The organism is Paenibacillus aceris, assembly GCF_017874035.1.
In the GTDB taxonomy this organism is placed as follows: Bacteria; Bacillota; Bacilli; order Paenibacillales; family NBRC-103111; genus Paenibacillus_E; species Paenibacillus_E aceris.
In genome coordinates this window covers 57,672-115,342 of sequence record NZ_JAGGKV010000023.1, presented here as the reverse complement: position 1 = coordinate 115,342, position 57,671 = coordinate 57,672, and the positions used below count along the sequence as shown (strand labels likewise).

Sequence of the window (57,671 nt, the reverse complement as noted above, 5' to 3'; positions counted from 1 at the left end):
GTAGTTAATTCCGTTATTGACAACACGAGTGAGGATGGAGAAAAAGGGAGAGCTATACATAAATGCATTCAATACATCGAGGAAAATTATGCAGAGGATCTATTTTTGGAGTCGGTTGCCAGACATTTCAGCTTCAACACGAGTTATTTCAGCCATTATTTTAAAGTAAACACGGGAACTTCCTTTACGCAGTATTTACTTCAGACCCGTCTTGGCAATGGTAAAGCGCTGCTAGAGAAAACTTCATTGAAAATTTACGAAATTTCCAAGTTGATTGGTTTTAAGGAAACGAGGTATTTTAACAGAGTTTTTAAAAAGGAATTCGGGGTAACACCTATGAATTATAGGCGAGTTTTTATGATTGATTCGAATATGAATGCCAAACAATAAAATAAAAAATATAGAAAGGTGCCAAATCTAAGAAATTTCCACAAACCCAAAATCTTTTGAATATCAACATGTAAGCGCATTCGATATACTACGAGTATTACGTGATTGGAGGTATAGGTTGTCCAAATGCATGTGATAACAAATGAAGCGGAGAGGAGGTCTTGCTCTCAAGAAAGGGGAACGGTGTTTTGACTACTAATAAGAAATTAACTCAATCTTTGGTGTTGTGGAAGGGAATAACGATTGTATCATTTTCGCTGCTGCTGCTAACTTTATTGATTGTTTTTCTTAACAAAGCGCATGACACTACAGTTGCTACCGTAGATGGAGTGAAAATTAGCCAAGATCAACTCTATAAAGCGCTTGTTGATTACGAAGGACCCAAAATACTGGAAAAACTTATCTTAGAGGATTTAATTATGAAAGAGTCCAAAGCGGCAGGGGTGATTGTGACCGATAGTGAGTTTAATGCCTCATTTGATAAAGTCAGAAATGCCTATACCACGGAAGACGAATTTTTAGAAAACTTAAAGAAAGATGGGTACACGGAGCAATCGATGCGCACGGAACTCAAAACTCAGCTGTACATTCGCAAGCTGCTTGAGCCCCGTATAAAGGTTGATGATAATGATGTCCAAGCGCATTTTGCCGAACACATGGCGCATGACACGGCTTCCAATACGAAAAATGAGTCACAAGTGATAGCGGAAATTCGTGATGAATTGGTGAATAAAGAAATCCTTGATCTTATGGAACCTTGGTTCGAAGAACTCCGCTCCCGTGCAAATATTTCCATATCATTGCCTGGGATCAAAATGATTTCCCCTAAGGAGGTAGCTAAACAGCAATGATAACCTACTCACTAAAAAGAGTTGTATCTATTGTTAATATTCTCGTTATTTTTGCAGTTAATATTTTGCTCGGTTTCTCGGATCTCACCCCTCATGCACACGCTGTAGGAACAACGGACGGGTTAATTGCGTGGTATAAATTTGACGATGTGAGTGGAAGTGTGATTAAAGATGCATCAGGAAATGGGAATGATGCGGCTGCGGCAGGTGCAACTTACAGCTTTGCAGATTGGGAGCAAGGAAAAGCAATCAGTTTGAGTGGCGGAACCAGTGCAGCGGGTGCAAATGTCAAGCTGCCTAATGGGATCTTAAATGGAGTGAAAAACTTTACCATTTCTACATGGGTAAATATGCGCGCAACAACAAATTATACGCGTATATTCGATTTTGGCTCCGGGAATACGACGAGCTATATGTATTTAACTCCTACCGGGAATAATGACGGAGCGAAGGGGCTTGCCTTCGGTATTACAACTAGTGGATGGTCGAATGAACAGAAGGCGCAAAAGGGAACAGCTTTAACGACGAATGCTTGGAAACATGTGACGGTTGTATTAAATAGCAATACCGTTACGATTTATGAAAATGGATTAAAGGTCGGGGAAAACACGTCATTGACTTTGAATCCAACAAGCCTTGGAGCAACGACAGCGAACTATATCGGGAAAGGTCAATTTGCCGATCCGACGATTAACGCCTTATTTTCGGACTTCCGGATTTATAACAGAGCTCTTGATGCTTCCGAGGTTGCAGGGTTAATCAATAAACCCGATAGCGAATTAGTGGCTGCTGACAAGGCTGCACTACTTGCCGGAGTAAATCTCAGAACAGTGGATACCGACTTATCGTTAACTAAGAAAGGTGCGTATGGTTCTGATATTTCATGGCAATCGAGCAACACGAATGTGATTAATACAGATGGTAAAGTAACGCGTCCAGCCCCAGGTCAATCGGATGCAGCGGTTACTTTAACAGCAACAATCACGAAGGGAAGTGTGCAAGATACCATCGTTTTTGAAGCAATTGTTCTCGCTCAATTATCTGATCAACAGAAACTGCAATTAGATAAGGATGCTATTAGTCTAGGGAGCCTCAGTGCAGTGACCAAAAACTTGGATTTACCCACTGAAGGACGTAATGGATCGGTGATTAATTGGCAATCCAGCAACACGAGTGTGATTCGTAATGATGGGACCGTCATTCGGCCGGCAGCCCGCTCAGGCAATGCGACGGTTAATCTCACTGCTACGATCACTAACGGAACCGAAACCGATACGAAAACTTTCGTGGTGACCGTATTGGAAGAAGCGTTCGTGTTGACATTAAGCAGCATTCAACCTGTGAATGCGGAAACGGTTGTAGGCACAGCACCAGTCCTACCTAACACAGTTATTGCTGTATACAACGACGAGGAAACGACTCGGCAATTAAACGTAACTTGGGATGAAGTGAAGACATCAGATTATGCATCAGAAGGATCTTTTACGGTTCAAGGGACTGTTGAAGGAACGAGCATCAAAGCGGTTGCCACGATTAAAGTGAGAACTTTAAACTTTAGTTCGGCGTTCAATATGAGCAGCCTGCAAGGCGGACAACAGCTTACTGCAAATGTAACCGGGACCAACAAGGGTAGCACAGCGGTTTCCTCTTTGGTATCACTAGTGCTTTATGATGGCGCTGGCAAAATGGTTGATAAATCGCAAGTGACCAAAAGTATCACTGTTGGAAATCCCGTTAGCTTGTCCGCAAGTTTGACATTACCGGCTGATGTGGCAGGCTACACAGCCAAAGTACTTGTATGGGACGGAACGGACATGCAAACTTCCCGTTTGCAGCCTCTAAGCGGCGTAACGGAATTGTCAAGCGTTCCAGGTATTCCGGCTGGAATAACCGCCACTCCTGCTGCCAATATTCCTCAGATTGAGGTTGCATGGCAAACATCACCTGAGGCAACAAGCTATGACCTGGAAGTGGATGGCACAACGATTAGCAACGTTTCAAGTCCATTTGATCATCAGGGATTACTGTATGGCTCCACGCATTCTTACTCGGTCAGAGCCAAAAACAGCTCGGGTGTCAGCGCTTGGAGTAAAGCTATAAGTGCAAAAGTAACTTCAACGCCAGGTGAAGCCAACCTTCTTATTGAACCGTTTAGTTTAAGTGATGTCACATTGCAGGACAGTATCTTTACGAAGTTAAGAGATAGTGAATATTTATATCTCGATGGGTACAACTTGGATAAATTGCTGTTTGCCTTCCGTTCAGCTGCGGGGCTTGATACTAAAGGGGCAACCGCTATGGGAGGCTGGGATTCTGCAGCAGGGAAATTAAGAGGTCATTCTACGGGACACTTCATGTCTGCATTTGCTCAGGCTTATGCCAGCAGCGGCGAGGCGAAATGGAAAACGAAGATTGACTACATGATTGATGAATTGGCAAAAGTACAGGATGCACTGGCGACTCAACCGAACGGAATGGAGAAATCAAATCTCGGAAAAAGCAATCCGGCTCTGGTTGGGAATAACAGTCCTGGTTATTTAAGTGCGTACGGAGAATGGCAATTCATTTTGTTAGAGAACGGTGCTGTGTACAACGGGAACGAAACCGATTTTAATACGATTTGGGCTCCTTACTATACACTGCACAAAATTATGGCGGGCTTATTGGACTGCTACAAAGTGACTGGAAATGCTAAAGCTTTGAACATGCTTGTTAAAATGTCTGATTGGGTGGATGGCCGTTTGAGCAAATTGCCACAATCCACGTTAAACAGCATGTGGAGCAGATACATTGCCGGTGAGTTTGGCGGTATGAATGAAACCCTAGCTGAAATTAGTGCAATAACCGGTAACTCGAAGTATCTGGGGACAGCAAAACTATTTGATAATGCTAAGCTGTTCACGCCAACTGCAAACGATCAAGATACGTTAAATGGCATTCATGCCAACCAGCATATTCCACAAATTATTGGTGCTTTGAAAGTGTATGATCAAACTAATGACCCTTCTTATTATCAAGTAGCAAGTAATTTCTGGGGCATGGTTACGAAGCATCGCCAATTCAGCAACGGCGGTACCGGTGTCGGCGAATTGTTTAAGGAATCTGACAAAATTGCTTCTTATATTCTAGAAGGCGGCACCAGCAAAAACAGTCAGGCCGAGGATTGCGCCACGTATAACATGCTCAAGTTGACAAGGGAACTATTCTTCCATAATCCGGATGCCAAATATATGGATTATTATGAAAGAGGTCTCTACAACGGCATTATTTCTTCCAAAGATCAAAGCACTGCGAACAACGGCGTCGTGTACTTTATGCCTTTGGGTCCGGGCAGTACGAAGGGTTACGGACGCACGAGCTTTACTTGCTGTGCGGGGACTGGTTTGGAAAGCCAAACGAAATATCAGGATTCCATCTATTTCCGCTCGCGTGATAAGAAGTCTTTGTATGTCAACCTGTATATGCCATCAACGTTGAATTGGGCCGAGAAAGGGATGTCCGTCGTACAAACAACGAACTTCCCGAGTGAGCAAGGCAGCACGCTTACAGTGAAGGGCAGCGGACAGTTGGACATTAAACTTCGAGTACCGTATTGGGCTGTCAACGGTTTCACTGTTAAGGTCAATGGCACTATCCAAAATGTAACCGCCACACCAAGTACGTATGTCACGCTAAGTAGAACCTGGGCTGACAACGATAAGATTGAAATTGCAATGCCATACAGCCTGCGATTAGAAAAAACACCAGACGATCCGTCGATGGCCAGCATTTTCTATGGACCTCTTTTAATGGTTGGCAAAAGCACCAGCACCAAATTTATTACTTTGAGTCTGGATGAAAACAATCTTTCCCAATCCATTACGCCGGTAGCAGGCACACCTTTGAACTTTACAACGAATGGGATTACTTTAGTACCGATGTACACGGCTTATAATTTTGCCTATCACGCTTATTTCAAATTAACTAATTAACTCTGCAATGAGTTTTGCAGAAGGAGGGGAAAGTGTGTCAAAACGAATAGTTTCTGTTATCACGACCTTGGCTATGCTCATCTGCATGCTTGCTATTGTTCCTTTGCCAAAAGCGGCAGCAGCCGGATCAGCAGCAGAGATCAACCATGTTGAAACGAAGGTAGACACAGCAACACAAACGGTCACGTTCCAGGGGGATATCAGTCTTGGCATGGGAAAAGATGTTACGATTATGGTAGCGAATCCTCTGGGGCAATTAGACTTTTTGAATCAAACAGTCAGCGGATCGGATGGTAAGTTTGCCTTTTCGTACACACCAAGCAGCATGATGGACGGAACGTACACGGTCAAAATAGGCGGTGAAGGAGTGGCTCTTCCATACTCAGGAAGTTTCCAATTCTCAAGTACTTCACCAGCGTCAGCAACATTGACAGGGCCTGCTTCGATTGTAAGCGGTCAAAGTTTAGATTTAAAACTTGGTGTCAATCATTATCCATCTACGTTCTCCATTTTGAATGTCGTCCTGAACTATGATCCTAATCACTTGCAATTTGAAACAGTGGGGGATAATGGACATATTTCTTTGGCTGAAGCGTCGATTAGCTCACTGAAAGACAACTTTAAAGTACTTGTTACAGGAGTAAAGCCAGACAAAGGACAGATCCTTATCATCATGTCCAGCATTGGCGCGGGCAACGAGGTGTCTGGCGGTGATCTTCTAACCGTTCATGCGAAGGCAAGTAATGTTTCCACTTCGGTAACAAGCAATGTGTACTTGTCTAATGCAGCTGTTTCTTCTGAAGGTTCTGAGATCGAATTGGCTGGAGCGTCATTGGCACTTCAGATTCAACCTTTGAATAAAGAAGCTTTGACCGCCTTGATTGAAACAGCTCAGAACAAGCATGATATGGCAGTAGAGGGCACTCAGGCGGGTCAATATCCGTCCGGTTCGAAAAATGTGTTGCAGCAAGCTATTAACAACGCCAAAATTGTTGAAGATAACGCATCTGCAACAGAAGCGGAAGTGCAAGCAGCTTTGAGCAGCTTGGATGCCGCTTTGAACACATTCATCAATTCGGTTATCACATCAAACCCTGGACCTGGTGATGTAGACAAAACGGCGCTGGGCACTTCGATTGGAAATGCCGAAAGTAAGTTGGATGCCACGGTCACAGGAACTAAAGTTGGACAGTATGCAAGCGAATCGAAAGCAACCTTGCAGGCAGCAGTTGCAAGCGCGAAAGCCGTTTTCGATAACGCTTCCTCTACACAAGCGCAAGTGAATGCAGTGAAAGTGGAGTTGGATACGGCATTGCAAGTGTTCTTGGATAGCATTATTACTTTGATTCCAGGTGAAACGAGAGTTACGATTAAAGACCTATCTGTCATCGCTAAGTACTACGGGACTACTTCCGCAGACGCGAACTGGAGTCAGATTGAGAAGGCAGATATCTTCGGTACAGGTAAGATCGATATTCAAGTTCTGGCAGCTGTGGCAAGAATGATTATTGACGACTGGCTCTCCGAAGGTTAGATTTAACGAAATAGGTTTCTAAAAGAAAGTAAGGCTGACGACAGAGTTTTTGTCGTCAGCCTTAATTACGCTTGATCGATAATATAAAAATGACCATAAATGTAAATATTTAGTTTTACGGAATGCGGAATTTGGCTATAATCCTGGATGTGAATCTGTTTCCGAGCCCGTGGGTCGGCATTGAAAAACTTGCCAGCTTCCACTGAAAATTAGTGTTGTCCGTAGTTTAGTTTCAACCAAATCCTCTGCCCATGCAGGAAGAATGGGTCCTAGTATTGGTTTTTTGGTGTTCTTAGAAACTTGTGCACGGACTCTCACTTTTTACAAGCTTTTAAATAACTACTAACTATCATATAATAGTAATTAATATTTTAATCTATAGGCTTAATGTTGATCCAGAAAAGGTGTGTGACTAGGTCGCGATCTGGCTTGCTGTAACGCATAAGCAGGAGCGCCTGCATCCTTCTGGAAATTTTAGGGTATGAGGATGGTAAAAATGAGCAACAGAGAAACTAAAACAGACGTCATCTTAATTGGTGCCGGAATCATGAGTGCAACTTTAGGGACACTCCTGAAAGAATTAGTACCGGAATGGAAAATTACAGTGTTTGAGAAGCTCGAAAAAGCAGGTGAGGAAAGCTCTAACGAATGGAACAATGCAGGGACAGGGCATGCGGCACTGTGTGAGCTTAACTACACTGTAGAAAAACAAGACGGATCTGTAGATATTAGCAAAGCTGTGCAAATTAATGAACAGTTTCAACATTCCATGCAGTTTTGGTCTTATCTTGTAAACAGCAAGCTGATACGTAATCCGCAAGACTTCATCATGCCATTGCCTCATATGAGTTTGGTACAAGGGGAACAAAATATATCGTTTTTGAAGAAGCGCTTTGAAGCGCTGACTAACAATCCCTTGTTTCAAGGGATGGAATTTTCCGATGACCCTAAAAAACTAATGGAATGGATTCCACTTATCATACAAGATCGTCCATCCAATGAACCTATAGCGGCAACAAAAATCGACTCTGGAACGGATGTCAACTTTGGCGCTTTAACGCGCATTCTCTTTGATCACTTAAAGAAGAAAAACGTCGATATCAACTACAGACATAGCGTTGATAATATTAAACGGGCTAGCGACGGTTCATGGGAATTGAAAGTACGAAACAAAAGCGGTAATGTCGAACGTCATACTGCAAAATTCGTCTTTATCGGAGGCGGGGGCGGCAGTTTGCATCTGCTGCAAAAATCCGGAATTCCTGAAGGCAAACATATTGGAGGATTCCCGGTAAGCGGAATATTCATGGTATGTAATAATCCGGATGTTGTTGCGCAGCATCATGCAAAAGTCTACGGCAAAGCTAAAGTCGGAGCTCCACCTATGTCGGTTCCGCATCTTGACACAAGATTTATTGACAACAAAAAATCGTTGTTGTTTGGACCATTTGCCGGTTTCTCACCAAAGTTTTTAAAAACCGGTTCAATGTTTGATTTGGTAACTTCCGTAAAACCGGATAATCTCGTAACGATGCTGTCGGCAGGCGCCAAAAACATGTCATTGACCAAATACCTGATCGAACAAGTCATGTTATCGAAAGAAAAGCGCATGGAAGAGTTAAGAGAATTTATCCCAAGTGCCAAGATCGAGGACTGGGACTTGGTCGTCGCGGGCCAACGCGTGCAAGTAATCAAAGATACGGAAGCAGGCGGCAAAGGTACTCTTCAATTCGGTACGGAAGTGATAAGTGCGGCTGATGGTACGATTGCAGCATTGCTTGGCGCTTCTCCAGGTGCTTCTACCGCGGTTTCCGTCATGCTCGAGTTAATTAAAAAATGCTTCCCGCAGCATATTAAAGCGTGGGAACCGAAAATTAAAGAAATGATTCCTTCTTATGGCATCTCATTGTTGAAGAAAACGGAGCTTATTCAAGAGATTCATACTTCAACAGCGCGGACGCTTGGTCTAAGCGATAACTTGCCGTTACCGCTAGCACGTCAAACCGTATCATAAAAATCAAAGTTTAATTACAAGGCTGCCGGCATGTTCGGTGGCCTTTTGTGCGTCTAAGTCAATATAGTTTTGTTAAAATACCTTTGATTTATACATGCCCTCAGTTGTCATGCCGCGGCTAACATTCGCTCAGTCGCTCTTTTCATTTTGTTCTTTTGCTTCCATGCAGGATTGAGAATGGCGACTAAGGGGTTGACGCAATAGAAAATCTTTATTATAGTATCCATATACCCATACGGGTATGAGTAATTATTGAAGTTTCAAAGGTGGTGAGAAATGATTTCCCAACTATGAGTTAGGAAAATTTTTTTGCAGTTTTATATACCCCCATGGGTATAAATTGTGGGGTTGAATAGTCTAATGATAAATGAAAGGCCGTGCCTTATGGATTTAGCATGGATCTTAACTATTTTCACTATTGGATTCTTAGGCTCTTTTATTTCGGGAATGGTGGGAATCGGCGGTTCCATTATTAACTATCCGATGTTGTTATTTCTACCAGCAGCGCTTGGGTTTACTGCTTTTACCGCACAGGAAGTGTCCGCAATTAGTGCCATTCAGGTTTTTTTTGCAAGTTTAATGGGGATGCTCGTTTTTCGAAAAGAGGGACTTTTAAATAAAGCTCTAGTGTTTTACATGGGGACTTCAATCATCGTTGGCAGCTTTGTGGGGAGCTTTGTATCCAATACATTATCAAGTTCAGTTATCAATCTCGTATATGCGATATTGGCGCTCATTGCTGCGATGATGATATTCATGCCGAAGCGAGGAAAAGATGTCCGCGATGTAACTGAAGTTACATTTAAAAAACCCTTAGCGGTTATTTTAGCTTTGATAATCGGGACCGTTTCAGGGATTGTAGGCGCGGCGGGTGCATTTATAACAGTGCCGGTGATGCTTGTAGTTCTTAAGATCCCAACAAGGGTTGCTATCGCATCTTCACTGGCTATAACGTTTATATCCTCCATTGGCTCTACCACAGGCAAGCTGCTTGGGGGGCATATGCTTCTGGTTCCATCTATTGCGCTAGTTATTGCAAGTACGATTGCATCACCTTTAGGAGCCAAGCTAAGTAAAAAACTGAACACAAAGATTCTTCAGTGGATTTTGGCTGTATTGATAACGGCAACGGCCATTAAAATTTGGATGTCTATTTTACTTTAGCATGATCTGACCTTGTACCTTTGGAGGGAAATATACATGAGTGAAAAACAGTTACACGGCATGAATGCCGCTAATTTAGCTAAAAAGGTCTTGAACCATACACCCATTTTTATTCTAGATGTTCGTAATGAAAATGACTTCAACGACTGGAAAATTGAAGGCGAGAAAGTCACTATTCTCAATGCGCCGTATTTTGACCTTCTGGATGGCGTAGATGTCATCCTTGATCAAATACCGGATGACCAAGAAGTTGTGGTGGTTTGCGCCAAAGAGGGCTCATCCATTTTTGTTGCTGAGCAGTTGATCGAAGGCGGCAAGTCCAATGTTTCTTATTTGATTGGCGGTATGAAATCTTGGAGTGAGCATCTAGAGCCTGTGAAAATTGCCGACTTGAACGGCGGTGGCACGCTGTATCAATTTGTACGGTTAGGCAAAGGTTGTCTGTCTTATATGGTCATATCTAATGGTGAAGCTGCCGTTATTGATGCGGTTCGAACTACTGATGTGTATGAGAATTTTGCCAAAGAAAATCAAGCCGTCATCAAACATACCATGGATACGCACCTTCATGCCGATCATATCTCAGGTGGCCGGCAATTAGCTGAGAAAACGGGGGGCTCCTACTGGCTACCGCCCAAGGACGCAACAGAAGTCATGTTCCACTATGAGAAGCTTGAAGAAGGCAGCTCTTTAGTTGTTGGCCATACATCCATCAACATCCAGCCCATCTATTCTCCGGGTCACACGATAGGAAGCACATCTCTTATTATTGATCATCAATATCTGCTTTCCGGGGATATTTTATTCGTGAAGTCCATAGGCCGCCCTGATTTGGCTGGGAAAGCAGAAGACTGGGTTACAGACCTAAGAACGACATTGTATGACCGATATAAGCAGCTATCTGACGATTTAATTGTGCTACCCGCCCACTTTGGTAACGTTAAGGAATTAGGTGACAGAGGGCAAGTAGCTGCACGTCTTGGCGATTTGTATAAGGAGAATCCAGGTTTAAACATTCATGGCAAATCTGAATTCAGACGTACCGTTACTGAGAATTTGCCGCCGCAGCCAAATGCCTATCAGGAAATACGCCAAACGAACATGGGGCGAATAAGTCCGACAATGGAAGAGCAGCGTGAAATGGAAATTGGGCCTAACCGTTGTGCTGTTCATGATGATAAAACCAATTAAGGATAGGGAGGAATCACAGTGTCTAACAAAATTTATAAAGAGGTATTGCCACAGGAAGTTCTAGAGCTAATCCAAAAGGAAAAGAACGTAACGATCCTTGATGTTCGCGAGCAAGACGAATGGGAATCCGGACATATCCCCGGTGCTAAGCATATTCCTTTGGGCCAGATCGCTCGAGTTCTTAATGAAATAGCGCCCAAACAAGAAACGATCATTGTTTGCCGCAGCGGCAATCGCAGTGGAGTGGCTTGCGATTATTTGTCTTCGATGGGTTATAACGTTACAAATATGTCTGGCGGCATGTCCCAATGGTCGGGAGAACTGGCATACGGGAAATAATTAATTCCAATATAAATAAGACGGAGGTAATTACTTATGACTGCTTGGCAATGGCACGCAGATCGCACGCTGGAGTGTGAAGGACTTGCTTGTCCGCTTCCTGTGGTTCGTACCAAAAAGGCAATTGAGGATATGAATCCTGGCGAAGTATTAGAAATTCGTGCTACGGATAAAGGCTCCGTGGCCGATCTAAAAGGCTGGGCAAGCCGTACCGGCCATCAATACGTAGGGCTAAAAGAAGAGAACAGCGTATATCGGCATTTCATTCGCAAAGCGGAAGCTGCTGGAACCAAAGCGGAGATGAGATTTCCTCATACCGCTGCGAATGCTGAGATACAAGCTCGGGTAATTGCCGGAGAGAAACTCAACATCCTTGATGTAAGAGAGCCGGCAGAATATGCTTTCGGACGTATCCCCGGGGCTATATCGCTCCCATTAGGAGAACTTGAAGAAAAGATGCCTCAGCTAGACGCGAACAATGAATATTACGTTGTATGCCGGAGCGGAGTCCGTAGTGATTTGGCCTGTCAAATGCTCACCGAGCGAGGTTTTAAAAAGATTAAGAATGTAACGCCCGGTATGTCACAGTGGGATCATGACGTAGAGAAGGATTAACTGATTTTTCGAACGATAAGGAGGAGTTTAAAATGGCACATTTGATTGTTGACGCCAAAGGGTTGGCCTGTCCAATGCCGATTGTTAAAGCAAAAAAGGGGATCGATGCATTGGAGTCAGGACAGATTATGGAATTGCAAACAACGGACAAAGGGTCGATGAAGGATTTTCAGGCATGGGTCAAACAAACAAAGCATGAGCTTATGGATGCCAAAGAAGAAGATGGGGTTTTCACATTTACGGTAAAAAAGGGGTAAGAGAAGCATGGGAGACAACAAAGAGAAAACGACGATTGTTCTTTTTAGCGGTGAACTGGATAAAGCCATTGCTGCATTTATTATCGCCAACGGAGCTGCCGCCTATGATCATGAAGTCACGATCTTCTTTACCTTTTGGGGGCTAAACGTCCTTCGTAAAGATGAAAAGATTGCGGCGAAAAAGGGATTCCTGGAAAAAATGTTTGGAAAAATGATGCCTCGCGGACCTGAGAAACTGGGGATTTCGAAAATGAATTTTGGTGGTATGGGTCCCAAAATGATTAAACATGTCATGAAGAAGCATAATGCTTTGTCGCTGCCTCAATTAATTGAGTTAGCTCAAGAGCAAGGCGTTAAGCTGGTTGCATGTACGATGACGATGGACTTGTTGGGTTTGCAAGAGAAAGAACTGCTTGATGGTATTCAATATGCAGGTGTTGCTGCATATTTGGGTGATGCCGCTGATGCTAAAGTCAATCTATTTATCTGACCATTCATTCTTCTGTCCTACCTTATTGTTTTCCTTAGTCACATCAGCAATAATATACCTATATAGGTAGTATGAAAGGAAGGCAGAGTATGAAATACGATGATGATGTAAAAAAGAGACTAAAGCGTGTCGAAGGCCAAATCCGTGGCGTCTTAAAAATGATGGAAGAAGAACAAGATTGCAAGGATGTTGTCAGCCAAATTTCTGCTGTCAGAAGTGCCGCGGATAAAGCGATTGCCTACATTGTTGCGGTTAATTTGGAGCAGTGTATCCTAGAAGAGATGGAAGCTGGGAGAGATTCGAGCAAAATGGTCAAACAGGCTGTTGAGTTGTTAGTAAAAAGCCGTTAAGAGAATCAGGAAAGAGGGTAGGATATGGATTATCCATCCATTTTAAAAATCGTGGCGCTAGCTTTTTTAGCCTGGTTTATTTATTCCAGGTTTGCAAGTATAAAAGGCTTAAACAATCTGTCGCCAGATCAATTTCAGGATGAAATCAAGGGGAATAGCAATCATATTCTGATCGATGTACGTGAACCCGGCGAAGTAAAACAAGGCTACATCCCAGGGGCGGTCAATATACCTTTATCCCAAATGAAACACAGAGTCGGCGAAATTCAAAAAAATGATCGTGTTTATCTATATTGCCGGAGTGGAATGAGGAGCAAACAAGCTGCAAAAATTCTAAAGAAGAATGGTTTTAATGAATTATCTCATTTGCAGGGCGGGATTATGTCCTGGAAAGGGAAGTTAACCAAATAAACAAATTCAGCAACATTCTGATATGGCCCGTAGCATACCCCGTAATTATGAAAAATAATTACGGGGACTTTTGTTCATCATAGGTAGTGATTCCCTAAGCGTTAAATGAAGTATCGGACATAAATGTAAATATTGGCTAAGACAACGGAAATCAGCATGAGAGGGAAGCCATATTTCATAAAAGTAACAAATTTGATCGGATGGCCTTCCTTAGCTGACATTCCTGCAACGATTAAATTGGCGCTCGCCCCAATTAATGTGCCATTTCCACCCAGGCATGCACCTAGCGCAAGACTCCACCATAATGGTTCTAAGTTCTCTACTCCCATATTCCCCATTTCCTGTATCATTGGAATCATTGTTGCGACAAAAGGAATATTGTCCAAAAAGGCGGATGCGATCGCACTGAGCCACAGAATCAACATTGATGTCGCGATTGGATTGCCGCCCGTCAGCGCAATGGCTTGTGCGGCTAGTCTAGAGATGACTCCGGTCTCTACTAGGCCTGAAACTAGCACAAAGAGCCCGACAAAAAAGAAGATCGTGGTCCACTCCACCTTAGTAAAGGCGTTTTCCATCGCGTGTTCACCGGTCAGAAGGAGCAAGAGAAAGGCACCTGCTAAGGCGACGGTTGCTGATTCCAGATGAAGCATTTGATGCAAGAAGAAGCCAATGATTGTAAGCCCGAGTACGGAAACGCTTTTGATTAGCAAAGTACGGTCAGTAAGTGCGTCTTTTTCATTCATTTGCATGATGCTCATTTTTAATTCAGGTGTGGTCGTAACTTGTTTGCGAAACAGGAGAACGAAAATCGGTAGTATACAGGCCATAATAATGACGACAATGGGAGTAAGGTTATTGATGAATGACATAAACGTTAATTCTTTAACTGCGCTGCCGATCATGATATTTGGCGGATCCCCAATTAAAGTAGCCGTGCCACCGATATTGGATGCGAGAATTTGTGTGATTAGAAAAGGCACCGGGTTAACACGCAGCTGCCGTGTGATGCTAATCGTAACCGGCACCATCAAAAGTACGGTTGTAACGTTGTCCAGGAAGGCTGAACCAACCGCGGTGATGAGTACGAGTGATATCAAAATGCGGACAGGGTCGCCTTTCGCTTTTTTGGCAGAAAATAATGCTATATATTTGAATAGCCCTGTATCTGCTGTTATGCTTACAATGATCATCATGCCTATCAGAAGTCCCAAGGTGTTAAAATCAATATGGTGCAAAGCCGCCTCTTGATTAACAATGCCTAGGATGACCATGGAGACGCCGCCGAGCATGGCGATAATCGTACGATGAAACTTCTCGGCAATAATCATGCTGTATGTCACTAGAAAGATGCCAATTGCTAAAATTGCTTGTTGTTCCATAATTCCTCCTACAACTTATTTGTGATAGTTTATCCAATTTCGGAAGTAGCAACCTTATCCTTTCTCTGCATAAAAAAAGAGCCCATCAAGGGCTCGGCATGGCAAAAAAAGACCAAAAGGAGCCCTTGGTGACAGGCTCCTCCAAAATACAGCAAGTATTTAATTACTAAATGTTATGAACAGCATTCTTCCGATATGCAGATGAGTTATAAATTTACTATGAAGTTGAGGTTATGTCAAGGCATCATGCACGCGGACGTATGCGCTAGAAGTTACAAGAATCAAAAGAGGGGATTTAAGAAAATGAATTTGAAAATGCAACTTACGCGCGCTTTATTGATAAGTCTTTTGAGCGCAATTTGCTTTGGAGTGCTAGCGCTTTTGATAAGCGATAAAAAGCTGGATCAATTCGACAGCGGCATCATTTCCTTTGTTCAAGGGTTAGAATCTCCGGCTCTGACAAGCATCATGAAATTTTTCACTTTCATTGGGGGAGGATTTCCGGTAGTTGTTGTGACGATTATCTTGATATTTTTTCTGTACAAGGTTTTGCATCATCGAAGAGAATTGATACTATTTATCTGGGTCGTCATCGGATCGGTAATTTTAAACGAATCGTTAAAACTGATCTTTCATCGCGCCCGACCAATGATACATCGTATCGTAGATGCAAATGGTTTTAGTTTTCCCAGCGGGCATTCCATGGCTGCTTTTAGTTTATACGGGGTTGTCGCGTTTTTGGTTTGGCGGCATATTGCAACCTCCCTTGGCCGGGGACTGTTAATTTTGGTAAGCATCGTTATGATCGTTGCAATAGGAGTCAGCCGAATTTATTTGGGCGTGCATTACCCAAGTGATGTTCTTGGTGGTTTCTTAGCTAGCGGGAGTTGGTTAGCCGTTTCTATTTGGTTTTATCAGCGGTATCAGGAAAAACGGTTCGAAGCAAACGTTGAAAAGTAAATGTTCTTTGGATTGTTCCTCAATGAAAGTCTTAAACGAAGATTCAGCTTGCTTGTACAGTCTTTTAAGATTATTATGAAATTGTAGATAGAGGTGATACCATGCCTATTATTCAAGCGCTGGATAGAGCACTGAAAATTTTGGATTTATTCGACGAGCATACGACCGAGCTGAAAATTACAGAAATCAGCGCTAGAATGGAGCTTCACAAGAGCACGGTCCACTCCTTATTGAAAACGCTTCAGTTACACGGTTACATCAATCAGGACATGGAATCAGGCAAGTACAAGTTAGGGTTAAAACTGTTGGAAAAGGGACAGCTTATGCTGCAAAGCCTGGACATCCGCACTGTTGCCCGTAAGCACTTGGCTGCTTTATCTGAACAAACGGGTCAAACTACCCATCTCGTCATACTTGATGGGAAGGAAGGCGTGTATTTGGATAAGGTGGAGGGGGAAAAGGCTGCTATCCGTTATTCCCGGATAGGCCGCAGAATTTCACTTCATAGCAGCGCGGTAGGAAAAGTTCTGACAGCCTTTAGAACGAACGAAGAAAGAGATTCGCTCCTGCGGAATTACCAGTTCTCTAAGATCACAGAAGCGACGATTACGGAGAAAGAGGCATTTCTTCACGAGCTGAATCAAGTAAGAGAGCAAGGTTATTCGATAGACAATCAGGAAAACGAACCGGGTGTTCGATGCGCTGCGGCGCCTATTTTCGAACATAATGGTTCAGTTGTAGCAGCAATTAGTCTTTCAACGTTAATTTCAGCGGTAGATGATCTATTGTTGAAGCAGTATATTGCCCTTCTTAAGAAAGAAGCGGAAACGATTTCTCAGACCCTGGGGTTTCGGCAAGTTTTGTAAAGCATGTCGAGTCCAGGCATTTTTTACACCGTTATTTTAGAACGCTGTTTTATATTATAAAACAAATTCAAAGGAGTGAACGAAAATGAGAATTATTCGTTTTGTAAATGACGGTTTTGCACAGCTAGCGGCAGTGACTGACAGCGGTCAAATTTTCGCATTGCCTCAAAGCGATTTTTTGGCTTTGGTCAAAGAGGCTGACGCCAAAGCGATTTCACCGCTTGCGTTGGTTTTCAATACGATTGATGGCAGCGAAGCGTTTAAAGGTCAGGTAGAGGAGCTTGAGCTTCTTGTTCCGATTGAAGCGCCGGAGGTGTGGGCAGCTGGGGTTACCTATGAGCGTAGCCGGGATGCGCGGAATTATGAAGCGACCGAAGGCAGACTCGATGCCTCGACATTTTACGATAAAGTATATGATGCTGTCCGTCCGGAGATTTTTTTCAAATCAACGGCTGCACGAACGGTTGGCCCCGGTGGCGAGGTACAACTCCGAAGCGATTCCGTGTGGCAGGTGCCAGAACCTGAACTAGGGCTTGTTCTGAATGCCAAAGGGGAAATCGTAGGGTACACGATCGGTAACGATATGAGCTGCCGGGATATTGAAGGCGAGAATCCGCTCTACCTGCCTCAGGCTAAAGTATGGAAGCGTTCCTGCTCTTTGGGACCCGCGATCCGCTTAGCGGAAACGGTAGACAACCCTTACAATTTGCAGATTACAAGCCGGATCTATCGTGAAGGGGAAAAAGCAGTTGAGGGAACGGCCAATACCAATCAGCTAAAACGAAAGCTTGAGGAATTGACCGAGTATTTGATCCGGGATAATGAATTGTTTGACGGAACTGTGCTTCTGACGGGAACGTGTATTGTACCGCCTAACGAGTTTACGCTTGCTCACGGAGACAGGATTGAAATTGAGATTACCGGGATTGGGAAACTTGTCAATCATGTTGTAGGCGCAGGAAACTAAACTGTACTTTTTAAATAATCATACTTATTAGGAGGAATAAAAATGCCAGTTGGATTTGTTGGAGGGCAAACGTATTTGAATTATTTGAACGGTGAATGGCGTCCGGCCGGCTCGGGCCAAACCGTTCCCAGCATAAACCCTGCCAAAAGAAGTGAAGTCGTGGGCTATGTGCAGTCGTCGTCTTTGGAGGAGTTGAACCAAGCCGTTGCGTCCGCCAAAGCGGCGCAGCAAGGTTGGAGAAAGCTGTCCGGTTCGGTAAGAGGCGACTACTTGTTCAAAGCGGCCAATGCACTTGAAAGACGCATTGATGAAATTGCGGAGACAATGACACGTGAAATGGGCAAAACACTGGCGGAAGCAAAGGGAGAAACTGCAAGAGGAATTGCGATCCTGCGTTACTATGCCGGTGAAGGGATGAGGAAGATCGGTGATGTCATCCCCTCTACGGACAGCGAAGCACTGATGTTTACGACCCGTGTGCCTCTTGGGGTTGTCGGCGTTATTTCGCCTTGGAATTTTCCAGTCGCGATTCCGATATGGAAGATGGCGCCAGCCTTAATCTATGGCAACACGGTTGTGCTGAAGCCTGCTCAGGAGACGGCCGTGACGGCTGCCAAAGTCGTAGAGTGCATCGCTGAAGCAGGACTTCCTGCGGGTGTACTGAATATGGTGACCGGCAGCGGATCTGTTATCGGGCAAGGTCTTGCCGAGCATCCGGACGTTAACGGAATTACATTTACCGGCTCCAACGCAGTCGGCAAACGGGTTGGTCAGGCGGCACTAGCCAGAGGGGCGAAATACCAGCTTGAGATGGGCGGGAAAAATCCTATTATTATCGCTGCGGATGCGGATTTGGATTTGGCGGTTGACGCAACGATCAGCGGTGGAATCCGGTCGACGGGACAGAAATGTACAGCAACAAGCCGTGTTATTGTGCTGCGCGATGTTTATGAATCTTTTAAAGAAAAGCTTTTGAGCAAATTAAAAGGTTTAACCGTGGGTCACGGTTTGGATGCCGGTACATGGCTCGGACCTTGTGCGAATGAAAATCAACTGCAAACCGTGCAATCCTACATTCAAAAAGGGATCGAGGAGGGAGCCGAGCTGTTGTTCGGCGGTGCATCTCCGGACCACCCGGATCTCGCCGAAGGCTTCTATATTCAGCCTACTGTGTTCGACAAAGTAACACCGGACATGACGATTGCCCGGGAAGAAATATTCGGCCCAGTTCTCGCGCTGATTCAGGCCGAAACCATGGAAGAAGCGATTCAATTGGCGAATGATTCGGACTATGGTCTGAGTGCTTCCATTTACACGCAAAGCATAAGCCATATTCTTTCGTTTATTCAAGATATGGACGCCGGTCTGGTAAGAATTAATTCCGAGACGGCCGGGGTGGAGCTGCAGGCTCCGTTCGGCGGTATGAAGCAGTCCAGTTCACATTCACGTGAGCAAGGTCAGGCTGCCATTGAATTTTTCACCTCGATAAAAACAGTATTTCTCAAGGCGTAAGCGGATCTCTTGGGCTAGGAAACCTGATTCGGAAGGGTGAAGTTTGATGACAGAGCAAATAAAATCGATTATGACAGAAGAAAATAACGATTTGTATAAGATCCACACGCATGCACAGGGCCCCAAAGGCTCACTGCCCCTAACAAAAGAAATGTTATTGCATGCCCCTAGCGGTGAGTTGTTCGGTCTTACTCAAAATGTAGGGATGGGATGGAAACCATCTCGCCTGAAGGGCAAACAGTATCTTTTGTTAAGTACGCAAGGAGGCATACGCAAGGAAGATGGCAGTCCTGTCGCCCTTGGTTATCACACCGGTCACTGGGAGGTTGGACTGCTGACACAGGCTGCGGCAGAGGTGATTACAGAAAGCGGAGGGGTTCCTTTTGCCGGTTATGTGAGCGATCCTTGCGATGGCAGGTCCCAAGGCACAGAAGGGATGTTTGACTCTCTTCCTTACCGCAACGATGCAGCGATCGTTTTTCGGCGCTTAATCCGCTCCTTGCCAACACGCAAAGGCGTGCTCGGTGTGGCAACCTGCGACAAGGGATTGCCCGCCATGATGATCGCGCTGGCCGGGATGCACGAGCTGCCTTGCGTCATTGTGCCCGGAGGAGTGACGTTACCCCCTACGGAGGGGGAGGATGCTGGGAAGATCCAAACCATAGGCGCAAGGTATGCGAGTGGTGAGATTAGCCTGGAGGCTGCTGCCGACCTAGGCTGCCGGGCTTGTGCCACGCCAGGGGGAGGCTGCCAGTTTCTTGGCACTGCTGCTACTTCGCAAGTTATTGCAGAAGCTATGGGCATGACGGTGCCTCACGCTGCGCTTGCGCCATCCGGGCAACCCGTATGGGAAGAGATGGCAAGGCAGTCGGCACGCGCTATGATGACGCTGGAGGAAAAGGGTATCCGAATGAAGGATATTTTGACTGAAGCGTCTATCCATAATGCCATGGTTGTTCATGCAGCCTTCGGAGGATCGACGAATTTGCTGCTACATATCCCTGCCTTCGCCCATGCGGCAGGACTGCCTGTTCCGACCGTTCAAGACTGGATTCGTGTCAATAAAGACGTCCCGAGACTAGTCAGCGTTTTACCCAATGGTCCGGAATATCATCCGACTGTGAGAGTGTTTCTGGCAGGAGGGGTGCCGGAAGTGATGCTGCATCTCCGGCGTTTGGGGGTACTAAAAGAACATGCATTGACAGTAACGGGTGAAACGCTGGGAACCGTACTGGATTGGTGGGAGTCGAGCGAGCGCCGTGTACGGATGAGAAATCTGTTGATGGAAATGGACGGCATTGACGCGGACAACGTTATCATGCAACCGGAACGTGCCAAAGAAAGAGGATTAACTTCAACGGTGACGTTTCCAATGGGGAACTTGGCTCCGGAAGGATCGGTCATTAAATCGACGGCGATTGACCCGACAACAGTTGGAGAGGACGGGGTTTACCGCCATCGGGGCAAAGCCAAGGTGTTTACCTCGGAGAAAGCGGCCATCTCGGCCATCAAGAACAACGGCATTCAAGCCGGAGATGTGATGGTGTTAATGGGACGCGGACCTTCGGGGACGGGGATGGAAGAGACCTATCAACTAACCTCGGCGCTAAAGCATCTGCCGTTCGGCAAATATGTATCCCTGATTACGGATGCACGGTTTTCGGGAGTATCCACAGGCGCCTGCATCGGTCATGTTGGACCTGAAGCGCTGGCTGGCGGTCCGATTGGCAAGCTGCGGGACGGGGACACAATCGACATCATCGTCGATCGGAACCGGTTGGAGGGTACGATCCATTTTCTGGGCGATAGCGACGAAGTGCTGACCCCCGAAGAAGGAGCCCGTGTGCTTGCTGACCGCGATCCGCACCCGGAACTCGCTCCAGACGAAAGACTCCCTGACGATACTCGTTTATGGGCTGCTTTACAGTCTGTCAGCGGAGGAACCTGGGCAGGGAGCGTTTATGATGTGGATCGGATTATCGCTGCCTTGGAAGCGGGCAAAAAAGCATTGGCGCAGCAGAGCCGATAGGAGCGCACCATCATTTACAGAAAATACGCCGCTTCTATTGCTGCTCCCGGTCTCCTGAGCCTGCCTAACACACAAAGCTAATTGAATCCTCCCGCTGCTCTCAAATGGAGAACAGCATCATCACAAAGTGTCGAGAAAGTCTCGGCGCTTTTTTGTGTTTTCTCATTGTTCTGTGTTTTCTCCTCGTTTTGTGTAAATTTCTAAAATTCTTGCAGAGTCGCATTTGAATGATGAAGGGCTGTCTTTCTTTGATGGGATATTTTGAAAAAAAAGTATTGCAATCGGTTACAAGGCTGAATTATAATGAAGTCATCGGAAGACTAGTATTACTAGTTAGACTAATTAGATCAATAAGATTAGTGGTATTAGTAAGTTCAAGTAGTCATCGGGATCGCAGACCAAATTCGGCATAGTGGTACTTAAGGCACCTACAGAAAGAAAAGCCAATCAAGTGTAGATGTTTCAACAACAATGAAGACGTAATCAATACTTGAAGATGCTGCTAATTTGACTAAATGACCTAATAACAATCGATAGTCAACATTATGTAAGCGTTTCAATTTTGATATATTTTTCAGCATACCTAATTTTCATTGAAAGGATGGACGCTTATGCAGATTGAAATTAGCCGGACCACATCCTCGGCGGTAGTCAAACGAAATCGAATGTCTTTCTTTCGACGCCAATGGCAGTTATATGTCCTGATGATTTTACCGATGGCTTACTTCGTTATTTTTAAGTACATTCCGATGGCGGGAGTTGCGGTTGCTTTTAAGGACTATAATATCTTCAAAGGTGTATGGGGCAGTGATTGGGTAGGATTAGATGTCTTCAAAGAGGTCTTTTCGCTGCCACAATTCTATACGGCGTTCCGCAATACGCTGGTCTTAAATATTTTGGGGCTGCTTACGTTCCCAGTTCCCATTATTTTGGCAGTCATGTTGAATGAAATACGTATTAGCTGGTTCAAACGAGTGAGTCAAACGTTAATGTACTTACCTCATTTTATTTCCTGGGTAATTGTGGGCGGTATGGCCATTGAATTGCTTTCCACCAACAACGGTACGATTAATGAAATGATTAAGGCGATTGGCGGCCAGCCGATTCCGTTTTTGGAAAAACCGATTTACTGGATCTCTACCTATGTCGGAACAGGCTTGTGGCACCATGCAGGCTGGGGAACGATTCTGTACTTAGCAGCGCTTACAGGAATTAATAAGGAATTATATGAAGCTGCCGAAGTGGACGGTGCCACCCGTATGCGGAAGATCTGGCATATAACATTGCCGGGCATCAAGCCAACGATCATTGTTCTGTTCATTTTGCAGATCGGCAACATGGCGAATATCAGCTTTGAACAGCCATATGTTCTGCAGAATGGGTATGTCAAGGATGTATCTGAAGTTATCAGTACTTACGTATATACGGTTGGAATCCAATCAGCGAGGTTTGCTCTTGCTACTGCAGTAGGCTTGTTCCAGTCGGTTGTTGGCCTCATTTTACTCTTGTCAGCTGAGTTTATATCGAGAAGAGTAAATAATCAGGGGATTTTCTAGGGGGGGAATATATGTATCGAAATCCTGCGAATAAAATGATAGACGCTGTTATTATCGTTGTGATCGGTGTTTTCTGTTTGTTTTGTGTTGTGCCGATGATCCATATGTTCGCTTTGTCGTTGAGCGGAAACAGACCGATTATGTCCGGTGAAGTGACTCTTTGGCCTGTTGAATGGACTTGGGGTGCTTACCATTCCGTTCTTGGTGACCTCTCCATGCTGCGTTCACTGCTGTTTACGATCCTGCTCGTTGCCGGATACACGCTTGTCACTATGGCCGTAACAGTCATGGCTGCATATCCATTAAGCAGACGGGATTTTAAAGGAAAGCATATTTTCTTCTTGCTTATTATTATTACGATGTTTTTCAATCCGGGAATTATTCCGCATTATCTCCTGATCAAACAGCTGGGCATGTTAAATACGGTATTTTCCTTAGTTGTACCTATTTTGATCAATGCATTTCTCCTGATTATCCTGAAAACGAATTTTTCACAACTTCCGGCTGAACTGGAAGATTCTGCATGGATGGACGGGTGCGGGCACTTTAGATTTTTGCTGAAAATTGTACTGCCGCTTTCGCTGCCGATATTGGCGACGATCGGACTTTACTCTGCAGTGGATCGATGGAACATGTTCCAGGATGCCTTATTTTATGTCAATGATCAGCATCTGTACCCTATTCAATTGAAGCTCTACGAAATGGTAATCAACAGCCAAGTGAACGACGCTTCCGCTCAAGAGGGCTTCAATTCCTCGACGCCGATTCCTCTAAGTTTGCAGGCAGCCAGCATCATGTTCTCAACGGTGCCGATCCTGCTTGTATACCCATGGCTGCAGCGTTATTTCATTTCCGGTATGCTTGTCGGTGCCGTCAAAGGTTGATAGTTACACTTCGGCGGTCAACAAACTGCCAACCGAAGGTTCTATACAAATAGTCAAGTTAAAGGGAGGCAACACAATGCGGAAAACAATTCATAAATCAGTGCATACTACATTGACAGTAGCCATGGCGTCCTGCCTAGTATTAACAGCCTGCAGCAGCAGCTCTTCCAGCGGTGCAAACGATAGCAGCGGTTCTCCTGCAGCCAGCAACGCAGCAACTCCAGCCCAGAGTTCCAAACCCATTACGCTGACAGTTGAGCTTTTTGATAGAAGCAATACCCCTGCCGGAGCTCCTCCGATCACCGACAACTTTATGACGCAATACATTCAAGAAAATTTCGGTAAACCGAACAATATTACTGTCAAATTCGTAACGGTACCGCGTTCTGAGGAAGTCAAAAAGCTGAATGTTTTGATGGCTTCTAACTCCTCTCCGGATATTGTTTATACCTATGACAAGCCGACGGTTCAGAACTACGCGCAAAGCGGAGGCTTGGCGGATTTGGGGCCGGTTATCGATAAATATGGTCCTCAATTGAAAAAGGTGCTTGCCCCTTCATTACCGGATGGCATGTTCAACGGCAAACAGTATGCCATTCCTGCACTTCGGGTCATTCAGTCCCAGACAACAACATTTATCCGCAAGGATTGGCTGGATAAGCTGAATATGCCGGCGCCGACGACGACTGACCAATTCCTGCAAACCATGAGGGCGTTCAAAGAAAAAGACCCAGGAAATACAGGCGGAAAAGTAATTCCTTATTCGTATATCGATATTTTTCATATGCAGCCATTGATTCAATCTTTCTGGGATTGGAGCAAAATTACGCCGGCAGATCTATACGCCACCCCTAACTGGGAGCAGCCTGGAAATAAAGAGGGGCTTAAGTTTTTAAATCAAATGTACAATGAAGGTTTGATTGATAAAGATTTTGCGCTTGCTTCCGATTTTAGCCAAGCCTTCGCCCAGCAAATGGTGAACGGGCTTGCAGGTGCTGCAACGCCTAATACCAATGAACCGGTTTATAACGGCTATTACTCAAATATGAAGAAGAACAATCCGACAGCAGAACTTGTAGCGATTGATCCGTTTTCAACGAAAGACGGCAAACATCCGAAACCGAAATACCCGGCATACGGCGCGTATCTGATGGTTCCAAAATCAAGCCCGAATGTTGAGGCGGCAGTGAAATATTTGAACTGGATGTCTGAGCCGAAAAATATCCTTGCGCTTCAAAACGGGAAGGAAGGCGTCTCCTATAAATTGGACAGCAATGGTGTACCTATTAACATGGATACGCCAGAAGCTAAACAAATTCTTTATAACTACTACGACTATGCCATTATCTTAAACGGTAAATATGTCAGCCCGGATGAGCCGCAAAAAAATATCGAGGCAAACGCAACGGATCCGAACTTTAAAGACTTCACAGTGAAGAGTATCCAAGCCGGATCTAATGATGCTTACACACTACCTCGTGTCGATACGCCAATTCAGGCTGAAGTGAAGTATGCAACTATTTTGAAGGATAAAGAAAAAGAAATGTTAACGAAAATCGTTACGGCTAAACCAGCTGATTTCGATAAAGTTTACGGCGATCAAGTAAAAGCTTATATGGATATGGGCGGTACAGCGGTTAAAGAAGAAAAGAAGAAAGCTTACGAGGAGTTCTACAAGAATCAAAAGTAACTTCATTTAACGGATTACTCGGTTCCCTGTTATTGGGGAACCGAATTTACTATGTACACGGCAATCTCAAAATTACATTTGCGAAGGAGACGGAAATTCATGATTCGTGTTGCTGTTATTGGAATAGGTGCTATTTCGGCTGCCCATATTGAAGCTTATCAAACTTTGGGGGAACGCTGTCAAATAGTCGCATTGAGCGATATTTATACCGATAAAGCTGAGCAATTCAAACAGAAACATAATCTGGATTGCTTGATTTTTAGCGATTATCGCGAAATGCTGTCACGGGATGATATTGATCTGGTTTCCGTATGCACACCGCCTTATACGCATGCTGATATTACCGTCTATGCGCTTAATGCCGGCAAGCATGTGATCGTCGAGAAGCCGATGGCTTCTTCGCTGGAAGAATGTGATCGGATGAACGAGGCAGCCGAGGCTACCGGCAAAATACTTTCGGTCGTTAGCCAGAACCGTTTCGGTGATTCGGTCATGAAACTAAAGAGCGTATTGGACTCCGGATTGGCAGGTAAAATTGTTCACGCTCAAGTAGACTCGTTCTGGTGGAGAGGATATGTATACTACGATCTCTGGTGGAGAGGCACTTGGGAAAAAGAAGGTGGCGGCTGCACACTGAATCATGCCGTACATCATATTGATATGTTTCAATGGATGATGGGCATGCCGGATCAGGTTACAGCTGTCATGAGCAATACCTCACATGATAATGCGGAAGTCGAGGATTTGTCGATAGCGATCCTGTCCTATCCAAGAGCCTTGGCTCAAATTACCAGCTCTGTTGTGAATCACGGTCAGGAACAGCAGCTGATCTTCCAAGGGGAGAAAGCGCGTGTGTCGATGCCGTGGAAGGTGACTGCTTCCGTATCCAAAGAGAACGGCTTCCCTCAGGCCAATTCAGAGCTAGAACAAGCGATCGATGCTGTTGCGAGTCAGGTTCCCGCACTGCTTTACACGGGACATAAGGGTCAGATTGACAACGTTATGAAGGCTATTGAGAACGGCACGACGGACGTATTGGTCTCGAGCCAAGAAGGCAGAAAAACACTGGAGCTCATTACGGCCATCTATCAGTCTGCCAGCACGGGCACATCAGTAAGACTTCCGCTTAAGTCGGATAGCCCATTCTATACTCGCGAAGGTATTATGTCGAACGCTCCACGTTTTTATGATAAGAAAAACTCGGTTGTCGGTTTTAGCTCTAATGAGATTACAGTCGGTGGCGAGAAAAAATAAGGAGCTGAGAAGCATGACGATAGAGTCAAAAAACAAGTTCTCCGTTACTTTGGATCATTCGGTTACGACGTTCCCAACCGTTTTGAAAGTAGATTTGGATGATGAAACCTTTACGAGGATTGAAACATGGGCCGGAGATGCAGATATTCTAGCAGTAAATGAGGCTAACAACATTGAGTTTGCTTGCCAGCTTAATCGGCATGATATTTCTGCGACACCATGGGAAGTAAAACAAGAGCGCGCGCTCTATGTCCTTTTAAAGGAAGCCCATTTGCCAACAGAGTCGGTATTCTCCCTTATAAAGAAGCCAAAAAGTCAAGCAGTTCCCAAAGACCGGCAATATAATCCTTGGCATGAACTCCCGGGGGTATATGTAGATCATCAGGAGGAGAACAGCAGGGTCGTTGTAAGCATAGAAGGCAAGCTGTTTACCCGGTACTTATATTCACCACAGGTAGGGAAGCCTTACTATTATCCTTTGATTGGGCCTCACGGCAAAACGCTTATTCAAGATGCGCCGGATGATCACCTGCATCATCACGGTCTTTGGTGGGGCCACGACGATGTAAACGGACATAAGCTCTATCATGAGTTTCGTGGTGAGGGGCGCCAAGTGCATAAGGAATTTATGGTGATGTCCAGTGGCCCGGTCTTTGGTCAAATAACAACGTTAATCAATTGGCAGGATGAGCACGGTAATTTGCTGCTGCAGGAGACTCGCAGTATTCGAATTTACAATCTGCCTCCCGAGTCAAGATATGTAGATCTATCAACAGAGCTGCATGCTGTTAACGGCGATGTTAAGTTCGGCGATACAAAGGAAGGCGGATTCCCTTTCCTTCGCGTTAACGAGCAAATCAATGGTCATCATACAGGAGTCATTTCAGCTGCCAACGGGAAAGTAGGGGAATCTGAAATTTTTGGATCGGTCACTGAGTGGGTAGATTATAGCGGTAAACTGTTTCGCAGTATGAACCGTGAAAGCGGGACCCCCGTCAAGGAATATGCGGAAATGGGCATTGCCATGTTCTCTCACCCGGAGAATGACACTTACGCTTCCCAGTGGTTTGTTCGCGACTACGGTCCCTTCACTCCAGCCAACTTCCATTTCTGCGGTGGGAAGGTGCTGAGCAGCGGTGATGTCCTGGCAATGAAACACAGGCTATTTATCCATCAAGGGGATGCCGCCGAAGGGAAAGTGGCACAGCGGTATAAGGAATATGCTGAAGCCGCACAAGCGAAGCTGACTTTTCAGGAATAAGAGGCATAATAAAATAGAATGAATTTTTGATGGGTCTGTCATGATGACAGGCTCTTTTTTATTCTGCAAAAGAACAAGTTTAACTTCAAAGGGGCTGACGCATTAGGCCAGATAGGAGCTGATGGTATTAGTGGGAACAATAGTCCGTTATTTGCCCTGCAGGCAGCCATTTCTATTGGCCAATCAAAGGGAACTCCGTTCCGCTATTTGCCGATTTTAGCCGGTATGAAGGTTGATTGGGGCAAATAAGATCCTGTAGTTCCCCAGGAACCAGAAAATAGCCAGCACAGCCCGAATAGCGCCCTGCAGTTCCCTATTTCTTAGGGAAATTAACAAAAGGATGGGTTGTCCCTAAAGTAAGTCTGAAGGACGGAGGCTGCAAAGTATGTTATATTAGAAATACGCCAAAGGTTCGAATTATGTTATCAATTTTAATCACTGTATCATGTATATTCTTGATGCGAAGTTGATTATTATCAACTTATCATTTTGGGGAGAGACTTATGGTCACATGGAAACGCTCTCAATTACTTCTATTAGCGGGCATCCTTCTTGGAACGCTGCTTACTTCGTGCCTTCATACAAAAGACCAAGCGAAAGATCAGCTTCCAAAGGGGGAAAGTAAAGTCAAATTGAGAATTGCATGGTGGGGCTCCCAAGAACGGCATGAGGCAACCATGTCTGTTTTGCATTTATATACGCAGAAATTTCCGAATATTACCTTTGAACCCGAATACTCCGGTCTGGAAGGGTACTTAGATAAGATCAATACCCAAGCTCTAGCGAAAAATCCGCCGGATATTGTACAACTCGATGCAGGGTGGATCTCCGATTGGGCAAGCCGGCAGCAATTGCTTCCGTTGGAACCCAGCGTAAATATATCCAAAGTGGATCTGAAGCTTATGTCTTCCGGGCAGTACAAGGGGATGACCTACGCAGTGCCATTAGGCTCTGTTGCTTATGGAATGATTTATGACCGTTCAGCTCTGGAGAAGCTGGGTATGGAAGCGCCGAAGAACGGATGGACATGGGATGACTTCTTCATTATGGCGAAGGAATCAAAGAACAAGCTGCCCCAAGGGGTATATTTTACAAAAGATTTTGCCGGAGATTACTTTGCCTATTCTGCTTTTCAATTCAGTAGAGGTAAGGGAAAGGTAATGACAGACGACGGCAAGTTTAATATTGACGAGCGTACATTTCTGACGTGGACCCAAACATTCGAGCAGATGCGTAAGGAAGGCATTGTTCCGCCTCCGGAAATCAATCTCTCCGATAAGGAGTTTGATCCGAATCTGGATTTGATGGTGGCAGGGAAAATCATCATGAGAATGTCATTTTCGAACAATTTGGGTGGCTGGGACAGCTTAAAAAGAGGTGCATATGCGCTTGTCACCATGCCTCGGTCGCAGCAAGCCGGCGGCTGGCTCAAGCCCTCCATGTTCTTCGGAGTTTCCTCTAACAGCAAATACCCCGAAGAGGCTAAAAGGTTCATTGACTGGTTTATCAATGATCCGGAAGCGGGAGCTATATTAAAGACTGTGCGGGGACTGCCTGTCAATAGTGATGTTGCTGCGTCCATTGAAACATATATGAGCGAAACCGATAAGGCTGGTTTGAGTATGTTCCATGCAACCTTAGAGAACGGACAAGCTTACAGTCCGGGCCCGAACGGTTGGATTAATTATGTCGATAGGGATTGGCCACTGGTTAGGGATCAATTGAGCTTTGGTAAAATTACACCGAAAGAAGCGTTTGAGCAGCTGCGAGTCGCCGCGCAAAAGTACGAAAACTAGTATTGAAAAAGGGATAAGGAGAAGTTGCTCCTTTCAAGTGTTTTGCTTATCTGGTATACTAATCATATTAGAGGGCTCAGGAGGAGTGCTATACTGTGGACATGAAACTTCCCGTTTCTTCGCGTGATAACAAAGGTTTACTGATTCGGGATCACGTGTACAATACGCTGAAGAACAATATTATGGAGTTAAAGCTTGAACCGGGCCGTCTCATTTCGGAGAAGGAAGTTATCGAGATGCTTCAAGTAAGCAAAACTCCCATTCGAGAAGCATTGGTGCTGTTGGCCCAGGAGGATTTAATTGAAACCGTTCCTCAGAAGGGGACTTATATTTCACTGATTGATCTTAGTCTTGTGGAAGAAGCTAGATTTGTGCGTGAAACGATGGAAAGGGAAATTGTGCGAAGGGCTTGTCAAGATCTGAAAACCGAGCAGATCATGCAATTGCAGCATCTTCATTCCCTTCAGCAGTTATGCGTAGAAGAGAAAAACTATGAACGTTTTTTCGAATTGGATGAAGAGTTTCATAGGACCATTATTGTGGGCTGCGGTAAACCCCATACGTGGAGCATGCTGGAGCAGATGAATGTACATTACAACCGGGTTCGAATTCTGCGTCTTGCGGATGACGAAGACTGGAGGCTCATTCTGGAACAACATCAAGCGATTATTCAGGCCATTCGTGAGAAAGATCCGGATCGCGCCGAAAAGGTCATGGGTGAGCATTTAAGCAGAGTCCGTTATGAAAAAGAAGAGCTAAAGATCAAATATCCAACTTATTTTAAATAACATGATTACCTCGAAGACCTGTCGATCATCGGCAGGTCTTTGATTACGAATAAGTGATCTCCGAGGGAGGAAGGTCTGCAAATGATCAATCCGTTTAAAAAATATAGAATCGATCGTTTATTTTTTTACAGCTTTGCCACGTTAATTGTGATCGTGCTGACTTCTACGGTCTTGATAAGCTTTCGAATGTCATCGAACGAGCTGGCACAAACGACATCGCATTATCAACATAAACTTCTTGTGGAGCTGAATAAGGAAATCTCCTCCCGGCTTCAAACGATTGAACAGATTTCCCTATCGCTATCCCGTGACGAGCAGCTCATTTCTTACCTTAGAGTACAGAAGGACGAGTATCAGCGATATCAAGAATCTAGGAACGTGGCACAAACCTTGGCCAATGTCACGTACTCCATCCCCATGATCCAGGAAATTGATCTTTATATGGATCAGCCGGTATTCGGAGATTCCAAAAGTTACATTCAATTTATGGAGAGATCCCAAGCCTCTGGCCGGGTATGGTTCGATGCCTTGCAAGATAATGATACAACCTGGTCTAGCGAGCATATGATTCCCAGTTTCCAAGGGAATGTACCTGTTATGAGTTATGCAAGGAAAATTATCTATGATAACAAATATTTAGGCATACTAGTCATCCAAATCAAGGCCGAAAGCATTCGATCTACGTTGGCAGGTCAGTCAACGGAAGCTAACCGTCTTATACTGAGCGATACCGGCAAATTATTGTTACATACAGGGAATATTTCCAACCATGTGCAGTTATCTGAGTGGCTACAGCATAAAATAGACGATTCCGGATATACACGGATTAGAGGGGAAGCCGGATTAGAGGATAACCTGTTCGTGTATTCCAAGTCACCGAGTTCCCAGTGGACTTTGGTCGAGGTAACGCCTTGGGGGCAGATTTCGGCAGGTGGATATAAGCTTGCTGAAGCTGTAGGAATCATAGGAATAGTAGCCATTCTACTTACTCTGCTGCTTGCCCTGTGGCTTAGCAAGCAGTTTACGAAACCGATTAAATATTTAATCAGCATGATGTCAGCGTATTCGTTAGGCGGAAAGAAAATTACGGTTCCCATGGATTACGAAAATGAATTTGGATATTTGTTCTTGGGATATTCCAAACAGAACGAACGGATAGAGGAACTGTACGATTCGCTGCAGCGCCGCCATGAACAACAGCGCAAAGCGGAAATTGAGGCCTTACAGGCGAATATCAACCCTCATTTTTTATATAACACTTTAGATCAATTAAACTGGATGGCTATTACACGAGGACAGCATGAGATCAGCAGAATCATAGAACTAATGGGTCGAATGTTCCGCATAGGTCTTTCGAATGGAGAAAGCTTTGTGACATTGGCCGAGGAAGTGTTGCATGTAGAAAGCTATCTGGAGATTCAACAATTGCGTTGGAAAACCGGCCTTGCGTACACCATTACGTTAAGCAGCGACTTGAAGAAGTTGTTCCTCCCCAAACTGATCCTACAGCCTTTTGTAGAAAATTGCATCATCCATGGCTTTGCGGTTCGAAGTGAGGGACACATTCATATCAACATAGAAGTAAATGAAAATACGCTCAACATCGTGATTGAGGATGACGGTGTTGGATTACAGATGGGGCCCGACGCACCGCACCAACGCAATACAGGGGGGTACGGCGTTCGAAATGTAAAAGAGCGAATCAAGGTTTACTTTGGGAACAGATACGGAGTCGTATTGACACCGCGAATTACAGGAGGAACGCGCGTTCATATTACGCTGCCGGCACTGACATCACGTCCTGACCCGGCAGCAATGGGGAAAGAACAATGAATAAACGGAATGGATTTTATAATAATTTGTGCATTAGCCTCATTTAAGCGCTTAAGAGATCATGCTATCATTCGATTAGGAGGACGCCAAACTATGTGGAGAATCGCAATCATTGATGACGACCGCCAAGTACTTCAGGGCATGAGATGCGCTATTCCCTGGGAAGAGCTGAATGCAGAATGCGTCGGGGAAGCCCTGACCGGAGCAGATGGCTTAAGGATGGTAATGGAGGTTCAGCCGGATATCGTCATTACGGACATTTATATGCCAGTCATGAACGGTATCGATATGATTGAGCGGCTAAGAGAAAATGAATTTCGGGGTAAAATCATCATTTTAAGCGGATATTCCGATTTTGAGTTCGCAAGGCAAGCCTTAAGATTTCACGTAAGTGATTATGTGTCTAAGCCCATTTCCTTGCAAACGCTTAATTCTGTTCTTTCCAAAGTGATTCACGAACTTACAGAAGAGGAAGAACAGCGCATGAAGCAGGTTGATCTTGCGCAGAAGCTTTCCATGTACGAGCCCTTTGTCCAAAAGGAGTGGGTGCAATCCGCCGTTGCGGGCACACTTAGCGTGAACTGGAACGAGGCTATGCTGCCGCCGCAGTTTCGTGATTGGCACAATAAAACCCACATTGTCCTAGGGATCGAAATTGTACGTGATTTACGTGCAAGTGAAGTATTGTTGACCGATTGGAACTTATTCCGATTTGCAGTTAACAATATCGTTTCTGAGTTAGCGGGGGAGCAGTTTGAAGGGTTTGAATACACCAATCTGCCTAGTACACGCTCGGCGTTGCTGTTACATCTTGATACGGATGAAGAATACAGCGATTCGCTAGAGAAACTAAGTAAGCTCTCAACCCGAATCATAGAGTCGATCAGAGCACATTTGAAATTGACCGTTCGTGTTGGTATCGGAACCATTAAGTCGCATTGGACAGATATTCCCGATTCCACTGAAGAAGCATTCCGTGCCATGGACCTGAAGGAGCAGCGCCCCAACCCCATTTATGATGTGTTCATGTATAGCAGCGCAGTCAAAGGTGCGAAAGAATTGGCCAGAATCCGGCCGGTTAAATTTTATTCCGAGCTGGCTGGAGCGATTAAGGTATCTCAAGAGGTTAGGGCTTACGAAATTATCGCAGCGAATTTGGAAGTCATCGAACGGGATATGGAATCGACCACTCCTGATTATCTGCAGATGCTGGCGGGAGAGCTTTGGGGTATTTTTGCCTACTGCTTATACGAAGTGGGTATGGTGCTCGATGATATGTTCTCCAATGAGCAAGTTGTGATGGAAATGGCAGGAATTACAAAGACTGAGCATTTGGCCGAATGGCTTAAAGATAAAATATCGATCATTTGCACAAGCAGAGAATTCAAAGGGAACAGTAAACATCAGCAAGTCGTCGACTCCATGATTCAGTATATCCATGAACATTACATGGAGGATATTAATCTCATTGATTTTACAAGCAAAGTTTACATCTCCCGCAATTATTTAGCCATCATATTTAAAAATGCCACAGGTGAAACCTTTAACAACTATTTGACGCGAGTACGAATCGAGAAGGCTAAGGAGCTGCTCTTAGAACGTAATATGTTGGTTTATGAAGTGGCCAAAAGAGTTGGCTACAAGAATGTTCCTTACTTTAGCAACCTATTTAAGAAATATACCGGCATGAATCCAACCGACCTAGTGAAATGAATGAAAGCAATCTAATCTTTTCTTTAGGGGTGAATCCAATGTTTCTACAGACGAATGATTTAAGCGGTTCCGTTCGAGAGCAAGTTTATGAAGCACTGAAGGAAAACATGATTCAGTTGATTTGGAAACCAGGTATGCTGATCTCGGAAACGATGGCTGCAGAAATGATGAGCGTAAGCCGCAGAATCATCCGTGAAGCTTTTGCAAGGCTTTCCAGGGACAAATTAGTTGAAATTATTCCCCAGAAGGGCTGCTATATTACGAAAATCGATCTAGCGCATGCGGATGAAGCAGCTTTCATTCGGGAGCAGCTCGAAGCGGAAGTGATTCGGTTAGCCTGTATGCGGATGACAGCGGAACATACCGCGATGCTGCAGAGTCTGTTAGAACAACAGGAGCTAGCCGTCAAGGAAAAGCAATTCGACCAATTAGCAATGCTCGACGATCATTTCCATCAAATGATTTTTGCCGCGTGTAACATGGAACGTACCTGGACAGTACTGCAGCAGAAGTCTATGAACAGTAAACGAGTTCGTTTTTTGATGGAGCCATCCTTAGAAAACTGTGAGCTTATGTTGAGTGAGCACCGAGTGATTGTGCAGGCTATTCATAGCAAAGACCCCGATCAGGCCGTATGTGTATTAAGAAAGCATTTCAAATTACTTAGCTTCGATAAGCTTGGTTTGTTACATAAATATCCGAACTATTTTAAAGCGTAGATGGCAGGCGTTCACTCAAATGGGGGAACGCCAATTTATTGTGTTCGTTTAGAGGAGTTGTCATAGCTGAATAGAAGGGGTGCGCACTTTTATTACTTCTCTGCGAGCTCATCTTTGACTTCGAATGATTCTACTAGGATTCCCTTAATATGGATATGTGTTAAACTAAATTTGAAGGTGATTATCTAGCTGCTGATTGCGAGACTAAAGTTGGGATGGTGTGATATTTTATGAGTTTAAATGTGAAAAACGAGCTTGTTTTACCGCGAAGCAAACCGGAAGCGCAAGGGCTTTCCTCATCAGCCATTGTGGAGTTTCTGGAAGCCGTACGGACCAAGAATCTGGAACTTCACAGCTTCATGCTGCTCAGAAACGGCTTTGTCATTTCAGAAGGATGGTGGAGCCCTTATGAGGCTGAGCTGCCTCACTTGCTGTTCTCGCTGAGCAAAAGTTTTACGTCCACCGCGATCGGACTTGCCGTATCGGAAGGCATTCTCTCGCTGGACGATCAAGTCCTTTCGTTTTTTCCGGATGAGACGCCAAGCGAAGTGGCGCCGAATTTGTTCGCTATGCAAATTCGCCATTTGTTGATGATGGGTACAGGACACTCGCAAGATACGATGGATTCGTTGTGGAAGCAAGCAAACGGTAACTGGGTCGAAGCATTTTTACAGCAGCCGGTTAATTACGAGCCGGGAACTCATTTCGTATACAACAGCGGGGCGACTTATATGCTGTCCGCCATTTTAAACAAGGTAACGGGACAATCGCTGCTGGACTATTTGCAGCCTCGTCTGCTGAATCCACTCGGCATTACCGGTGCAACGTGGGAAATGTGCCCGCGTGGCATTCAAGTTGGCGGCTGGGGACTCAGCGTGACAACGGAAAGCATCGCCAAGTTTGGGCAGCTTTATTTGCAGCAAGGGATCTGGAACGGAGCACGTATCATTTCTGCGGACTGGGTGGCGGAAGCAACTTCGAAGCAAATTTCGAACGGCGACGGTGGTGAAAGTGATTGGGCGCAAGGGTATGGGTATCAATTCTGGAATTGCCGGCACGAGGCATACAGAGGCGATGGAGCCTTCGGCCAATTTTGCATCGTAATGCCGCAGCAAAATGCCGTCATGGCAATTACAGCAGGATTGAATGATATGCAGGCAGTGCTGAACACAGTGTGGACACACTTGCTGCCGGCTATGACTCCGTCCGCGCTGCCGCATTACGAGGAGTCTGCCGTCTTATTAGCAGAGAAATTGCAAGAGTTGCGTCTTGGTGCGCCGCAAGTAGCGGATTCCTCTCCAAGAGAAGCGGAGTTTACCGGGTCTTATCAACTTGAGGAAAATACGCTGTGTTGGGAAACGCTCACGATTGCTTTTGACGAAAGTGAAGCGAATATTAAGCTTCGGAACAACAAAGGAGACCATCATCTGAGGTGCGGCCGGGGGGCATGGGTGGAACAAGCGTCCCGACTCAATCAAGGCATGGAACAGCGAATAGCGGCCAGCTTCACCTGGAGCGATCCGGATACGTTGGAGCTGACGGTTCGATACATCGAGACGCCGTTTTGCCACACGGCCGTTTGCCGCTTGAACGGGACACAAATCACGCTCGAACTCAAATCGAACCTTTCCTTCGGACCGAGAGATTTGTCACCGATTAGAGGCAGGCTGCAGCTGGCACAATAGCATACATAACGGATAAAAACCACCTGATGCCCTGAGAAATCGAGCGGGATTGTGCGCTGAGTGAGGCTGTAAAATTATTTTGCAGCAAGCGTGTATAAATTGCTTTTTAATGGGCAATAATAACATTTATTGCGTGAATAACGGAAAAGAACGAGAACCTGTTTACCGGATAATGTTCGTTGTTAAAACTTGTATCCATAGTTGGAATTGAAAATTGAATGAAGTATTGCCTGCAGCATGGTGAAATTCGCCTTTCATGTAAAACGCAAGAAAAAATAAAATCCCTTCTAAGTAGACAGAGTTTACTTGGTGGGGATTTTTTCATGTGAGGATGCACTCGCGGGGGGCGTCCTCTTTTTTATGTTTTCATAAATTGCTTGGGCGTTTGGCCATAGGTTCGTTTAAAAATGCGAATAAAATAGCTGGTGTCCATACCTAACTGCTGCGCCACTTTTTCAATTGTGATACCAGGGTTTTCCTGAAAAAGCTGAACGGAACGGCGCATCCGAATCTGCTGAATATACTGCTGAGGCGTAACGCCATAGCTGCCTATGAATAGTCGGTGAAAATGCATAGAGCAGCATGTCATATATCCGTCGTGACGCTTCCCAATAGCCACTTTCTCCATTCAAGCTGATATGCTGCCATAAGGCCTCAAGCTTATTCCAAAGCTCATGAAACTGGGCTTTTTTCACTGGAGTGGGCTTCTGACGGACGAGGTGCTCCAAAATGGCATCGGCCGAAGTGCCGCTGAAAGCCACGAAACCCAGCTCCCATGGATCTTCGCCTTGATCAGGATAATATTCATGCGGTACGCTTGTGGCAGGATAAGCATAGTTCAGGGGGCTTAATAGAAAGCGGGAACTGTGGTCCGCTATTTTCTTATTTTTGGCCAAAAGAAAACGATTTAGGGGAAATAAGATCCTAGAGTTCCGTCTGAACCATGAAGCCGACAATTAGCTCAAATAGCGCCCTGTAGTTCCCTAACGTACTAGGGATACAGGAGACATACACGTACCAAAAGGGCTGTCCCAAGAGTAGAACTTGCTACTCTCGGGACAGCCCTTTGTGCTAGTGGTTAAAGCGAATCACTTTATGCGCATACCGGCCAAGCTCCAGCTTTCCGGGAGCAACATGTTCCTGCGTCACAGGATCGAAGCCCCCACGCGGAAGAGTGACGCTGCCCCCGGCGCCGTCCATGTTCACGACGACCCAGACGTCATGATCGACTCCCCTCCGAGGAGCAACGAGCGTGCCTTTCGTTACATCGGAGCGCACGTTTACACCGGCTTCATCCGCATAACGGAGGATAAGGCGATTCAGCAGACGCTCCCCGTCTTCGCCGGCGGGCAAGGAGCCCAGCATGACGATCTTGCCTTTGCCGTGCTGCTTCTCCGTGATGAAAGCAAGGCCAGGTGCCAGCCCGCCTTCCGCAAGGACACCGACTGCCGCAGCTTCCTTCGGCTCGAATACGGAGCTCCAGAGGGAGAGCGGAGCATTGACGCCAAAAGCGCTGCCCGCAGAACCGCTGCCTTCCATCGGGAATGTGTACACTGTTTCCACCCCCGCTAAGCGTTCGAGTACGCCAAGTGCGGCATCCGTGTGTACGGTGTGCTCCGCAGTCCGGCCGCCTGTAAACGGCCCGATCACCCAAACACCGCCTGCCTCGACGAGTTGTAAAGCTCGCTCGGTATAGTCGGAAGAGACATAAGGGAGGAACGGCGTAAACAGCAGCTTGTAGCCGTCGAGCGGAGCACCTTCCGGAACAACGTCGCGATGCAAGCCGGTGTTTAGCAGATGCCCGTAGAAATCCGTCATCAATCCGCGATGACTCAGCTTTCGGTGCGGTTCTGTCTTCAGAAACGCTTTGGCCCGATCCGAATAGGTGAGGGCGACCTCGGCCTGCACCGGTCTGGTAGACAGTATTGTTGCTTCGATTTCTTGACGAGCCTGCTCGACTTCCAACACATTGGGATAGCCGACCGTAGGCTTGCCCCACGCGCTGATGACCGATCCGTGCGGCTGCTCGCAGCCCGCACGCTGCTGCCGCCAGAGCCAGTAGCAGAATCCTTCCGCGCCCAAGGCATAAGCAGCTACCGCTTCCGCTTTCAGATAGCCGTTCGGATGCGGTTTCGCATAACTTTCCAATGAGGCCGCAAAGGAAGGACTGGTTTCCATGATCCAGTAATCCCGTCCGCGTTTGAAATTGCGCCAGAGATCATTGTTAATCAAGTAGCCAGGAATGTTATCGAACGTAGCGTACGTGTCGAAGGAAGCAAAGTCCAAATTGCGGAACAATCGTTCATTATCGACGTGGAATGCCACGCTGCTGTTATGAGTAATCGGCGCCTCGGAATAATTTCGGATAATTGCGGCTTGCTCGTCCGCAAATTGGGCGATTTTTTCCATCGAGAACAGCTGGTAGTTCGTCTTGAGGGAAGAATTGTGCAGAAAAGGCGCAGGACCGGGCTGCGGCACCTGATCGAAGCTGTGGTAGTACTCGCTCCAAATTTGCGTCCCCCAGGCATCATTGAGCTGTTCGATGGTACCGTAGCGCTCCTCCAGCCATTGCTGCCATTGGCTGCGGCATGTTTCACACAGGCACTCGGCGACATGCGCCTTGAATTCATTGTCGAGCTGCCAGCCGATGACGCCAGGCAATGGACCGATGGCTTGCGCGATATGCTCAGTTATGATGGCGGCTTTTTCCCTAAAGTAAGGATGGTTCGTGCAGGCATGCTGTCTGGAACCATGTCCCATCACCTGCAGCTGCTCATTTACATACATTCGCTCGGGATGGCCGTGCGTAAACCAGATAGGCGGCGTCGGGGTCGGCGTACACATGACGGTATCGATGCCCGCCTCGCTCAGCCAGCCAATGACTTTGACAAAAAAGCTAAGATCAATGTGTCCTTCCTGCGGCTCCATGTTCGACCAGGCGAACTCACCGATCCGAACAACGTTAATTCCCGTCTGCTGCATAAGCGCAATATCCTGTCGTAGAACGTCTTCCTCCCAAAGCTCGGGATACCATGCGGCTCCGTGGTAAAGCTTCTTGCCCATTCCATTCACCCTATTCATTTGAAGTATAAGTTCTACTATAAGCCGGAATCATCCCAATAAACAATCGTATTTTATTGAACAGTTTGCACTAGGCCATACAGGGGATTTCAACAGTTTTATCGCGTTTGCATTTTCTTGATTTGGTCTCAAACAGTATGTTGGAAAGGCTTACAAAAATGTCTGATTGGCGGAAAATAGTTAAGGCTGCATACTGGGTCTACACCGCTCGCGAGGCGATCAACTACTTGGAGGTGAAGGGAATGAAACGGGCGGCTGCACCTAATTCGATAGTCGCACAATCGGCTACACGTGACCAAGCGATACGCCGTTCCCATGTAGGGGGACGACTGCTGAAAGACAAATGGCTGTACTTGCTATTAGCTCCGGGATTGTTATATTTCATTATTTTCAAATATGTCCCGATGTGGGGCGTACTGCTTGCTTTTAAAAATTACCAGCCATTTCTAGGCTTTTGGAAAAGCGACTGGGTGGGGATGGATCACTTTCGTGTTTTTTTCACGAATCCTGAATTTTTCATGCTGCTTCGCAACACGCTCTTGCTCTCGTTCTACAACTTGTTGTTTTTCTTCCCGGCACCGATTGTTTTGGCACTGCTCTTAAATGAAGTCCGTCTGGCCTTTTTCAAAAGAACCATTCAAACACTGATCTATGTACCGCATTTTATTTCTTTAGTTATTGTGGCCAGTTTGACGTATGTGTTTCTTACAACACAAGGCGGGATTGTGAATGAGATGCTGCAGCAGCATACGGGCACCAAAATCGATTTTCTGGCTAATCCTCATTGGTTCCGACCGATGATTATCATTCAAACGATATGGAAGGAATGCGGATTTGGCACGATCATTTTCCTAGCGGCTCTGGCGGGTGTAGATGTTGAACAATATGAAGCTGCCATTATGGACGGCGCAAACCGCTTTCGGCAGATGTGGCATATTACGCTGCCTTCCATTCGGAGCACAATCATCATTCTCCTCATTCTGCGGATGGGGCAGGTCTTGGACAACGGTTTCGAGCAAATTTTCTTGATGCTCAATCCTTTGAACAGGGAGACAGCGGAAGTATTCGATACGTACGTCTATATGATGGGGATTACGCAAGGCGCGTTCAGTTACAGCACAGCGGTCGGCTTGTTTAAAGCGATTGTCGGCGTTATCCTCGTTCTCGGCACGAACTGGCTGGCGAAGCGCTTCGGCCAATCCGGAATTTATTAGGTGAAGGAGGAGAGGCACATTGTCTAAAAGGTACAAAAGCTTTGCAGGGACCCTATTCGATGTAAGCAATTATATTCTGCTCAGTATTATAGGTATCGTAGCCGTTCTACCCTTCATCTATGTGGTGGCCGGTTCGTTCGCTTCGGATACGGAGTTGACCCAAAGAGCGGTCTTCCTGATTCCCAAAACGTTTACTCTGTCGGCTTACGAGTTTATTTTTTCGACAGATACGATTTTGAAAAGTATTTGGGTTTCGCTTTACGTGACCATCGTCGGTACGATCGTCAATCTGTTTTTTACCGTAACGATGGCGTATGCCTTATCCAAAAAAGCGCTTATGGGCCGAAATACGGTATTAAATATGATCGTTTTCTCCATGCTCTTCGGCGGCGGTCTGATTCCAACTTATATCGTTGTTCGCGAGCTTCATATGCTCGATACCTATTGGGCTCTAATGATTCCAGGAGCAATCAGCGCTTTTAATCTGATTATCGTCAAAAATTTCTTTCAGGAGCTCCCGCAAGAGCTGGAGGAAGCGGCCAAGATTGACGGCTGTACGGAGATCGGGCTCCTCTGGCGCATAGTTCTCCCTCTATCCATGCCGGTGCTGGCCACATTCACGTTGTTTTATGCGGTTGGCCATTGGAACAACTTTTTCTCCGCTTTGCTGTATCTCAACGATCCGGCCAAATGGCCGCTTCAGGTCATGCTGAGACAAATCGTGCTGCTGTCGCAAATGGCGGCCGGCGATATGAGTTCAGTCGATCCGCAGTTCGTGAAACAGCAGGAGCAATCTATCAAAATGGCTGTTATCGTCGTCGGCACCATCCCCATTTTGCTCGTCTATCCGTTCCTGCAAAAGCATTTTGCCAAGGGGGTCCTTATTGGATCGGTCAAGGGTTAAACGGATAACGATAGCTAATCTTAACTGTTTCTCGGCAATTCAGCCTAGGCCATGCCGAGAGGCTGCCCATATTAAAGGAGGAGCGATCACATGAAAAAGAACTCAAAAAAATGGATTTCCGTTGCAGCAGTCAGTACGGTGGCTATGACAACAATTGTTGGCTGCAGCAGCGGAGGTAAGGAAGCGGCAACCACTCCTTCAACAGCATCATCTGCTCCCTCAGCAGCTACGCCTGCACAGCAGCAAGCACCGCTGGATCTGAATGTCATGCTTCCGATTTTCAAGACGAACTTCCCTAAGGACGATGGTCCGGTCGTGACGGAAATTGAGAAAAGGACGAATACGAATATCCACCTGGAATGGGTGCCGAACGCATCGTATCCGGATAAATTCAACATCACACTTGCTTCCGGCAAGCTTCCCAGTATCATCTATGTACCTGATGTGAAAAATCCGAGCTTCGTGAATGCGGCGAAATCCGGCGCGTTCTGGGAAGTAGGCAAGTATTTGAAGGACTTCCCGTCACTGAGTCAGGCGAACTCCGTTATCATGAACAACTCCTCTATCGATGGCAAAAACTATGGCGTTTACCGTGGACGCGCGCTTGGCAGAAACGGAATTAACTACCGTAAAGATTGGCTGGAAGCTGTGGGTATGCAGCCGCCCAAAACAATCGACGATTTCTACAACATACTGAAAGCGTTTAAGGAGAAAGATCCGGATAAAAACGGCAAAGATGACACCTACGGTATGGTGATGGTGAAATGGACCGGGCAATGGGCCAGCAGCTTCGACATTATTAAGCTTTGGTTCGGCGCTCCGAACAAATGGGGTGTCGTAGACGGCAAACTGATGCCGGAACATCAAACGCCGGAATATTTGGAAGCTTTGAAATTTATGAAAAAGCTATATGATGAAAAGTTGATCAATCAGGACTTTGCTGTATTTGACTCGGCGAAGTGGAACGATCCTGTTGTCAATAATCAAGCCGGCGTTATCATTGACGTGACTGACAATGCAGCACGTTTGGACGATAAAATTCACCAGACGCTCGCGAAGGAAGGCAAGGATAAGCCGGACATTCATTACATTGATAACATGATTGGCGTCACCGGCAAAGTCGGTCTCAAAGCACTTCCAACATCCGGTTTTGCAGGATTGCTCGCCATTCCGAAGTCGTCTGTGAAAACGGAAGACGATTTGAAGCGCGTGCTGAAATTCCTGGATCAAATGAACTCGCCGGAGCTCACCACAATAGCCGGTTATGGATTGGAAGGAAAGCACTACACGAAAGAAGGCGACGCCGTAGTGCCTAGCAAAGATACAGCGCTTCTGGAGTCTGAAGTTGAAGGCTTGAACCAAATGCTGCCTTTCATCCCAGAGGATCGCGGCTTGAAAGTGAAACAAACACCGCTTCGCCTGCAAACGACGAAAATTCAAAAAGAAGCGGAGCAGTTCATCGTGGCTAACCCTGCAGAGCCGTTTATCTCCCAAGTCTACTCGCAAAAAGGTCAGCAGCTGGACAACATTATCAATGATGCGCGCATCAAATTCATCGTCGGTCAAACGGACGAAGCAGGATTGAAAACGGCGTTTGAGACATGGAAAAAATCAGGTGGGGACGACCTGGTGAAAGAAATGAACGATCTTTACGCCGCAGTGAAGAAGTAATGAATTGAAAAGCTTAGGCTAGCAGCCGCATTCAGGCACTCAGGTTTCGCAACTGGCGGAACTTGGGTGCCTTCTTTCAGCTGTAAGAAGTCGGAAAAGTATGGGAAAAACTCTGATATTTAACTTCCGCCCTCTCTGTTTCCGATATATGCTCAAAGTTATAGCGTCATTTGCTTGAAGCTAAACTTACGAATGGGTTGGTGACAGCATGTTCTTAAGCACCGTAAAAGCAAGATTCGGTAAAATGCAAGACCGGACGGACGGCGGCAAAGGCCGCTTTTTTAGAAAAAGCCTGATCATGATTTTTATCGTCTCCGGCATCCCGGGACTCATTATGGGCGCACTGGTGTATTGGATCGCCGGCGGGCGCATCGAGAGTGAACTGCTGCAGCTGCATTACAAACAAATCGAGCAGCGTTCCCAAAATATAGACGATCAACTGGGCAACCTTGAGCTGCTGTTATCCCACTGGGCGTTTGACAATAAATTCGATTACAGCTTGAACGGGTTCGATTTCGTGAGAAACTTTGAAAGAACGCAAGATATTACAAGAACGCTCGTCGCGATGCAGGGATCCAATGCGCTGGTGAAGAAGGCGGAGCTGTATATCGGCGGTTCGAGCTCCGTTCTATTTAATCCGGAATATACCTTGCTGGATAACCAGACATTATCAGGCATGTACGATAAACTGATTCATGGCAAAAATATTACCTACTGGACACAGTGGGCCTTCGATGCCAGTCAGCCGAATACGAAGGATTTGACGCTTGTTCACCATATTCCAGGAGGCAGTTTGAATCCTTTCGGCGTACTCGTGTTTAGATTTGATAACGAGAAAATCGCGAACCTGCTGAAAACGATGACGCCGTATGATGAAGGCGAAACATTCGTGCTGCAAAATTCCGGAGAGCTTTATGTCTCTGCTAGCGGAAGCGCTTCCAATTCGCCGTTCGTCATGGCTTTACGGGAAAAAATCACGTCTTTGGGCTCCCCAAAAGGATCCTTCTTTATAGATTACAAAGGGAAGACCTACACGGTTTCCTATGGCAGCTTATCCAGAATTGCGGACGATTGGACGTATGTATCGGCATCTCCGATCACGAGCATCATTTCACCTGTGGTGTTTATTTCCAAGCTGATCATCACTGTAAGTCTGATCGCTCTGCTGCTTGCGGCCCTGCTCTCCTGGCTGGCGTCGCGGCGCATCTATTTGCCGGTCAAACGGCTCGTCACGCTGCTTGGCAGTCATACAACCTGGGCAGGTCGGGAAGACGAATTCACCTTGATCGAAAAGCAATGGCGAAACCTGCACGAGGAGAGCCTTGAGCTTAACACCAAGCTCGCGGAGCAGCTGCCGCATGTGAAAGACAGTTTTTTACACCAACTGCTGCAGGGCTACCTTAACGACTACTCGGAGGAAGATTTGCTGCGCAGGATGGAGCGGTTTAAATGGGAGGTAAGAAATCGGCATTTTACCGTGCTGTATGTTCAGTTAGTCGGCATGACGAGTATGGATGGGACGTTTCGCTATGGCGATGAGGGGCTTGTAACGTTCGCGGCTGTCAACATGATCAAAGAGCTGGCTTCCCAACATTTTGAGCAAGGTGATACGCTAAATTTCCACGATCTCACAGCAGGTCTCCTGCTCATCACGCCGGAACATCAATCGATCACGGAAGCGTTTGAAACGTTCAGCGAAGAATTGACACAGTACATTAACCGCATACTGAAAATGCGCGTCACGATCGCGATCAGCCGTCCGGTCTCGCATATTTCGGATGTTCCGCTTGCTTTTGACAGAGCCAAACAGGCCGTCAGCTACCGTAACTTTGAAAATGCGAACCAGATTATCGATATGGAGAAGGATCACCTCGAAGGTGATGAGGCATCGGAGCCCCAATATCCGTTTACGTTGGAGCGGGAGCTGATTCAGGCGCTTCGCACCGGCCGGGAAGACGAGGCGCACGACATGCTGGCGTCGTTCCTTGAGGCGCTTTCCTGCAAAGGAGCGAAAGAGATCGATGTGCAGCAAGGCATGCTGCATTTGCTCGGCAACGTCCAGCACGCCATTATGGTTTCCGGTATTAACCCAAACCGGCTGTTCAAAGGAGCGAATTTGTACGAGCAGCTCTCCCAAATTCGCGAGCCTCAGCGAATCCTGAGATGGTTTCAGGATAAAGTGATTGTTCCGTTCCAGAGTGAGCTGACAGGACGCTCTGATGCACAGGTCAAGCGCATCATCGAGCAAGCGATGATTTATTTACAGCAAAATTATATGAACGATATCTCTTTGGACAATTGTGCGGATCATACCGGCACCAATCCTTTTTTCCTCAGCAAGACGTTCAAACAGGTAACCGGGAAAAACTTTATCGACTACTTAACGGAGTTGCGTTTGGAGAAAGCCAAAGAACTCCTGCGCGAGTCCGAAATGAAGATCAGCGATGTCGCCGATCAAGTCGGCTATCAGCACAGTTATTTTAACCGGATTTTTAAAAAGCTCGAGGGCATGACGCCGACCCGTTATCGGGAACTCAGCCGAAGCTCATAAACGAGTAAACAATAATGTGATAATTCGGAAAAAAAGTGCTAATGTCCCGCTCTGCCCCGACAATAAAGTCTCATTGTAGGCAAGAGGTCACATTTCTACAATGAAGCTATTAGAGGAAGGGAGATGCATATACTTGGCAACGGAAACGAATGTAAAGCTGCGGTGGTTAACAAAAGACAAAATTGCGTCCATGCCGGTTGGCATGACTTGGGGAATACCATGGAAGGAAGGCGAGCTGCGCCGGGAGGAGTCATTGCTTCTAGCCGGAGCGAACGGCGGGGAGACAATCCCGCTGCAAAGCTGGCCAACGGCTTATTGGCCGGATGGCAGTGTCAAATGGTCTGCCCATGCGGCGGCAGTCCAAGATCGTTCCACTGCCAGCTTCACCATTGTCAAAGGAAATGGCCCTGTTCCGGACAGACGTGTCACCGTCCGTGAGACGGATGACACGATTACGCTGGATACGGGAGTTATGGTTTGCACGCTGGGCAAACAAGGCGCGCATTGGCTCCGCAGCATCGTCCGCCAAGGGGCGGAAGTGTGCAGCGGAGGAGAATTGATCTGCATAAAGGAAGCTCGTTCCGAGGTGTCCGGGACTCGGACGCTGATGGAAGAGCCGTTTGAGAGCCGTGTCCATCAGGCGATTGTAGAGCAGGACGGGCCTGTCCGCGCGGTGGTGAAACTCAGCGGCACACATCACGCGGTGAACGGTTCGCGGGAATGGCTGCCTTTTTCGCTGCGGCTGTATGTCTACGCAGGCTTGGAGTCGATTCGACTTGTGCATACGTTCCACTATGACGGCAACCCGAACGAGGATTATATCAAAGGGCTTGGCATCCGTTTCACCGTGCCGATGCGAGGCGCCCACTATAACAGGCATGTCCGTTTTGCCGGGGATAACGGGTATTTTAGCGAATCTCCGAAGACGCTGCATACACGGCGGACGAAGGGGAAGTACCGGGAGCTTTTTGAACGCCAGACACTAGGCGAGGCGGTAGCCTTTGATCCGCAGGATGACGCTTATTTCTTAAGCTTGCTGGATGATTCGGCAACGTGGGACAGCTTTAAATTGGTGCAGGATTCGTCCGACCATTACCGGATCTGGAAGCAGACCAAAGCGGCGTGCAGCTGGGTGAAGGTGACGGACGGACAGCGAGCAGGCGGGCTGAGCTACGTTGGCGGTGATGGCGGCGGCTTGGCTGCTGGCTTGCGGCATTTTTGGGAGAAGCACCCTTCTGGCTTTGACGTGCAGGGCATGGCAGAGGCGGAAGCCGCTATGACGGTGTGGCTGTGGTCGCCGGATTGCGCGCCGATGGATCTGCGCCATTACGATACCGAAACGCATGTGGAGTCTTCCTACGAGGGCGCAGAGGAACTTCGGGCTACGCCGTATGGCATTGCGAACACGAGTGAGATGACGCTGTGGAGCTTGGCCGCCACACCGGGGCCCGAGCTGCTGGAAAGCATGTGTGCGGAGACGCAAGATCCGTCTTTACTCGTTTGCGAACCGGAACATTATCATGCGGCTCGGGCCTTTGGCTATTGGAGCCTCCCGGATCGAAGCAGCATGGCTAAAGAAACGCTGGAGATGAGATTGGACGGCATCATCACGTTTTATCAGGACGAGGTGGAGCAGCGCAAATGGTACGGGTTCTGGGATTACGGCGATTATATGCATAGCTATGATCCGGTTAGGCACGTATGGAACTACGACCTCGGCGGATGCGCCTGGCAAAATACGGAGTTGGCGCCAAATATGTGGTTGTGGATCATGTTTCTGCGCTCAGGCCGGGGAGACATTTTCCGCATGGCGGAGGCGATGACCAGGCACACAAGCGAAGTCGATGTGTACCATTTCGGCGAATATGCCGGACTTGGCTCGCGGCATAATGTGGTTCACTGGGGCTGCGGCTGCAAAGAAGCACGTATCGCCATGGCGGGGCTGCACCGCTATTACTATTATTTGACCGCCGACGAACGGATAGGCGATATGATGGACGAAGTGAAGGATTCGGATTTCACGACGGTGAATTTGGATCCGATGCGTGCCTACTTTCCGAAGGACGAGCACCCGACCCATATTCGTGTGGGCCCGGACTGGGCGGCTTTCAGCTCCAACTGGATGACCCGTTGGGAGCGCTATGAAGACACAGCTTACCGGGACAAAATTTTAGTGGGAATTGAATGCATCAAAGGTGCGAACTACGGGTTGATCTCTGGCCCTACGTATGGCTACGACCCGAAAACCGGCGTCTTGACGCCGCTTGGCGATGACAACTGGGGACGCCACTTGGCGATTTGTATGGGCGGCCCGCAAGTCTGGTTTGAGCTCGCCGACATGCTGAAGGATCCGAAGTGGGAGGAAATGCTTGCCGATTTCGGCGTTTATTATAACAAGTCGCAGGAAGAGAAGGATTTGGTGACGAAAGGAGATATCAGCACCAAGCGCTTCGAGCACCCTGTTCTCAGTGCATCGATCGTTGCTTATGGCGCCCACTACAAGCAGGACAAAGAAACAGCGCGCACATGCTGGTCCATTCTTCTGGACAATCCATTTGCCCGTGTCGATCTGCAAGAGGAATCCTCGATTGTCACGCATGTGAATGAGCTCAAAGAGATCGATTGGATGAATACGAATGAGGCGGCGCAATGGTCGTTGAACACGATTATCGCTCTGGCGTTCATCCCGGATTCGATTCCGGAGGAACCCCGTGAGGCGCCGAAACGATAAGGAGGATCTATCCGTGAAAAGAGTTCTTATGTGCTTTCCCGAGGGTCGTCACAAAGCGCTGACCATGAGCTACGATGATGGCCGAAATGCCGACAAGCGGTTGGTGGACATTTTTAACCGCAACGGTGTGAAAGGTACTTTCCATATCAATTCAGGTTTGTTCGGCACGCCGGATCGAGTGACGGAGGAAGAGGTGCGTTCGCTTTATGCGGGTCATGAAGTTTCGGCTCATACGCTGACCCATCCGACGATTGCTAGGTGCCCTCAAGAACTTATCGTTCACGAAGTAATGGAAGACCGCAAGAACCTCGAACGAATTGTCGGCTATACCGTGCGCGGAATGTCCTATCCGAACGGCTCCTACAATCGCCGAATTAAGGAACTGCTGCCAAGTCTCGGAATTGAATACGCGAGAGTAGTGCCTAGCACGGGCAGCTTCGGCATGCCGGATGATTGGCATGAGTGGCAGCCTACCTGCCATCATAAACATGAACTGATGGCAAAAGCGGAAACGTTTGTCGAATTGCACAAGACCCAGTACCTATACCTGATGTACGTATGGGGGCACAGCTACGAGTTTGATCAGGACAACAATTGGGAGGTTATCGAGGATTTTTGTTCGTATGCAGGCGGCAGGTCCGATATATGGTATGCGACGAACATGGAGATTGTCGATTATACGAAAGCTTTTGAGCAGCTGAAATTTTCGGCAGCGATGGATTTCGTGTATAACCCGTCATTCCTCAGCGTTTGGTTGAGTGTTGACGGGCAGCCGGTCGAAGTGAAAAGCGGAGAGCAGAAGATGCTGTAAACATGTCACAAAAAAGAACTGACCCCGATTGGGTGGTTCTTTTTTGGCTTTGGGGCTTGCGAAATTTACCCTTCGTTCATGCGGTGACGGACATTTTCAAGATAGCGGGGGGAGGAGGGGGGAACTCCGGGGCGCTATTTTGCCCAAAACAGCCCTTTGCGCGATTGTGAGGAAACTATAGTCTGCTATTGAACCATTGTAGACAAATATTTGGCGACTTGGGTGAAATAAGACCCTGTCGTCTCCCTCCTGCCTGCGAATTTCTACATTTCGTCTACATAAAGGAACGGAGTTCCCATATTTATGGCGGGACATCCCTGCGCTGACGTTAGAGCCAGCAAGAAAGTGGCAATCCGGCAAAAAATGCATAGTCGCTTTTGAGCACAATTCAAAAAAGTCCGATTGTAGGCAGGTTGAATGTTGTTTACGCTGTTTGTGCAAGCGCTTTTGACGCTCAACCGACGGGCTACGATCTCAAGCTAATGGAGGAAGACATGGACATGAAATCATATTTTCACCCGAATGAGTCAATCGCTGGAAAAGCGAAATCGGATAAGCATATATTGGCGACCATTGCCGGCAGGTTTATCGGTGCCAATCCTAAGCATCCGCCAATTTATCGGATCTATTCGGACGAAGGTTTCCGGCGCGGGGCCGATTACCGTTACGAAATGGATCTGGCGCTGAGATGGCCTGAGCTGGAGGACGGACAGTTTGTCTATGTGTGGGGGAAACTGTGGTGCGACGGAGAGATCGAGCACCCGTTCAGTGTGAGTTGTTTTAGCCCCGTAAGCATCATGGTGAATGGGACGCAGCAATTTGCGTCGAATCTGAATGACGACGTATTCCCAGACCGGAGCAGCTACTTCCGTGCCAAGCTCAGCAAGGGCTGGAATCACATCGTTCTGGAATTCGTGAAAACCGCGACCGGCTGTGGCGGTAAGTTCGGAACGGGAAGCATAAAAGGTTTCCCGATGCACATTCTTGCCCCTACGGCGGATCGGGACGGTCAGGAGGGCTGGGTGTACAGCAGCCCGCAATCGGCAGCTTGGGAAATCATGCCTGGAGCCGAAGAGGAAAGAGGGGCAAGTGCAGCCGTTGCTGAGTGGTATCCGCAAATGAAATGGACACCACAGGAATTGAATGCAGGATGCTTCAACCGGATCTACGGAGAGCAGCAAGGAAAGATCGCTTATGCATGGACGAAGCTGGAAAACAGAAACCCGAGTGTGCAAACGGTCAGGATGATAGGTGAGTATCAAGGTCAGCTGACCGTTTACTTAAACGGTGCGCCGGTGTATGAGAAGCATCAGCAGCATTCCGCAGGTCCGCTGGACGTGACCCTTCCGATTCCGTTCGGCGTGCACGATCTCATAGTTCGTTCCGCTTGCGCGGGCGCGGCTTGGGGCTTCAGCTTGGAAATTGAGCACGTGAGCGGTGAATCAGCCGGTCCCGTGAGGCGAATTCAGCCTTACCCTGTTGAAGGACTGCGGGATGGTTGGCTGTATGCGGGGCCTTTTTCAGCTGACAACGCTCCGCTCCCATCGGCGATCACCCGCATGGATGCGGTGTTCGGCTCGGAAGGAGAGCGCACATTCTGGCGTGCCGATTTGCCGGGAGCCTGGGTCCGGCCCTATTTGGAGAATGCCGTTTACGGCAAATGGAACTATCCGCTTGGGGTGACGCTTTACGGCATCTTGCGAACGGGTTTAGAGCTCGAAGATCCGCACTACACGAATTATGCCGCCGATCATATCGAACAGTGCACTTCGTTGCACGCTTACAGCGTTTGGGACCAAGCGCAGTACGGATCGCCGGGCGTGAATCATCAGCTGACGCTGATCGACAGTCTGGATGATTGCGGATCATTCGGCGCAGCTATGCTGGAGGCTAACAAACTCCGTGCGCTTGCAGGCGCAGAGGCGGCAGCCGAACGCATTGCCCATTACATCTCGCGGGAACAGAGTCGCCTTGAGGAGGGGACTTTGTACCGGACGCGGGGGACGACCGATTTTATGAAGGACACGGTCTGGTGTGACGATTTATACATGAGCACGCCATTTCTCAGCAAATATTATGAGCTTACCGGCGACCTAGCGTATCTGAATGATGCGGCGAAGCAGTTTTTACAGTATAAAAAGCTGATGTTCATCCCCGAACAAGGCATTATGCATCATGTTTACGATTTTAAGTTCGGCAAAGGAAATGGCGTGCCTTGGGGACGGGGTAACGGCTGGGTGCTGTTTTCGTTAACAGAACTGCTGGCTGTAATGCCGGCGGAGCATTCAGAGCGACCGGCGCTCTTAGCCTTTTTCAGCGAGCTGTGCCAAGGTTACAGACGTTTACAAGGGATTCAGGGATTATGGCATCAAGTGCTGACAGATCCGGAATCATATGCGGAGGCTTCCTGCACCTCGATGTTCATCTACGCGTTCGCCAGAGGCGTCCGGTTCGGCTGGCTGGAAGAAGCAGCCCTGTATGTGGAGGCCGTGCTGAAGGGTTGGGACGGCTTGTCGCGCTATGCGATCGACAAACATGGCAATGTGTACGGCGTTTGCCGGGGCTCGGGCTATTCGTTTAATAGGCTGTATTATAAGGACCAGCTGTCGTGGCAGTTGAACGATACGCATGGTATCGGCATCGTGCTGTTGGCCGGCATTGAGGCGATGAAGCTGCGGAAGCATGTTTCGACATTGGGCGGACTTGAATCCAGATGATAAAATAGATTGAGATAAACCGGCAAACCATTGCGTTTGCTGGTTTTTTGCACTTTCTTTTTGGGATTTTGCTATTTTCAAAATTAGTAAATTAATGGACGGGAACTAGCGGAAAATTATAGAGATAGTATAAACGGCTAGTCCCCTCTCTGTCATTTGAACATATACTACAAGTGAATCTACATGACATTTATAGTGGGAGGCGAAATAGCGATAGCATCATTTCACCTAACTAAACTTGCTAAGAGATTCTCAGATTAGTTCTGTGATCCGATTATTTTATTGAAAAGAGGTAGTGCTAGATGTTACAAGACTTCATGATACCTATAACCATATTAACTTTTATATTCACGATCACTTTTATCTTCTTGCGGCCTACTGTCAATGAAGCGATTCCTGCCTCTGTCGGAGCTGCGGCCATCCTCCTTTGCGGCAGCGTTTCTTTATCTGATTTAGGTCAGATCGCCGAAACCATCGGCGGAGCAGCCGTAACGATTATGGCAACGATCGTGATGGCCATTGTAATAGAAAGCTTTGGTTTTTTTCAATGGTCAGCCGAAAAGCTATTGGAGAGGTCAAGAGGCTCCGGTATCCGTCTTTTCTGGCTAACGAATTTATTTTGCTTTCTTATGACGCTTTTTGTTAATAATGATGGAAGCATCTTAATTACAACCCCTATTTTACTCATGCTGCTTCATAAATTAGGCCTCAAAAACCATCAAAAAATACCTTACCTACTATCAGGAGCCTTAATCGCAACAGCATCTAGTGCACCTATTGGCGTTAGTAATATAGTGAATTTAATTGCGTTAAAGATTGTTCATATGGACCTCTACATGCATACTGCTATGATGTTTATTCCTGCTACGCTGGGGCTTGTCCTTCTATCGTTTCTTCTATTCGCTAGTTTTTATCGCGTCCTGCCTCGTCAACTTCCAACTATGAAAATAGCCTTGAGTCAAACGCATCCATTAGAAGACGACTCAGCGCAAAGTGGGAAAAAGAATTCTACCAAATTAATGCGAAATATTTTAATTTTTGTGTTCTGCGTACGTATAAGTCTTTTTGTCGCATCTTACATTCATTTTCCTGTGCCATTGATGGCCGTTATTGGTTCTGCATTCCTACTAGGATGGCGTTGGTACTTATTGAGAATTTCTCCGGTAGATATGATCAAAAAAACGCCATGGTATATCCTCATTTTCGCCTTCAGTATGTATGTAATTATATTCGGTTTGCATAATATCGGGCTCACGAAGTGGCTCACCCAGCTCCTTCAACCAATCGTTACTGGCAGTCTGCTTCAGGCAAGTGTCATGATGGGGATTCTGCTATCGGTTTTATCCAATTTATTCAATAACCACCCGGCTCTGATGGTAGGAACCTTAACCTTGACGAATATGGGTCTTGACCCTGTTACGTTAAAAATTGCGTATCTAGCGAGTGTAATCGGCAGTGATATGGGTTCACTTCTATTGCCTATCGGAACATTGGCTACGATGATGTGGATGCATCTGCTTAAGAAAGGCAAAGTAAAACTATCCTGGGGCCAGTATTTAAAAGTGACAGCAGTCGTTATTCCGATCACCGTCATTTTCACCTTAATCATCCTGGCATTTTGGGTATCATGGATCTTTTAGTACGGAAAAATGAGACAGGAGGTCGATCGTATGCGCGTTCTTGAACAATTTGTTGGTAAACAAGTGATCGTTGAGATTTCAGGCAATACGGTTTGTGAAGGGAGGTTAATTGATTTGGGGCTGGATCTGATGGTCCTCGCAAATGAACAAAGATTCTTTTACATCCCTTTAGTTCATGTGCAAAATGTCATTTTTGACGCACAATCTAGCGGGGAAATAACCGAACCTTCAAATGCTTCCATTGATTATCAAACGGAGAACCTCTCATTTCGGAAAATATTAACAAATGCCAAGGGGAGATTTGTAGAAATTTATGTGACGGGAAATAAAACGATTCATGGCTATTTAACGAGTATTATGAATGACTACTTCGTCTTCTATTCGCCGGTCTACAAAACGATGTTCGTATCTATGAACCATTTGAAATGGTTAATTCCTTATCAATCTAACCTTACTCCCTATTCACTTAGCAACCAATTACTTCCTGTAAGCCCAACTCAGATTACTTTATCTAAATCATTCGAAGAGCAATGCAAAAAGCTGGAAGGAAAACTAGTTGTTTTCGATCTGGGGGATCATACGAATAAAATGGGCTTACTTCAAAAAGCAGATAATAATTTCGTAGAACTTATCAATGCCCAAGGCGATAGAGTAGGTTGGAATCTACAGCATTTAAAAACGGTATATATGCCATGAACTGCAGAGGGTCTCTTTGATTTGATGCCTCTAACCGCACGCCAAATGACATTGCTTGCAAAAGACCTGGCTATGATATACTAGAACAATCATTCATCAGATCATTTAGGAGTGAAAGATTTTGCAGTCTTTGCTTGTTGTAAAAAATTTAACTAAGAAACATCCAAGCGGAGGGGCATCCCATTTATTTAAGGAATTAAATATGGAAGTCAGGTTAAAAGATTCAATCGCGATTCAAGGGCCTTCCGGACATGGGAAGAGCACGCTATTGCGGGTTCTAGCCTCATTAGAAGGCGATCATAGCGATTGTTTAGCTTTGCATGGACGGTCTGTATCCGCCTGGGGACCTTGCGAATGGCGTAAAAAAGTCTGCTATGTTCCTCAACAACCGGCATTGGTGCCGGGAACGATTGAAGATAACTTAACGTTGGTGAGTAAACTTCATCATCGAAAGTTTGATCAAAAACTAGCAGCGAAATTGATAGATGAGGTAGGGCTTGGGGAACTCGATTGGTCTCAAGATGCGGCTGCGCTGTCCGGCGGGCAGAAGCAGCGTATTCAACTTGTGCGGTCGATGCTGTTGGAATCCGACATTCTGTTGCTTGATGAAGTGTCTTCTGCGCTGGATGCACAAAGTAAGCTGGCGGTGGAAGCAACACTGAAGAAGTGGCGGGAAGATAAGGGGGTCGCGTTGATATGGGTGACTCACGAGCAGGATCAAGCCAAGAGGGTGGCGAATCGGTTTTGGTACTTGGAGAACGGAGTACTTACCTCAGACACTATAGAAAAAGATGGACATCTCCCCCCACAAGATGAAGCGGTATCGACAGGAGGGGAGATGTAGTCATGTCTACATTAGCATTGGGCTTCACGCTAACGTTTGTTATGATAACGATGGCTTTATCCAAGTGGCAGAAGCTTGGACTCGAGAAGGACATTGCGCTGGGAACGATACGTGGCGCTTTACAGCTTTTATTCATTGGATATGTGCTTCATTTTGTTTTTCAGACGGAACATTTGGCCTATACGATCGGGATAATTTCCATCATGATTGCTGTCGCTACACATAACGCTGGCAAACGAGGGAAAGGGCTAAAGGGGATTAACTGGCGAATAGCGGCAGCGATTGCCGTAACGGAGATATTAACAATTGGCTTAATGCTTAGCCTGAACATTATTAAGCCAACAACCCAATTCATTATCCCGATTAGTGGAATGACGATTGGAAGTTCAATGATTGTTTGCGGGTTGTTCTTGAATCAAATGAATCGCGAGGTGGAAACATCCCGGGATGTGATCGAAGCGCTTTTCGCGCTTGGCGCAACGCCGAAACAGGCTTTTCAAAGGGCGCTTCAGAGCTCTGTGAAGGCTAGTATGATTCCAACCATCGACGGTATGAAGACAGTCGGACTCGTTCAACTGCCAGGGATGATGACAGGTATGATTATCGCGGGAACGAGTCCCGTAGAAGCGGTTCGGTACCAAATACTGATTTTGTTTGCTTTTACGGCCTCGGCTGCGATGACCAGTATTATTTTGAGTATGCTTAGCTATAAGTTGTGGTGCACGAAGGAACTGACTTTGCGAAAACAGACGAGTTAGACTCGTCTGTTTTTTGCTATGTTCAAAAATCGGACCCCATTGTCAATCTGTTGGTTTTATTTCTTACTCACGAACAAAATATTTACGGGTACGCCCAAAAATAATCCATTCATACTGACCCTCTGTCTGGCTATAATCGAAATGTAAACGGATTCATAAGGAGGAGCGACATGTCCAAACTAAAAAAAGCGATGTCATTGCCGGTTGTTTTCTCACTCGTATTTGCAGCGGCAGGCTGCAGCAGTCCGAGTAACAATGCGAGTACGAGTGCAACTCCAGCGAGTGGGAGCACGACGGCTGCAGCCACACAAAACGCAGACGCTTCGAAGACGGGGGAGCAAAACAATGCCAAAAAGACGAAATTGATCTTTTGGGACAAGTCGGAATATGTGAAGGAATACAATGATTCGCAAAAAGAGAGAGTGGCGCAATTCTCCAAGGAATTCAATGTCGATGTAGAGTATGTCGCAATTCCACCGGCAGACTTAAAGACGAAACTGCTTGCGGCGGTTGAAGCAGGAAACCCGCCAAATTTGTTGTTGGCTGACGATTTTGTCGCGAAACAATTTGTGGGCAACAATCAACTGGTGGAAATTTCGGATATTTTAAAGAAATATGATTTCAGGGAAGACTCCAAGAAATATGCTTATGCGTTAGAGGGTTGGTTTGAGATTCCGGTTTATCATAATCCGAATGTTATGTATGTGAGAAAAGATAAGGTGGCCGAAAAGAAGCTTGAACTCCCGAAAACGTGGGATGATGTAAAAAAAGTGGCAAAAGCGATCAACGACCCGAAAAATAATTTTTATGGGCTTGGCTTTCAGCTTGGGGGCGGGGGAGATTCGAATGGCCGTATCGAGAACTTAATTAGAACGTACGGCACGGATTTGGTCGATAAGGACGGTAAAGTTACGGTCAATACAGCGGAAGCTTTGGAGGCTCTCAAGTTTGACACCAGCTTCTTCACGGAAAAATTAACGCCTCCCGGCGCAATAACAGGCGATGACTCATGGAATAATACGGCTTATTTGAATGGTCAAGTAGGGATCATTTTTAACTCCAGCAGTGTGTATGCGGCGATGAGAAAAGAGAAGCCGGAATTGCTTAACAACACGCAGATCATGCCATGGCCTGCAGGTCCGAAAAGACAGTTCGGTTCAGGCGGCGGTACCGTGTTCGTTATGTTTAACAAAGGTAAAAATATTGATAATGCCAAAAAATATATTGATTACTTCTTCAACAAAGATTTCTATGGAAAGCTGATCGAGAAGTTGAATGGATTGGCCGTGCCGGTATTGAACGGCTATGAAAATACAGAGTTTTGGCAAAAACCGGAAAACAAAGGCTGGTTCGATGCCTCGAAAAACATTGTCCCACTGGGTGATCCAGGGCCTCCGGATGCCCGCGCTTCGCAAGTGATTAGCGAATACATCCTTCCTAAGGCCGTACAAAGTATTGTCGTGAATAACACAGACCCGAAAAAAGCGCTTGATGAGATTGAAAAAAACTACAAAAGAGTTTACGAGAAAAAATAAGTTTAACCTCACAATCTAACTGGCGTACTTTCCCATAGGCAGGTGA

44 protein-coding genes (1 of these 44 only partly in view) are annotated in these 57,671 nt (G+C 46.4%); 41 read left to right on the top strand and 3 right to left on the bottom strand.

Annotation, left to right across the window (positions count from 1 at the left end):
- The 13 genes from J2Z65_RS28840 to J2Z65_RS28780 form a co-directional block, all read left to right on the top strand.
- Positions 1–390, top strand: partial view of a response regulator transcription factor gene (locus J2Z65_RS28840; protein WP_167066895.1) — the end only. 462 nt of this gene lie to the left of the window's left edge; the window shows 390 of its 852 coding nt (coding positions 463–852); its start codon lies off the left edge, out of view; it ends in the stop codon at positions 388–390.
- Between the two features lie 188 nt (positions 391–578).
- Positions 579–1,241 carry a hypothetical protein gene (locus tag J2Z65_RS28835; RefSeq protein WP_167066892.1) on the top strand — a complete coding sequence of 221 codons (663 nt, stop codon included), beginning with the start codon at positions 579–581 and terminating at the stop codon, positions 1,239–1,241.
- Positions 1,238–5,212, top strand: a complete 3,975-nt coding sequence (locus J2Z65_RS28830; protein WP_167066889.1) for a beta-L-arabinofuranosidase domain-containing protein — start codon at positions 1,238–1,240, stop codon at positions 5,210–5,212. Before J2Z65_RS28835 ends, J2Z65_RS28830 begins: the two co-directional genes overlap by 4 nt.
- Positions 5,213–5,246: 34 nt before the next feature.
- Positions 5,247–6,746 (top strand): cohesin domain-containing protein, encoded by a 1,500-nt coding sequence (locus tag J2Z65_RS28825; RefSeq protein WP_167066887.1) that lies wholly within the window; start codon positions 5,247–5,249, stop codon positions 6,744–6,746.
- Between the two features lie 496 nt (positions 6,747–7,242).
- A complete protein-coding gene (locus tag J2Z65_RS28820; protein WP_167066884.1) occupies positions 7,243–8,760 on the top strand; it encodes a malate:quinone oxidoreductase in 1,518 nt (505 codons plus the stop codon).
- Positions 8,761–9,144: 384 nt separating this feature from the next.
- Entirely contained in the window at positions 9,145–9,924 is a 780-nt protein-coding gene (locus J2Z65_RS28815) for a sulfite exporter TauE/SafE family protein (protein WP_167066881.1), read from the top strand.
- A 36-nt stretch (positions 9,925–9,960) separates the two neighbouring features.
- A complete protein-coding gene (locus J2Z65_RS28810; RefSeq protein WP_167066878.1) occupies positions 9,961–11,115 on the top strand; it encodes an MBL fold metallo-hydrolase in 1,155 nt (384 codons plus the stop codon).
- 18 nt (positions 11,116–11,133) lie between these two features.
- A complete protein-coding gene (locus J2Z65_RS28805; RefSeq protein ID WP_338111798.1) occupies positions 11,134–11,454 on the top strand; it encodes a rhodanese-like domain-containing protein in 321 nt (106 codons plus the stop codon).
- Between the two features lie 36 nt (positions 11,455–11,490).
- Positions 11,491–12,069: a sulfurtransferase TusA family protein gene (locus J2Z65_RS28800; RefSeq protein ID WP_167066875.1), complete on the top strand. Its 579-nt coding sequence runs from the start codon at positions 11,491–11,493 to the stop codon at positions 12,067–12,069.
- Between the two features lie 32 nt (positions 12,070–12,101).
- Positions 12,102–12,326 (top strand): sulfurtransferase TusA family protein, encoded by a 225-nt coding sequence (locus tag J2Z65_RS28795; protein WP_167066872.1) that lies wholly within the window; start codon positions 12,102–12,104, stop codon positions 12,324–12,326.
- 7 nt (positions 12,327–12,333) lie between these two features.
- Positions 12,334–12,816, top strand: coding sequence for a DsrE/DsrF/DrsH-like family protein (locus tag J2Z65_RS28790; RefSeq protein WP_167066869.1), 483 nt, complete (start codon positions 12,334–12,336; stop codon positions 12,814–12,816).
- 89 nt (positions 12,817–12,905) lie between these two features.
- Entirely contained in the window at positions 12,906–13,166 is a 261-nt protein-coding gene (locus tag J2Z65_RS28785; protein ID WP_145667279.1) for a metal-sensitive transcriptional regulator, read from the top strand.
- A 24-nt stretch (positions 13,167–13,190) separates the two neighbouring features.
- Positions 13,191–13,577 carry a rhodanese-like domain-containing protein gene (locus tag J2Z65_RS28780; protein WP_167066866.1) on the top strand — a complete coding sequence of 129 codons (387 nt, stop codon included), beginning with the start codon at positions 13,191–13,193 and terminating at the stop codon, positions 13,575–13,577.
- Between the two features lie 101 nt (positions 13,578–13,678).
- Here the strand turns inward: J2Z65_RS28780 and J2Z65_RS28775 are convergent, their stop codons facing one another.
- Positions 13,679–14,959 carry an ArsB/NhaD family transporter gene (locus J2Z65_RS28775; protein ID WP_167066863.1) on the bottom strand — a complete coding sequence of 427 codons (1,281 nt, stop codon included), beginning with the start codon at positions 14,957–14,959 and terminating at the stop codon, positions 13,679–13,681.
- A gap of 303 nt (positions 14,960–15,262) precedes the next feature.
- On the opposite strand from J2Z65_RS28775, the gene J2Z65_RS28770 reads away from it, so the two are divergent.
- The 16 genes from J2Z65_RS28770 (at position 15,263) to J2Z65_RS28695 (ending at position 36,472) form a co-directional block, all read left to right on the top strand.
- Positions 15,263–15,919: a phosphatase PAP2 family protein gene (locus J2Z65_RS28770; protein WP_167066860.1), complete on the top strand. Its 657-nt coding sequence runs from the start codon at positions 15,263–15,265 to the stop codon at positions 15,917–15,919.
- A 101-nt stretch (positions 15,920–16,020) separates the two neighbouring features.
- Complete coding sequence (locus J2Z65_RS28765; RefSeq protein ID WP_167066858.1) at positions 16,021–16,785, top strand: IclR family transcriptional regulator; 765 nt, start codon at positions 16,021–16,023, stop codon at positions 16,783–16,785.
- 85 nt (positions 16,786–16,870) lie between these two features.
- Complete coding sequence (locus tag J2Z65_RS28760; protein ID WP_167066855.1) at positions 16,871–17,752, top strand: fumarylacetoacetate hydrolase family protein; 882 nt, start codon at positions 16,871–16,873, stop codon at positions 17,750–17,752.
- A 42-nt stretch (positions 17,753–17,794) separates the two neighbouring features.
- Entirely contained in the window at positions 17,795–19,264 is a 1,470-nt protein-coding gene (gucD, locus tag J2Z65_RS28755) for an alpha-ketoglutaric semialdehyde dehydrogenase GucD (RefSeq protein WP_167066852.1), read from the top strand.
- 46 nt (positions 19,265–19,310) lie between these two features.
- Positions 19,311–21,293: a YjhG/YagF family D-xylonate dehydratase gene (locus J2Z65_RS28750; protein ID WP_167066849.1), complete on the top strand. Its 1,983-nt coding sequence runs from the start codon at positions 19,311–19,313 to the stop codon at positions 21,291–21,293.
- Positions 21,294–21,904: 611 nt separating this feature from the next.
- Positions 21,905–22,849, top strand: a complete 945-nt coding sequence (locus J2Z65_RS28745; protein WP_167066846.1) for an ABC transporter permease — start codon at positions 21,905–21,907, stop codon at positions 22,847–22,849.
- Positions 22,850–22,860: 11 nt separating this feature from the next.
- Positions 22,861–23,733 carry a carbohydrate ABC transporter permease gene (locus J2Z65_RS28740; RefSeq protein WP_167066843.1) on the top strand — a complete coding sequence of 291 codons (873 nt, stop codon included), beginning with the start codon at positions 22,861–22,863 and terminating at the stop codon, positions 23,731–23,733.
- A 76-nt stretch (positions 23,734–23,809) separates the two neighbouring features.
- Positions 23,810–25,423, top strand: a complete 1,614-nt coding sequence (locus J2Z65_RS28735) for an extracellular solute-binding protein (protein ID WP_167066839.1) — start codon at positions 23,810–23,812, stop codon at positions 25,421–25,423.
- Positions 25,424–25,522: 99 nt separating this feature from the next.
- Positions 25,523–26,677: a Gfo/Idh/MocA family protein gene (locus J2Z65_RS28730; protein WP_167066836.1), complete on the top strand. Its 1,155-nt coding sequence runs from the start codon at positions 25,523–25,525 to the stop codon at positions 26,675–26,677.
- A 13-nt stretch (positions 26,678–26,690) separates the two neighbouring features.
- Positions 26,691–27,938 (top strand): DUF6807 domain-containing protein, encoded by a 1,248-nt coding sequence (locus J2Z65_RS28725; RefSeq protein WP_167066833.1) that lies wholly within the window; start codon positions 26,691–26,693, stop codon positions 27,936–27,938.
- A 503-nt stretch (positions 27,939–28,441) separates the two neighbouring features.
- Positions 28,442–29,734, top strand: coding sequence for an ABC transporter substrate-binding protein (locus J2Z65_RS28720; protein ID WP_167066830.1), 1,293 nt, complete (start codon positions 28,442–28,444; stop codon positions 29,732–29,734).
- 101 nt (positions 29,735–29,835) lie between these two features.
- Complete coding sequence (locus J2Z65_RS28715) at positions 29,836–30,522, top strand: GntR family transcriptional regulator (RefSeq protein ID WP_167066918.1); 687 nt, start codon at positions 29,836–29,838, stop codon at positions 30,520–30,522.
- Positions 30,523–30,603: 81 nt separating this feature from the next.
- A complete protein-coding gene (locus tag J2Z65_RS28710; RefSeq protein WP_167066827.1) occupies positions 30,604–32,355 on the top strand; it encodes a cache domain-containing sensor histidine kinase in 1,752 nt (583 codons plus the stop codon).
- A 93-nt stretch (positions 32,356–32,448) separates the two neighbouring features.
- On the top strand, positions 32,449–34,068 hold the full coding sequence (locus J2Z65_RS28705) for a response regulator transcription factor (RefSeq protein ID WP_167066825.1): 1,620 nt from the start codon (positions 32,449–32,451) through the stop codon (positions 34,066–34,068).
- Between the two features lie 38 nt (positions 34,069–34,106).
- Complete coding sequence (locus J2Z65_RS28700; protein WP_167066822.1) at positions 34,107–34,787, top strand: GntR family transcriptional regulator; 681 nt, start codon at positions 34,107–34,109, stop codon at positions 34,785–34,787.
- 230 nt (positions 34,788–35,017) lie between these two features.
- Positions 35,018–36,472, top strand: a complete 1,455-nt coding sequence (locus J2Z65_RS28695; RefSeq protein WP_167066819.1) for a serine hydrolase domain-containing protein — start codon at positions 35,018–35,020, stop codon at positions 36,470–36,472.
- A gap of 358 nt (positions 36,473–36,830) precedes the next feature.
- Here J2Z65_RS28695 and J2Z65_RS28690 read toward each other — a convergent pair whose 3' ends face one another.
- Positions 36,831–37,100, bottom strand: coding sequence for a helix-turn-helix transcriptional regulator (locus J2Z65_RS28690; RefSeq protein WP_167066816.1), 270 nt, complete (start codon positions 37,098–37,100; stop codon positions 36,831–36,833).
- A 443-nt stretch (positions 37,101–37,543) separates the two neighbouring features.
- Positions 37,544–39,535 (bottom strand): beta-galactosidase, encoded by a 1,992-nt coding sequence (locus J2Z65_RS28685; protein WP_167066813.1) that lies wholly within the window; start codon positions 39,533–39,535, stop codon positions 37,544–37,546.
- Positions 39,536–39,795: 260 nt separating this feature from the next.
- Here J2Z65_RS28685 and J2Z65_RS28680 point away from each other — a divergent pair, with 260 nt between their 5' ends.
- The 12 genes from J2Z65_RS28680 (at position 39,796) to J2Z65_RS28625 (ending at position 57,625) form a co-directional block, all read left to right on the top strand.
- Positions 39,796–40,767: an ABC transporter permease gene (locus J2Z65_RS28680; RefSeq protein ID WP_167066915.1), complete on the top strand. Its 972-nt coding sequence runs from the start codon at positions 39,796–39,798 to the stop codon at positions 40,765–40,767.
- A gap of 19 nt (positions 40,768–40,786) precedes the next feature.
- The gene (locus J2Z65_RS28675) at positions 40,787–41,671 is read left to right on the top strand and encodes a carbohydrate ABC transporter permease (RefSeq protein ID WP_167066810.1); all 885 of its coding nucleotides are present in this window, start codon (positions 40,787–40,789) and stop codon (positions 41,669–41,671) included.
- Between the two features lie 90 nt (positions 41,672–41,761).
- Positions 41,762–43,342: an extracellular solute-binding protein gene (locus J2Z65_RS28670; protein ID WP_167066807.1), complete on the top strand. Its 1,581-nt coding sequence runs from the start codon at positions 41,762–41,764 to the stop codon at positions 43,340–43,342.
- A gap of 208 nt (positions 43,343–43,550) precedes the next feature.
- Positions 43,551–45,893, top strand: a complete 2,343-nt coding sequence (locus J2Z65_RS28665) for a helix-turn-helix domain-containing protein (RefSeq protein WP_240160024.1) — start codon at positions 43,551–43,553, stop codon at positions 45,891–45,893.
- Positions 45,894–46,026: 133 nt separating this feature from the next.
- Positions 46,027–48,624: an exo-rhamnogalacturonan lyase family protein gene (locus J2Z65_RS28660; RefSeq protein WP_275691082.1), complete on the top strand. Its 2,598-nt coding sequence runs from the start codon at positions 46,027–46,029 to the stop codon at positions 48,622–48,624.
- A gap of 13 nt (positions 48,625–48,637) precedes the next feature.
- Positions 48,638–49,435 carry a polysaccharide deacetylase family protein gene (locus J2Z65_RS28655; protein WP_167066804.1) on the top strand — a complete coding sequence of 266 codons (798 nt, stop codon included), beginning with the start codon at positions 48,638–48,640 and terminating at the stop codon, positions 49,433–49,435.
- A gap of 494 nt (positions 49,436–49,929) precedes the next feature.
- Positions 49,930–52,152, top strand: a complete 2,223-nt coding sequence (locus J2Z65_RS28650) for a glycoside hydrolase family 88/105 protein (RefSeq protein WP_240160023.1) — start codon at positions 49,930–49,932, stop codon at positions 52,150–52,152.
- A gap of 302 nt (positions 52,153–52,454) precedes the next feature.
- Positions 52,455–53,792 carry an ArsB/NhaD family transporter gene (locus J2Z65_RS28645; RefSeq protein ID WP_167066802.1) on the top strand — a complete coding sequence of 446 codons (1,338 nt, stop codon included), beginning with the start codon at positions 52,455–52,457 and terminating at the stop codon, positions 53,790–53,792.
- A 30-nt stretch (positions 53,793–53,822) separates the two neighbouring features.
- Positions 53,823–54,488 carry a DUF2642 domain-containing protein gene (locus J2Z65_RS28640; RefSeq protein WP_167066799.1) on the top strand — a complete coding sequence of 222 codons (666 nt, stop codon included), beginning with the start codon at positions 53,823–53,825 and terminating at the stop codon, positions 54,486–54,488.
- Between the two features lie 121 nt (positions 54,489–54,609).
- Entirely contained in the window at positions 54,610–55,332 is a 723-nt protein-coding gene (locus J2Z65_RS28635; protein WP_167066796.1) for an ABC transporter ATP-binding protein, read from the top strand.
- Between the two features lie 2 nt (positions 55,333–55,334).
- On the top strand, positions 55,335–56,090 hold the full coding sequence (locus tag J2Z65_RS28630; protein ID WP_167066793.1) for an ABC transporter permease: 756 nt from the start codon (positions 55,335–55,337) through the stop codon (positions 56,088–56,090).
- Positions 56,091–56,260: 170 nt separating this feature from the next.
- Positions 56,261–57,625, top strand: a complete 1,365-nt coding sequence (locus J2Z65_RS28625) for an ABC transporter substrate-binding protein (protein WP_167066790.1) — start codon at positions 56,261–56,263, stop codon at positions 57,623–57,625.
- The last annotated feature ends 46 nt before the right edge of the window (positions 57,626–57,671 follow it).

Coding starts and splice junctions, on each gene's coding strand:
- J2Z65_RS28640 (WP_167066799.1), top strand. CDS start 53,823: ATGCGCGTTCTTGAACAATTTGTTGGTAAACAAGTGATCGTTGAGATT.
- J2Z65_RS28630 (WP_167066793.1), top strand. CDS start 55,335: ATGTCTACATTAGCATTGGGCTTCACGCTAACGTTTGTTATGATAACG.
- J2Z65_RS28770 (WP_167066860.1), top strand. CDS start 15,263: ATGAATTTGAAAATGCAACTTACGCGCGCTTTATTGATAAGTCTTTTG.
- J2Z65_RS28720 (WP_167066830.1), top strand. CDS start 28,442: ATGGTCACATGGAAACGCTCTCAATTACTTCTATTAGCGGGCATCCTT.
- J2Z65_RS28775 (WP_167066863.1), bottom strand. CDS start 14,959: ATGGAACAACAAGCAATTTTAGCAATTGGCATCTTTCTAGTGACATAC.
- J2Z65_RS28705 (WP_167066825.1), top strand. CDS start 32,449: ATGTGGAGAATCGCAATCATTGATGACGACCGCCAAGTACTTCAGGGC.
- J2Z65_RS28725 (WP_167066833.1), top strand. CDS start 26,691: ATGACGATAGAGTCAAAAAACAAGTTCTCCGTTACTTTGGATCATTCG.
- J2Z65_RS28765 (WP_167066858.1), top strand. CDS start 16,021: ATGCCTATTATTCAAGCGCTGGATAGAGCACTGAAAATTTTGGATTTA.
- J2Z65_RS28665 (WP_240160024.1), top strand. CDS start 43,551: ATGTTCTTAAGCACCGTAAAAGCAAGATTCGGTAAAATGCAAGACCGG.
- J2Z65_RS28790 (WP_167066869.1), top strand. CDS start 12,334: ATGGGAGACAACAAAGAGAAAACGACGATTGTTCTTTTTAGCGGTGAA.
- J2Z65_RS28795 (WP_167066872.1), top strand. CDS start 12,102: ATGGCACATTTGATTGTTGACGCCAAAGGGTTGGCCTGTCCAATGCCG.
- J2Z65_RS28645 (WP_167066802.1), top strand. CDS start 52,455: ATGTTACAAGACTTCATGATACCTATAACCATATTAACTTTTATATTC.
- J2Z65_RS28710 (WP_167066827.1), top strand. CDS start 30,604: ATGATCAATCCGTTTAAAAAATATAGAATCGATCGTTTATTTTTTTAC.
- J2Z65_RS28815 (WP_167066881.1), top strand. CDS start 9,145: ATGGATTTAGCATGGATCTTAACTATTTTCACTATTGGATTCTTAGGC.
- J2Z65_RS28625 (WP_167066790.1), top strand. CDS start 56,261: ATGTCCAAACTAAAAAAAGCGATGTCATTGCCGGTTGTTTTCTCACTC.
- J2Z65_RS28740 (WP_167066843.1), top strand. CDS start 22,861: ATGTATCGAAATCCTGCGAATAAAATGATAGACGCTGTTATTATCGTT.
- J2Z65_RS28750 (WP_167066849.1), top strand. CDS start 19,311: ATGACAGAGCAAATAAAATCGATTATGACAGAAGAAAATAACGATTTG.
- J2Z65_RS28730 (WP_167066836.1), top strand. CDS start 25,523: ATGATTCGTGTTGCTGTTATTGGAATAGGTGCTATTTCGGCTGCCCAT.
- J2Z65_RS28690 (WP_167066816.1), bottom strand. CDS start 37,100: ATGGAGAAAGTGGCTATTGGGAAGCGTCACGACGGATATATGACATGC.
- J2Z65_RS28800 (WP_167066875.1), top strand. CDS start 11,491: ATGACTGCTTGGCAATGGCACGCAGATCGCACGCTGGAGTGTGAAGGA.
- J2Z65_RS28785 (WP_145667279.1), top strand. CDS start 12,906: ATGAAATACGATGATGATGTAAAAAAGAGACTAAAGCGTGTCGAAGGC.
- J2Z65_RS28715 (WP_167066918.1), top strand. CDS start 29,836: ATGAAACTTCCCGTTTCTTCGCGTGATAACAAAGGTTTACTGATTCGG.
- J2Z65_RS28650 (WP_240160023.1), top strand. CDS start 49,930: ATGGACATGAAATCATATTTTCACCCGAATGAGTCAATCGCTGGAAAA.
- gucD (WP_167066852.1), top strand. CDS start 17,795: ATGCCAGTTGGATTTGTTGGAGGGCAAACGTATTTGAATTATTTGAAC.
- J2Z65_RS28810 (WP_167066878.1), top strand. CDS start 9,961: ATGAGTGAAAAACAGTTACACGGCATGAATGCCGCTAATTTAGCTAAA.
- J2Z65_RS28735 (WP_167066839.1), top strand. CDS start 23,810: ATGCGGAAAACAATTCATAAATCAGTGCATACTACATTGACAGTAGCC.
- J2Z65_RS28780 (WP_167066866.1), top strand. CDS start 13,191: ATGGATTATCCATCCATTTTAAAAATCGTGGCGCTAGCTTTTTTAGCC.
- J2Z65_RS28830 (WP_167066889.1), top strand. CDS start 1,238: ATGATAACCTACTCACTAAAAAGAGTTGTATCTATTGTTAATATTCTC.
- J2Z65_RS28680 (WP_167066915.1), top strand. CDS start 39,796: ATGAAACGGGCGGCTGCACCTAATTCGATAGTCGCACAATCGGCTACA.
- J2Z65_RS28670 (WP_167066807.1), top strand. CDS start 41,762: ATGAAAAAGAACTCAAAAAAATGGATTTCCGTTGCAGCAGTCAGTACG.
- J2Z65_RS28695 (WP_167066819.1), top strand. CDS start 35,018: ATGAGTTTAAATGTGAAAAACGAGCTTGTTTTACCGCGAAGCAAACCG.
- J2Z65_RS28745 (WP_167066846.1), top strand. CDS start 21,905: ATGCAGATTGAAATTAGCCGGACCACATCCTCGGCGGTAGTCAAACGA.
- J2Z65_RS28685 (WP_167066813.1), bottom strand. CDS start 39,535: ATGGGCAAGAAGCTTTACCACGGAGCCGCATGGTATCCCGAGCTTTGG.
- J2Z65_RS28820 (WP_167066884.1), top strand. CDS start 7,243: ATGAGCAACAGAGAAACTAAAACAGACGTCATCTTAATTGGTGCCGGA.
- J2Z65_RS28760 (WP_167066855.1), top strand. CDS start 16,871: ATGAGAATTATTCGTTTTGTAAATGACGGTTTTGCACAGCTAGCGGCA.
- J2Z65_RS28700 (WP_167066822.1), top strand. CDS start 34,107: ATGTTTCTACAGACGAATGATTTAAGCGGTTCCGTTCGAGAGCAAGTT.